53 protein-coding genes and 2 pseudogenes (2 of these 55 running past the window's edge) are annotated in these 57,671 nt (G+C 56.4%); 22 read left to right on the top strand and 33 right to left on the bottom strand.

Annotation, left to right across the window (positions count from 1 at the left end):
• Together ACUTSU_RS06320 and ACUTSU_RS06315 are read right to left on the bottom strand one after the other, a co-directional pair.
• On the bottom strand, positions 1-231 hold the 5' portion of the coding sequence (locus ACUTSU_RS06320) for a tautomerase family protein (RefSeq protein WP_445649993.1). 204 nt of this gene lie to the left of the window's left edge; the window shows 231 of its 435 coding nt (coding positions 1-231); the start codon lies at positions 229-231; its stop codon lies beyond the left edge, outside the window.
• Between the two features lie 4 nt (positions 232-235).
• Positions 236-553: a carboxymuconolactone decarboxylase family protein gene (locus ACUTSU_RS06315; RefSeq protein WP_174353484.1), complete on the bottom strand. Its 318-nt coding sequence runs from the start codon at positions 551-553 to the stop codon at positions 236-238.
• A 181-nt stretch (positions 554-734) separates the two neighbouring features.
• On the opposite strand from ACUTSU_RS06315, the gene ACUTSU_RS06310 reads away from it, so the two are divergent.
• The 4 genes and pseudogenes from ACUTSU_RS06310 to ACUTSU_RS06295 all read left to right on the top strand — a co-directional run.
• Positions 735-881 (top strand): hypothetical protein, encoded by a 147-nt coding sequence (locus ACUTSU_RS06310; protein ID WP_445649992.1) that lies wholly within the window; start codon positions 735-737, stop codon positions 879-881.
• 44 nt (positions 882-925) lie between these two features.
• Positions 926-2,023, top strand: coding sequence for a porin OmpC (gene ompC, locus ACUTSU_RS06305; RefSeq protein ID WP_445649991.1), 1,098 nt, complete (start codon positions 926-928; stop codon positions 2,021-2,023).
• A 192-nt stretch (positions 2,024-2,215) separates the two neighbouring features.
• Entirely contained in the window at positions 2,216-3,055 is an 840-nt protein-coding gene (locus tag ACUTSU_RS06300) for a GNAT family N-acetyltransferase (RefSeq protein WP_445649990.1), read from the top strand.
• A gap of 23 nt (positions 3,056-3,078) precedes the next feature.
• Positions 3,079-3,492 (top strand): annotated as a pseudogene (locus tag ACUTSU_RS06295) (5'-nucleotidase, lipoprotein e(P4) family); the annotation flags it as partial.
• Here ACUTSU_RS06295 and ACUTSU_RS06290 read toward each other — a convergent pair.
• The 3 genes from ACUTSU_RS06290 to ACUTSU_RS06280 form a co-directional block, all read right to left on the bottom strand.
• Positions 3,492-4,010 (bottom strand): GNAT family N-acetyltransferase, encoded by a 519-nt coding sequence (locus tag ACUTSU_RS06290; protein ID WP_445649989.1) that lies wholly within the window; start codon positions 4,008-4,010, stop codon positions 3,492-3,494. The pseudogene ACUTSU_RS06295 and the gene ACUTSU_RS06290 overlap by 1 nt on opposite strands.
• A gap of 2 nt (positions 4,011-4,012) precedes the next feature.
• Positions 4,013-4,582, bottom strand: coding sequence for a helix-turn-helix domain-containing protein (locus tag ACUTSU_RS06285; protein ID WP_445650243.1), 570 nt, complete (start codon positions 4,580-4,582; stop codon positions 4,013-4,015).
• A gap of 110 nt (positions 4,583-4,692) precedes the next feature.
• Positions 4,693-6,147: an MFS transporter gene (locus tag ACUTSU_RS06280; RefSeq protein WP_445653907.1), complete on the bottom strand. Its 1,455-nt coding sequence runs from the start codon at positions 6,145-6,147 to the stop codon at positions 4,693-4,695.
• Between the two features lie 104 nt (positions 6,148-6,251).
• Between ACUTSU_RS06280 and ACUTSU_RS06275 the strand changes: the two genes are divergently transcribed.
• The 3 genes from ACUTSU_RS06275 (at position 6,252) to ACUTSU_RS06265 (ending at position 8,383) form a co-directional block, all read left to right on the top strand.
• Positions 6,252-6,905 (top strand): helix-turn-helix transcriptional regulator, encoded by a 654-nt coding sequence (locus tag ACUTSU_RS06275; protein ID WP_445649987.1) that lies wholly within the window; start codon positions 6,252-6,254, stop codon positions 6,903-6,905.
• Between the two features lie 166 nt (positions 6,906-7,071).
• Complete coding sequence (yedA, locus tag ACUTSU_RS06270) at positions 7,072-7,986, top strand: drug/metabolite exporter YedA (protein WP_445653906.1); 915 nt, start codon at positions 7,072-7,074, stop codon at positions 7,984-7,986.
• Positions 7,987-8,206: 220 nt separating this feature from the next.
• Positions 8,207-8,383, top strand: a complete 177-nt coding sequence (locus ACUTSU_RS06265; protein WP_445649985.1) for a hypothetical protein — start codon at positions 8,207-8,209, stop codon at positions 8,381-8,383.
• On the opposite strand, the gene ACUTSU_RS06260 is transcribed toward ACUTSU_RS06265, so the two are convergent.
• Entirely contained in the window at positions 8,371-9,282 is a 912-nt protein-coding gene (locus tag ACUTSU_RS06260; protein WP_445649984.1) for a LysR family transcriptional regulator, read from the bottom strand. The genes ACUTSU_RS06265 and ACUTSU_RS06260 overlap by 13 nt on opposite strands.
• 129 nt (positions 9,283-9,411) lie before the next feature.
• Between ACUTSU_RS06260 and ACUTSU_RS06255 the strand changes: the two genes are divergently transcribed.
• On the top strand, positions 9,412-10,146 hold the full coding sequence (locus ACUTSU_RS06255) for an SDR family oxidoreductase (RefSeq protein WP_445649983.1): 735 nt from the start codon (positions 9,412-9,414) through the stop codon (positions 10,144-10,146).
• 2 nt (positions 10,147-10,148) lie between these two features.
• Here ACUTSU_RS06255 and ACUTSU_RS06250 read toward each other — a convergent pair whose 3' ends face one another.
• Genes ACUTSU_RS06250 through ACUTSU_RS06225 form a run of 6 tightly spaced genes read right to left on the bottom strand, consistent with a single transcriptional unit; the run spans position 10,149 to position 15,880 of the window.
• Entirely contained in the window at positions 10,149-10,928 is a 780-nt protein-coding gene (locus ACUTSU_RS06250) for a phosphate/phosphite/phosphonate ABC transporter substrate-binding protein (protein WP_445650242.1), read from the bottom strand.
• Between the two features lie 9 nt (positions 10,929-10,937).
• Complete coding sequence (locus ACUTSU_RS06245) at positions 10,938-11,717, bottom strand: ABC transporter permease (protein ID WP_445653905.1); 780 nt, start codon at positions 11,715-11,717, stop codon at positions 10,938-10,940.
• The gene (locus tag ACUTSU_RS06240; protein WP_445653904.1) at positions 11,714-12,649 is read right to left on the bottom strand and encodes an ABC transporter ATP-binding protein; all 936 of its coding nucleotides are present in this window, start codon (positions 12,647-12,649) and stop codon (positions 11,714-11,716) included. Before ACUTSU_RS06240 ends, ACUTSU_RS06245 begins: the two co-directional genes overlap by 4 nt.
• On the bottom strand, positions 12,646-13,806 hold the full coding sequence (locus ACUTSU_RS06235; RefSeq protein ID WP_445649980.1) for an ABC transporter permease: 1,161 nt from the start codon (positions 13,804-13,806) through the stop codon (positions 12,646-12,648). The genes ACUTSU_RS06240 and ACUTSU_RS06235 overlap by 4 nt, the downstream gene beginning before the upstream one ends.
• A 47-nt stretch (positions 13,807-13,853) precedes the next feature.
• Positions 13,854-14,786, bottom strand: a complete 933-nt coding sequence (gene osmF / locus ACUTSU_RS06230; RefSeq protein ID WP_445653903.1) for a glycine betaine ABC transporter substrate-binding protein OsmF — start codon at positions 14,784-14,786, stop codon at positions 13,854-13,856.
• Positions 14,787-14,815: 29 nt separating this feature from the next.
• Positions 14,816-15,880 carry a fatty acid desaturase gene (locus ACUTSU_RS06225; RefSeq protein ID WP_445649978.1) on the bottom strand — a complete coding sequence of 355 codons (1,065 nt, stop codon included), beginning with the start codon at positions 15,878-15,880 and terminating at the stop codon, positions 14,816-14,818.
• 243 nt (positions 15,881-16,123) lie between these two features.
• Here ACUTSU_RS06225 and nudI point away from each other — a divergent pair, with 243 nt between their 5' ends.
• Positions 16,124-16,549: a nucleoside triphosphatase NudI gene (gene nudI / locus ACUTSU_RS06220; RefSeq protein ID WP_445649977.1), complete on the top strand. Its 426-nt coding sequence runs from the start codon at positions 16,124-16,126 to the stop codon at positions 16,547-16,549.
• A gap of 43 nt (positions 16,550-16,592) precedes the next feature.
• Here the strand turns inward: nudI and ACUTSU_RS06215 are convergent, their stop codons facing one another.
• Both ACUTSU_RS06215 and ACUTSU_RS06210 read right to left on the bottom strand, forming a co-directional pair.
• Positions 16,593-16,964, bottom strand: coding sequence for a cell envelope integrity TolA C-terminal domain-containing protein (locus ACUTSU_RS06215; protein ID WP_445649976.1), 372 nt, complete (start codon positions 16,962-16,964; stop codon positions 16,593-16,595).
• A gap of 38 nt (positions 16,965-17,002) precedes the next feature.
• Entirely contained in the window at positions 17,003-17,911 is a 909-nt protein-coding gene (locus ACUTSU_RS06210; RefSeq protein ID WP_445649975.1) for a LysR family transcriptional regulator, read from the bottom strand.
• 142 nt (positions 17,912-18,053) lie between these two features.
• Between ACUTSU_RS06210 and ACUTSU_RS06205 the strand changes: the two genes are divergently transcribed.
• Genes ACUTSU_RS06205 through ACUTSU_RS06195 form a run of 3 tightly spaced genes read left to right on the top strand, consistent with a single transcriptional unit; the run spans position 18,054 to position 21,183 of the window.
• Positions 18,054-18,698, top strand: a complete 645-nt coding sequence (locus ACUTSU_RS06205; RefSeq protein ID WP_445649974.1) for a hydrolase — start codon at positions 18,054-18,056, stop codon at positions 18,696-18,698.
• Between the two features lie 46 nt (positions 18,699-18,744).
• Positions 18,745-19,290, top strand: coding sequence for an antibiotic biosynthesis monooxygenase (locus ACUTSU_RS06200; RefSeq protein WP_135315703.1), 546 nt, complete (start codon positions 18,745-18,747; stop codon positions 19,288-19,290).
• A 21-nt stretch (positions 19,291-19,311) separates the two neighbouring features.
• Positions 19,312-21,183 carry an amidohydrolase gene (locus ACUTSU_RS06195; protein WP_445653902.1) on the top strand — a complete coding sequence of 624 codons (1,872 nt, stop codon included), beginning with the start codon at positions 19,312-19,314 and terminating at the stop codon, positions 21,181-21,183.
• Positions 21,184-21,270: 87 nt separating this feature from the next.
• On the opposite strand, the gene ACUTSU_RS06190 is transcribed toward ACUTSU_RS06195, so the two are convergent.
• The gene (locus ACUTSU_RS06190; RefSeq protein WP_153857522.1) at positions 21,271-22,401 is read right to left on the bottom strand and encodes a Gfo/Idh/MocA family protein; all 1,131 of its coding nucleotides are present in this window, start codon (positions 22,399-22,401) and stop codon (positions 21,271-21,273) included.
• A gap of 343 nt (positions 22,402-22,744) precedes the next feature.
• On the opposite strand from ACUTSU_RS06190, the pseudogene ACUTSU_RS06185 reads away from it, so the two are divergent.
• Positions 22,745-22,849 (top strand): annotated as a pseudogene (locus ACUTSU_RS06185) (DUF523 domain-containing protein); the annotation flags it as partial.
• Here the strand turns inward: ACUTSU_RS06185 and ACUTSU_RS06180 are convergent.
• Positions 22,846-23,271 carry an NUDIX hydrolase gene (locus ACUTSU_RS06180; protein ID WP_445649971.1) on the bottom strand — a complete coding sequence of 142 codons (426 nt, stop codon included), beginning with the start codon at positions 23,269-23,271 and terminating at the stop codon, positions 22,846-22,848. The pseudogene ACUTSU_RS06185 and the gene ACUTSU_RS06180 sit on opposite strands and share 4 nt — an antisense overlap.
• Before the next feature lie 114 nt (positions 23,272-23,385).
• Here ACUTSU_RS06180 and ACUTSU_RS06175 point away from each other — a divergent pair, with 114 nt between their 5' ends.
• From ACUTSU_RS06175 to sseA, 4 genes are read left to right on the top strand one after another with little or no spacing between them, the layout of a single operon-like run.
• Complete coding sequence (locus ACUTSU_RS06175; protein ID WP_445653901.1) at positions 23,386-24,588, top strand: SrfA family protein; 1,203 nt, start codon at positions 23,386-23,388, stop codon at positions 24,586-24,588.
• A complete protein-coding gene (locus ACUTSU_RS06170; RefSeq protein WP_445649969.1) occupies positions 24,588-27,533 on the top strand; it encodes a virulence factor SrfB in 2,946 nt (981 codons plus the stop codon). Before ACUTSU_RS06175 ends, ACUTSU_RS06170 begins: the two co-directional genes overlap by 1 nt.
• A complete protein-coding gene (locus ACUTSU_RS06165; protein WP_445649968.1) occupies positions 27,530-29,749 on the top strand; it encodes a virulence factor SrfC family protein in 2,220 nt (739 codons plus the stop codon). Before ACUTSU_RS06170 ends, ACUTSU_RS06165 begins: the two co-directional genes overlap by 4 nt.
• A 41-nt stretch (positions 29,750-29,790) precedes the next feature.
• The gene (sseA, locus tag ACUTSU_RS06160) at positions 29,791-30,636 is read left to right on the top strand and encodes a 3-mercaptopyruvate sulfurtransferase (protein ID WP_445653900.1); all 846 of its coding nucleotides are present in this window, start codon (positions 29,791-29,793) and stop codon (positions 30,634-30,636) included.
• Here the strand turns inward: sseA and ACUTSU_RS06155 are convergent.
• Positions 30,633-31,502 carry a LysR substrate-binding domain-containing protein gene (locus ACUTSU_RS06155; RefSeq protein WP_445649966.1) on the bottom strand — a complete coding sequence of 290 codons (870 nt, stop codon included), beginning with the start codon at positions 31,500-31,502 and terminating at the stop codon, positions 30,633-30,635. The genes sseA and ACUTSU_RS06155 overlap by 4 nt on opposite strands.
• A 144-nt stretch (positions 31,503-31,646) precedes the next feature.
• Between ACUTSU_RS06155 and ACUTSU_RS06150 the strand changes: the two genes are divergently transcribed.
• Positions 31,647-32,159: a GNAT family N-acetyltransferase gene (locus ACUTSU_RS06150; RefSeq protein WP_445649965.1), complete on the top strand. Its 513-nt coding sequence runs from the start codon at positions 31,647-31,649 to the stop codon at positions 32,157-32,159.
• 3 nt (positions 32,160-32,162) lie between these two features.
• On the opposite strand, the gene acpA is transcribed toward ACUTSU_RS06150, so the two are convergent.
• The 9 genes from acpA to atzF form a co-directional block, all read right to left on the bottom strand.
• Positions 32,163-33,011, bottom strand: coding sequence for an acid phosphatase (gene acpA, locus ACUTSU_RS06145; protein ID WP_445653899.1), 849 nt, complete (start codon positions 33,009-33,011; stop codon positions 32,163-32,165).
• Between the two features lie 17 nt (positions 33,012-33,028).
• Positions 33,029-33,727, bottom strand: a complete 699-nt coding sequence (gene urtE / locus ACUTSU_RS06140) for an urea ABC transporter ATP-binding subunit UrtE (protein WP_445649963.1) — start codon at positions 33,725-33,727, stop codon at positions 33,029-33,031.
• An 8-nt stretch (positions 33,728-33,735) separates the two neighbouring features.
• Positions 33,736-34,542 carry an urea ABC transporter ATP-binding protein UrtD gene (gene urtD / locus ACUTSU_RS06135; RefSeq protein ID WP_445653898.1) on the bottom strand — a complete coding sequence of 269 codons (807 nt, stop codon included), beginning with the start codon at positions 34,540-34,542 and terminating at the stop codon, positions 33,736-33,738.
• Positions 34,539-35,615, bottom strand: a complete 1,077-nt coding sequence (gene urtC, locus ACUTSU_RS06130) for an urea ABC transporter permease subunit UrtC (RefSeq protein WP_445649961.1) — start codon at positions 35,613-35,615, stop codon at positions 34,539-34,541. Before urtC ends, urtD begins: the two co-directional genes overlap by 4 nt.
• A complete protein-coding gene (gene urtB / locus ACUTSU_RS06125; RefSeq protein WP_445653897.1) occupies positions 35,615-37,195 on the bottom strand; it encodes an urea ABC transporter permease subunit UrtB in 1,581 nt (526 codons plus the stop codon). Before urtB ends, urtC begins: the two co-directional genes overlap by 1 nt.
• 61 nt (positions 37,196-37,256) lie before the next feature.
• Positions 37,257-38,525: an urea ABC transporter substrate-binding protein gene (gene urtA / locus ACUTSU_RS06120; RefSeq protein WP_445653896.1), complete on the bottom strand. Its 1,269-nt coding sequence runs from the start codon at positions 38,523-38,525 to the stop codon at positions 37,257-37,259.
• A 108-nt stretch (positions 38,526-38,633) separates the two neighbouring features.
• Positions 38,634-39,329 carry a GntR family transcriptional regulator gene (locus ACUTSU_RS06115; RefSeq protein ID WP_445649958.1) on the bottom strand — a complete coding sequence of 232 codons (696 nt, stop codon included), beginning with the start codon at positions 39,327-39,329 and terminating at the stop codon, positions 38,634-38,636.
• Positions 39,330-39,380: 51 nt separating this feature from the next.
• Positions 39,381-43,004 (bottom strand): urea carboxylase, encoded by a 3,624-nt coding sequence (gene uca / locus ACUTSU_RS06110; RefSeq protein ID WP_445649957.1) that lies wholly within the window; start codon positions 43,002-43,004, stop codon positions 39,381-39,383.
• 2 nt (positions 43,005-43,006) lie between these two features.
• The gene (gene atzF / locus ACUTSU_RS06105; protein WP_445649956.1) at positions 43,007-44,836 is read right to left on the bottom strand and encodes an allophanate hydrolase; all 1,830 of its coding nucleotides are present in this window, start codon (positions 44,834-44,836) and stop codon (positions 43,007-43,009) included.
• Positions 44,837-45,452: 616 nt separating this feature from the next.
• Between atzF and ACUTSU_RS06100 the strand changes: the two genes are divergently transcribed.
• On the top strand, positions 45,453-46,064 hold the full coding sequence (locus ACUTSU_RS06100) for a carbonic anhydrase (RefSeq protein WP_445649955.1): 612 nt from the start codon (positions 45,453-45,455) through the stop codon (positions 46,062-46,064).
• Entirely contained in the window at positions 46,061-47,560 is a 1,500-nt protein-coding gene (locus tag ACUTSU_RS06095) for a SulP family inorganic anion transporter (RefSeq protein ID WP_445653895.1), read from the top strand. Before ACUTSU_RS06100 ends, ACUTSU_RS06095 begins: the two co-directional genes overlap by 4 nt.
• A gap of 105 nt (positions 47,561-47,665) precedes the next feature.
• Here ACUTSU_RS06095 and ACUTSU_RS06090 read toward each other — a convergent pair whose 3' ends face one another.
• The 7 genes from ACUTSU_RS06090 to ACUTSU_RS06060 all read right to left on the bottom strand — a co-directional run bounded on the left by ACUTSU_RS06090 (position 47,666) and on the right by ACUTSU_RS06060 (position 55,238).
• Complete coding sequence (locus ACUTSU_RS06090; protein ID WP_445649953.1) at positions 47,666-49,276, bottom strand: AAA family ATPase; 1,611 nt, start codon at positions 49,274-49,276, stop codon at positions 47,666-47,668.
• 167 nt (positions 49,277-49,443) lie between these two features.
• Positions 49,444-49,911, bottom strand: coding sequence for a YehS family protein (locus ACUTSU_RS06085; protein WP_174353070.1), 468 nt, complete (start codon positions 49,909-49,911; stop codon positions 49,444-49,446).
• Positions 49,912-50,203: 292 nt separating this feature from the next.
• A complete protein-coding gene (phnE, locus tag ACUTSU_RS06080; RefSeq protein ID WP_445649952.1) occupies positions 50,204-51,103 on the bottom strand; it encodes a phosphonate ABC transporter, permease protein PhnE in 900 nt (299 codons plus the stop codon).
• Positions 51,100-51,963, bottom strand: coding sequence for a phosphonate ABC transporter, permease protein PhnE (phnE, locus tag ACUTSU_RS06075; protein ID WP_445649951.1), 864 nt, complete (start codon positions 51,961-51,963; stop codon positions 51,100-51,102). Before phnE (ACUTSU_RS06075) ends, phnE (ACUTSU_RS06080) begins: the two co-directional genes overlap by 4 nt.
• A gap of 261 nt (positions 51,964-52,224) precedes the next feature.
• A complete protein-coding gene (gene phnD / locus ACUTSU_RS06070) occupies positions 52,225-53,157 on the bottom strand; it encodes a phosphonate ABC transporter substrate-binding protein (RefSeq protein WP_445653894.1) in 933 nt (310 codons plus the stop codon).
• Between the two features lie 105 nt (positions 53,158-53,262).
• The gene (gene phnC / locus ACUTSU_RS06065) at positions 53,263-54,096 is read right to left on the bottom strand and encodes a phosphonate ABC transporter ATP-binding protein (protein ID WP_012005843.1); all 834 of its coding nucleotides are present in this window, start codon (positions 54,094-54,096) and stop codon (positions 53,263-53,265) included.
• A gap of 119 nt (positions 54,097-54,215) precedes the next feature.
• Complete coding sequence (locus ACUTSU_RS06060) at positions 54,216-55,238, bottom strand: zinc-binding alcohol dehydrogenase family protein (RefSeq protein ID WP_445649949.1); 1,023 nt, start codon at positions 55,236-55,238, stop codon at positions 54,216-54,218.
• 138 nt (positions 55,239-55,376) lie between these two features.
• Between ACUTSU_RS06060 and ACUTSU_RS06055 the strand changes: the two genes are divergently transcribed.
• Positions 55,377-56,282: a GntR family transcriptional regulator gene (locus ACUTSU_RS06055; protein WP_445649948.1), complete on the top strand. Its 906-nt coding sequence runs from the start codon at positions 55,377-55,379 to the stop codon at positions 56,280-56,282.
• A 225-nt stretch (positions 56,283-56,507) separates the two neighbouring features.
• A protein-coding gene (locus ACUTSU_RS06050) for an MFS transporter (RefSeq protein ID WP_445649947.1) crosses the window boundary here: on the top strand, positions 56,508-57,671 show its 5' portion. The gene runs 195 nt beyond the window's last position; the window shows 1,164 of its 1,359 coding nt (coding positions 1-1,164); it begins with the start codon at positions 56,508-56,510; its stop codon lies off the right edge, out of view.

Below are 57,671 nucleotides of genomic sequence, written 5' to 3'. Positions count from 1 at the left end.
GCGCGGACGACCAGCGGTAATGTAAAACAGCACAAAATCCGCCGAACGCGGGCCGCCCAGATAGTCACGATCGTAAATCAGCTCTCCCGGGCGATATTGATCGATGGCCTGGAATTTATCGGCCGGCGGTACGCTGAAGGTTTCTACCAGCGCCTGATGCAGGCTGTCTGACAGGGTTTTCAGATATTGCGCAGATTTCCCCTGATGCAAAGCAATGCGGCTAAATGGCATGAGGCTACTCCTGTTTCAGTTCGCGCAAGCGCGTTACGGCACAAGCGGCCGCAGGCCAGCCGGCATAGAACGCCAGATGAGTGATCAACTCGGCAAGCTGTTCGACGTTCACGCCATTGCGCTGGGCCAGTTGCAGATGAAACGGCAATTGCTCCACGCGGTTAAGCGCTACCAGCGCTGCCACGGTGATCAGGCTGCGCTCACGCGGGGTGAGTATCGGCCGCTGCCAGACGTCGTCAAATAATACGCTGTCACTGAGCTGCGCCAGTTTGGGGGCTATGTCGCCGAACGCCTGCTGGCCGGCCTGTTGGGAAGGTTGCATCATTTTTTCCTGTCGATTTACCGATAGCCCCACGCTACCCGCAAACACAGCAGGCGAAAATCGGGATTTTTAACACTAAAGATTCAGAAAAACAGGATGGTTAGCTCCAGAGGACGGCGCTCGAGGCGACGCTATGTATAAATCTCACGCATGATTTCTCACAATACCCGGAGGTGTATCGATGACAGCCGACAGCCATCCAGAGAAGAAATTCACTCTTTCCGCAACTTTTTTAATCGTTCAACATGGAAATGAATATTTTGTCATAAATAGATCACATAACTGCGGTAAAAAACCTGCGCTGCAAACAAAACGGGCGGCACAGTGAAACTGATGATAAGCGTCTTTCAATCGAATAAAGCAGGGTAAATCATGAAACCTAATCTTCTGGCCGTTATTATTCCGGCACTTTTAATTGCGCAGACAGCACAGGCAGCAGAAATCTACAATAAAGACGGCAACAAACTTGATTTTTATGGCCGTGTAAAAGCACTGCACTATTTCTCTGACGATGCCGGTAATGATGGCGATAAAACCTATGTGCGTATCGGTTTTAAAGGCGCTACACAAATTAACGATATGCTGACTGGCTATGGCCAGTGGGAATATCAGATTGCTGCCAACCATGCTGAGGCTGACGGCACCAAAGATACCAAAACCCGTTTGGGCTTTGCTGGTCTGAAATATAAAGACATCGGTTCATTCGACTACGGCCGCAACTACGGCATTATCTATGACGTCGGCGCCTGGACGGATATGTTGCCTGAGTTTGGTGATGATGCCTACGTCAAAACCGACAACTTTATGAACGGCCGTACCAACGGCGTGGCAACCTACCGTAACAACGACTTCTTCGGTCTGGTTGATGGCCTGAAGTTCGCTGTACAGTACCAGGGTAAAAACGAAAACGACGGCCGCTCTGGCAGCAAAGCGAACGGCGACGGTTGGGGCCTGTCTTCCAGCTATGAAATCATCGACGGCCTGAGCGTCGGTGCTGCTTACGCTTCTTCCAACCGTACTGCCGGCCAAAAAGCAGGCACCTTCGGTAAGGGCGATAAAGCGGATATCTGGGCTGGCGGCCTGAAATACGACAACAAAGAAGTTTATCTGGCAGCGACCTACTCGCAAAGCCGTAATATCGCGCCTATTTCCGGTACCGCGACTATTAATAATAGCTCTACCTCTGTTAGCGGCTTTGCCAATAAAGCAGAAGGCTTGGAATTGGTTGCGCAATACCAGTTCGACTTCGGCCTGCGTCCATCGCTGGGTTATGTTCAACAGAAAGGTAAAGATATTGAAGGCATCGGCGACGCCGACCTGGTGAAATATATCGATATCGGTACTTACTACTATTTCAACAAGAACATGTCGACCTATGTTGATTATAAAATCAACCAACTCGACAGCAACAATAAGTTGGGTCTGAAAGATGACAACGTCATCGCCGTCGCCCTGACCTACCAGTTCTGATGTGATGAAATAACCACCACTGCAAACCTTAGCTTCACTTGATATCCAGAGTTACTTCGCCGGGCGGCAACGCCCGGTTTTTTCGTTTGGCGCTCTGGCAACCCTTCGTCTCTCATCGCCGCATCTGGACACTTGCCTTACAAAACAAACGGGTCTACATGTATATGTTGCGCAAATCAACCTAGATGACCTATGCCAAACACTTCCCCATTCGAATACCACTCAGCGTTACGCTACAGCAGTGACCAACTGGCGCAGATCCTTTGCCACTGTTTTGAAAACTACATTGTGCGCTTCGTCATTGACGGTGACACCTTCGCCCGTCGCTTCGGTGCCGAAGACCTCAGCCTGAATGACAGCATTATCGTCACGCATCAGCAGCAACCGGTAGCACTGGCGCTGATTAGCCGCCGTGGTTTGCACAGCCGGGTAGCAGCGCTGTCGATCCGGCCGGAAATGCGCGGCCAAGGATTGGGTAAAGCCCTAATGCAGCGAATTGTCGCCGATGCGCGTGAGCGCGGCGATCGCCAACTGTCGCTGGAGGTGATTGAAGGCAATGACCCCGCCATTGCACTGTATCATCAGGCTGGGCTGCGCATCGTGGCTACTCTGACCGGCCATCAGGCAGGTGAGCAAACGGCTGGCGACATTGTGCCATTGCTGGAAATTGATCCGCTGTTCGTTTCCCACCGCCTGATTGCCGAAGGGGCCACCAGCCAGCCCTGGCTGATCGCCCCGGAAACGCTGTTCAAGCTGCCCGGCAAACCCTATGCCTTTGCCCTTGAACAGCACCAGGCCTACGCGGTGGTGCAGGTCGGCGCGGATAAGTGCTTTTTACGTATGATTTACGTGCCACCACAACACCGTAACCAGGGCCATGCCCGGGCGATGTTGACCGCGCTGCAGGCAAAGTTTTCACCGTTACCGCTAGTGGCCAACGTCTACGTTCCCGAAGTGGCCGCCCCCTTCTTTGCCCGGCTCGGCTGGCAGCAGGACGCGATGCGCCAGTTCGAGATGACGATAAGCCTGTAAATCTACAATAACAACCAGAGAGCGCTCCCTTCTGGGCCAAATGGTCGCAGGCAGAGCAAGCCGGTGCGGTACCGGGTGCCGTGCAATTTGCCCGTTACGTCAACAGCCATCAGGGCACCATGTTCTACGTTTCCAACCGCAAGCAGTCTGAATACGCCGCCACGGTAGCCAATATGCAGAAACTGGGCTTTACCGGCATGTCGGAAAAAACCGTACTGCTCAGCGGTGACACCTCCAACAAACAGCCCCGCTTCGACGCCATCAAAAACGCGGGCTACGATATTGTAGTGTACGCCGGTGACAACTTGAACGACTTCGGTGCCGCGACCTACCACAAGGATAATGCACAGCGCCGCGCGTTTGTCGTCGACAACCAAAGCAAGTTCGGCATCCAATACATCGTGCTGCCGAACCCGCTGTACGGCGGCGGGGAAAATTAAAGTAATTTATACATATAACTGGTGGCATCCAGCGCACTGCCGTTGCTGGCGAGGGCGTATTGCGGAATGCTGCCCGCCAGTTGAAAACCCAACAGGCGATACATGCCCTCCGCCGTATCGCCTGTCAGGGTATCGAGCACCAATAAATGCCGATGCTGCTCAAGTGCGCTGTGTTGTACCTGCAGCATCAGGCTACGGGCAATACCCCGGCGGCGAGCGTCCGGGTGCACCATCAGTTTTACCACCTCGGCCCGGTGGCGGCCGTTATCCGGCATCGCGAGCAACAACTGTACCGTGCCCACCACGCGCCCGGCATCATATGCCACCAGCAACAACCTTTCCCCACGCTCAATCGCCGGTAACAAGCCACGCCAGAACGCCTGCGCCTGCTCCAGAGTGAACGGCATAACAAAACCAATACTCGCGCCCTGGGCGACGCTGGCTTGCAACATTTCGGCCAGTTCCGGGATCGCGTTTTTTGCCGCTTCGGCATTCAGTTGCTGTATCTCAATCATGATTACGGCCTGCTGATAACAAGGGTGTAGTGGGCTGGCTCAGGGCCGGGGGCATAAAATTTTGAAGCACCGAACAGCCGATAACGCAGGCAGTCACCCGGCTCAAGCTGGAAGGTGCGCCCTTCCAGCGTCAGTTCGAGCCGCCCTGCCAGCAGCCACAGATGGTGCTCAAGCGCATGCACCGAAGGCGCGTCATAGGCAACCACCGCCCCGGCTTCCAGTGTGCATTCAATAAATTCGGCCTTATACAGGGCGGCAGGCGGTGATACCGAACGACGATGAAAACCGCTGGCGCGATCAACCCACACCGTCTGCTGTTCACGATGCAGCAATTCCGGCGGCTCGTCCTCGACCTCACTGAGCAACCGCGACATGGTTAGCCCATAGGCCGAGCACAGTTTGTTTAGCAATGAAGCGGTCGGGCTGGTTTCAGCGCGTTCGACCCGCGACAACGTCGCCCGGCTGATGCCGGTTTGCTGCGCCAATTCATCCAGCGACCAGCCCTGCTGCTGACGTAAATCAGACAGTCGCTGCGCCAGCCTTAGATCGGCGCTTTCCAATCCGTTATCCATCATTGATTCTCCGATACGAAAAATCCCATATAAGAGAAATAATCTCAAATACGGGATTCGTCAATCGGTTTTTTAACTGGCGCTACAACTTGATGAAAAGCCTTTTGCTACTAGGACGACAGAGCCGACGAGTCTGGTACCCGCTTGTCGCTGTCAGCAACCGGCGGTGCAATTGCCGCGCAGCGCCAGGCGCTGAACACCGCCAGCAGCGGCGCCAATGCAAACAGCAGGAACAGCCAGCGCGCCGCAGAGGCCGCTCCCGCCGAACCACCCGGCACATTCAGCCCGGCCAGGTTGGCAATCATCCCGGCCAGTGCGGCACCAAAGGCGGTCGCAAACAGTTGCACCGTAGTGATCGATGCCCCGGCAATATCCTTATCGGCCTCAGGCGAAACCTGCAGAATACGCGTCAACAGATGCGGCCAACCAAAACCAATACCAAAGCCTACCAGCGTCAGGGCAATCACAATCGGCGTCAGCCCGGCCCAATGGCCGCCGGAAGGTATCGGCATCAACAGGCCCAATGCCAGCAGCCCCACCAACACCAACAGCGGCCCGCTGACAATGGCCCGGCGGATGCCCGTACTACGCCAGCCGGAACTGAGGATTTCCGATAACGTCCACCCCGCCGCCATGGTGGCTGCGATATAACCCGAAATCAGCGGGGACTGGCCGTGCAGCGTTTGCAGGAAATAAGGCACGAAGATTTCACTGGTCATACCCACCACCAGCAGAGAGACGGTGACATACAACGAGGCCAGCGGCGAACCGCGACGCAAAGCCCCTTTCGGCAACAGACGGGCACGGGAGTGCGCTTCACGCTGTATCAGCCAGACCATCATCAGCGTGGCCAACGCAATGCCGCCAAGATTGACCCACGCGCTGTCTGCCAGGCTGCCGGCGGACACCACCAGTACCGCTGTCGCCAACAACAACAGCTGAGCCAACGGCAGCGGTGCCGCCTGTTGCTGCGGTTTGCCTTTTGGCAGGATCAGGAAGGTAAACCCGGCGTACAGCACCATCACCGGCAACAGGATGCCAAAGGCCCAGCGCCAGGCATTCAGTTCGGCAAAAATGCCGCCCACCGCCGGCCCCACCAGGGTCGCGATGCCCCACATCGCCGAAATCAACGCCATCGCCCGCGGCCAGAGCTTTTGCTCAAAGACCAGATTGATCATGGCGTACGAAAGCGCGAAAATCAGCCCGCCGCCGAAGCCCTGCACGGTTCGGCCAATCAGCATCACCGGCATTGACGGCGCCAACGCGCACAGCATCGCCCCGGCAATAAAGAACAGTGACGCCACCACGTAGGCACTGCGAGCCCCGTAACCACTGAGTAAACGAGCCGATAATGCCGAACCCAGGATCGACGCCACCACAAACAGCGTAGTATTCCAGGCATACAGACTCAGACCGCCAATATCCTGCACCACCGAGGGCAGAATGGTGGTGGCGACCAGAATATTGATGGCATGCAGCGCTACGCCGAGTGAGAGCGCGATCGCACTGGCACCATTTTTACCGGAAAAGAGATCGGCCCAGCGGCTATCATCGTTGGTTATCACAGTTGTCGTCCTGTTTTCAGAGGAATGGCATTGAGTTAATTGTGAGACTGCGTTAGATTTAACAAGAATTATCTTGGAATAAGGGTAAGGCGAGGCGGAGAAATATGTCAATAATAAACTTGGAAAATAGCGGTAGTCCCGCACAATCGGTCAGTGACCGTTTGCTGACACTGTTAAAAACCCGCGGCCCACAGCAAGCTTCTGATGCAGGCAAAGTCCTTGGTACCACCGGTGAAGCCGCACGCCAGCAGTTCGTCAAACTGGCAAAAGATGGGTTGGTTGAAGCGGTGGCGAAAACTCGCGGTGTCGGCCGACCGGTGCAGCTATGGCACCTGACTGCCGCAGGCAATGCACGCTTTCCGGATACCCATTCCGAACTGACAGTGCAACTGCTGCGCACCGTGCGCGACAAGCTGGGCGAACAGGCAATCGAGTTGTTGATCGACACCCGCGAGCAGGAAACGCGCATTAACTACAAACAGGCAATGATCGGCGCCACGGATTTGCAGGAACGCGTAGCGCGCCTGACGGCGATCCGTTGTCGCGAAGGTTACATGGCCGAATCACGCCTACAGGAAGACGGCTCTTTTCTGCTGGTAGAAAACCACTGCCCTATTTGCGCCGCCGCCGCCGTTTGCCAGGGATTCTGCCGCGCAGAATTGAGCGTTTTCACCGAGGTATTACAGGCGCAGGTTGAACGTTCCGAACATATCCTGGCCGGTGCACGCCGCTGCGCCTACCGCATTTCATTGCTGTAACCGACACCCGGCGTAAGGCAGCCCACAGGCTGGCTTTCCGATGAATAACCACCGGAAAGCCAGCCCATTGCACGCTTAAAAAAGTAGTGAAAAGCGTTGCTTATCCTCTGCCCGATCGGGTTTACTGAGTCCTCTAATAATAACCTTCTCTACAGAATTAAAATCCATGCTGAGCCAAAGTAGCCGTAATGTCCTGCCGTTAATCGGGGCGCTGTTCACGTTATATATTGTCTGGGGTTCGACCTATTTCGTTATTCGTCTGGGTGTGGAAAGCTGGCCGCCATTGATGATGGCCGGTATCCGCTTCCTGGTCGCCGGTATTGTGCTGTTTGGCTTTTTAGCGCTGCGCGGCCATGCATTACCGACGGCAAAGCAGTGGCTGGCCGCCGGAACCATTGGCATTTTGCTGCTGGCGGTGGGCAACGGCCTGGTGACGGTGGCAGAACATCAGCATGTACCTTCCGGCATTGCCGCCGTAATGGTAGCGACAGTGCCGCTGTTCACCCTGTGCTTCAGCCTGCTGTGGGGCATGCGTAATACCAAACTGGAATGGGCTGGCATTGGGCTGGGGTTGGTGGGAATTATATTGCTCAATACCGGTAATAATCTGGTCGGTAACCCCACCGGCGCGCTGTTGATCCTGCTGGCCTCCGCCAGTTGGGCCTTTGGTTCGGTACTGGGATCGCGCATTTCTCTGCCAGCCGGGCCAATGGCCGGAGCAGCGGAAATGCTGGTGGCCGGTGTGGTGCTGCTGGTCGTCAGCCAGCTCAGCGGTGAGCGTTTGACGCAACTGCCCAGTGCCAAAGGCTTCTTCGCACTGGGTTATCTGACTGTCTTCGGTTCGATGCTGGCGATCAGCGCCTATATGTTTTTGCTGAAAAACGTGCGCCCGGCGGTGGCAACCAGCTATGCCTACGTCAATCCGGTGGTAGCAGTGCTGCTCGGCATCGGCTTTGCCGGCGAATCGCTGGCACCACGTGAATGGGCAGCACTGGTGATTATCGTCGCGGCGGTGGTACTGGTGACTCTGGGCAAATTCCTGTTTGCGCGTCCGACCAATCGTATAAAAAACGTGGAATAGCAATCAAAATAACGGGTGTATATACCCTATGGCTTTCGAGTTGCAGCTAGGGGCCCAGCTCACTCATCCCCAGGCGCTTACTTAAGTAAGTAACTGGGGTGAGTGAGTGCAGGTAACAACGCTGCAGCTTGAAAGACGACGGGTATAAAAACGATTCTTGTTTCACTTGGCAAAGAGACTATAATTCCTGCTGTTCCGAGCAACCTGCGAAATTATCCCAATGCTTAAAAAATCGTTCATTATCGTTATCTTTCTCTGTGCCTTTGGTTCACTCGGCGGCGTCTTCCTGGCCGGGCTGAATATGTACACCCGTTCCACTACGCCAAGCGAAGAAACCACCACTTCCAACGAAACCGCTGCCAGCGCTACCCCGGCAACCAGCATTCAGACCAAGTGATGCGCCATCCAGTCCTGACAGCGCTGCTGTAAAAAGCGCTGTAGTAACCTGACGCGCTCCGACACCTGCGAGCGATGTGGACAAACCAGGCTGATGGGCACCGCGTCGCTTTGCCACTCCGGCAGCAGCGTTACCAAACGCCCGGCCTGAATATCCGCCACCACATCAATGGCGGATTTACGGACAATCCCGTGCCCAGCCAGCGCCCAGCGACGCGCTATTTCACCGTCATCGGTAAAGTAGCGGCCAGCCAGCGGCACCTCCGTCAATTCATCTCCGCGCCAAAATCGCCATTCCGCCTGTCTGTGCCCACTGGGTTGATAAATCAGAATGCTGTGCTGAGCAAGTTCGGCTGGCGTTTGCGGCGTGCCATGTTGCTGCAGATAAGTCGGACTGGCACAAATCAACCGTCGGTGCTGCGGCAGGATCGGTAGCGCCACCAGCGAAGAGTCCGCCAGTTGACCAAATCGCAACGCAATGTCGACTGGTTCGCGAAACAGGTCAGCATGGCGATCATTAATCAGTAACTGCAGTTGGATATGCGGGTGTTGCCGTTTGAATTCATCAAGCCAACCCAGCAACAGGTTACGGCCAAAATCTGAGGGTGCGGAGATCTGCAGCACGCCGGACAACCCCTGATGTTTCTCGCGTATCGCCTGTTCCCCCTCCGCCAGTGCTCCCAAAGCCAACCGGGCACTGTCGAGATAGCGCTGCCCTTCTTCCGTCAGGCGTAAGCTTCGGGTAGAACGCACCAGCAGCCGTACTCCCAGGCGCTGTTCCAGCCTTTTTATCGCAATGCTGGCCGCTGCCGGCGTCATATCCAACGCACGCGCCGCCGCTGAAAAGCTGCCGCCTTCCACCGTCCGGACAAACACTTCGAGGTCGATAAAGGATGTCATGAGTTATTCCTGCGGCACGCAAATTATTAAAATAATTTTACAAGTGTTTGCCATTTAGGCCAATTGTTTACGGATTTTCAATCATGAATGATAGATAGCACTGAAATTCACTGAAATTGAGGCGCAATCATGACTATTCCTTCTTCTTCCCTAAACCTGCAAAAACTGGTGATCCTCGGCGGTAACAGCGGCATTGGTGCGGCAGTGGCTTATGCCGCGATAGAACGCGGGGCCAATGTGGTGTTGGCCTCCCGCCGCGTCGGCAGCATGCAGCACTATCAGCCTGCCGACGGTAGCGGTAACCTGCGGGTGATGCAGGCTGACGTGACCGATGAAAGCTCACTGCGTGCGCTGTTTGCCGAAGTCGGCGAGTTCGATCATCTGGTCTTCACTGCAGGGCCGCTGGTGCAGGCCAGACTGCTGGCGGAAACCGATTTTGACCAAGCGCAGGCCAACTTCGACGTCAAACTGTGGGGTGCCCTGCGCGCCATTCAGGCGGCGTTGCCCACCCTAGCGCCACAGGGCTCCATCACCCTGACCTCCGGCCAGCTGTCGCGGAAATACCTCAGTGGCCAGCTGATTAAAACCGGTATCAATGCGGCACTGGAGGCCATCGGCAAGCAGTTGGCAAAAGAGTTGGCACCGCGGCGGGTTAATGTGGTGAGCCCTGGTGTTACGGTCACCGAAGCTTACGACGGTATGGGTGCCGAACAGCGTCAGGCGATGTTTACCAAGATCGGTGCCGGGCTACCGGCTGGGCGTGTTGGCCAGGCGGCAGAGGTGGCAGCGGGTTATTTGCTGGCGATGGAAAACGGCTTTATCACCGGCAGCATCATCGATATTGACGGTGGCGGGCTGCTGTAAGCTTACAGCCTTGTCACCCCAAGCGCGGCGGCCTGTTGTTCCAGCACGGCGATTTTTTGGTATGCCGAACGCGGCACCAGGCTGAAATCACCGATCAACAGGCTGTCGCTCACCGCTTCACCCACCATCGCCCTGGCCCCGGCGCGCAGTATCTCCAGCTGTTCCGGCGGGGTTTGTCGCGAAGTAATCAGCGGCAACCCTGGTACGCGGGCCGTTCGCCCAATAATTTTTAGCCCCGCCAGTGCCTGCGGCTGTGCCCGCTTCAACAGTTCCAGACTGACACAGTCAACGGCTGCAATATCCGCCTGCCGATTCTGGATCAGTTTGATCGACTGATAATGCGCGCCAGAGGCGATGGCAGCGCAGAAGAATGTTCCCTCCTGAGCCAGCGGCGCAATCAACGTCCGCAGGCTGTTATGGCCAGACTGCGAGTCGGTACTGTTATAGGCCGCAATCCGGCCGCGAAAATCCTCCAACCGCTCGCCGGGTTCGTCATCACGCACTACCAGCCAACTGCTGTATTCCGGCCCTTCACAACCTTCAACGCGATAATGATAGGTGCCCACCAGCTGCACCTGCGGCAGGCTGATAGCCAGCGGATAGCCGCAGGTTTGGCTGAGCAACAAGTCATCGCGCTGCCAATGCTGCGCCAGATCTTGCGGCCAACTGAGCGACTCGGGCGCTTGCGGTAATCCCAGTTGCAGTAACTTGCCGCGCAGCACCCGCCAGAAGGCTTCCGTCGCTTGATGTGTCACGCCGTACATCGGTAAAGATACCTGCATCATGTTCCCTTATCCGGCAGAAGAAGAAGCCACCAGCGTCTGTTGACGCCAGGCGGTGAGATGGCGTACCCAGCGCTCAAACAGCATATCGGTAATGATCGCCAACAGGGCCACCACCACCGCCCCCTGGATAATATAAGCGGTATTAAAGCCGCTCAGGCCAATAATAATCGGCGATCCCAGGGTTTTGGTGCCGACGGTAGAAGCTATCGCCGCCGTGCCAATATTAATGATCACCGAGGTACGGATCCCGGCAACGATCACCGGCGCCGCCAGCGGCAGTTCGACGCGCCACAGGATCTGCCGGGGACTCATCCCTACCCCCTGCGCAATCTCGCGGGTGGCGCTGGGCACCGATTCAATCCCCGCCAGCGTACCCTGTAAAATCGGCAGTAAACCGTACAGCACCAGCGCGATGATCGCCGGCTGCTCACTAAAGCCCATCACCGGCACCGCGATCGCCAGTACCGCCACCGGCGGAAAAGTCTGCCCCACCGCCACCAACGTTTCCACCAACGAGCGGAACTCCTTACCGGCGCGGCGCGTGACAGCGACGCCGGCGCTGACGCCAATCACTACGGCAACCAGGCTGGAAACCGCCACCAGCAACAGATGCGCCCATACCAGTGAGATAAAACTGTCCTGCTGATACACCGGCCGATCCAGCTCCGGGAACCAGGCGGCAAACAGGCCGTGTAAATGATTCATGCCAAACACCAGTGCCAACAGCAGGGCAAAGGTCCAGGGCAGCGGATCGCGCAGCCAGCGCAGGGCCAGGGGCGCACTCATGACAGCACCTTTTGGACAATCAGATCGCTGAAATGCAGCACGCCAAGCGCTTCGCCCTGTTCGCCAATCACCGGCAAACATTCGCTGCCGCGTGCCACAAACACCGACAGCGCTTCACGCAGGCTTATGCTGGCGGCAATAGGTTCCCCCTCCACCTGGCCAGGCCGCACCCGTTGCGCTACCGTTTCCAGCGACAGCAGCTTGATGCCGCGATCGCTGCGGCCAAAGAAATCACGCACAAAATCGTTGACCGGTGCGGTCAACAGCTCCAGCGGCGTGCCCTGCTGCACAATGCGGCCCTGATCGAGCAGTACAATGCGGTCCGCCAGTGCCAACGCTTCATCGATGTCGTGCGTCACCAGTACGATGGTGCGTCCGGAAAGATGGTGGATACGTGCAATCTCTGTCTGCAGCGCTGCACGGGTCACCGGATCCAGTGCGCCAAAAGGCTCGTCCATCAACAGCACTTCAGGGTCGGCGGCCAGCGCACGCGCCACCCCAACCCGCTGCTGCTGGCCACCAGAAAGTTGGTGCGGGTAACGACGGCGGAACAGATCCGGCTCCAGATGCAGCAGCTCCAGCAACTCGGTCACCCGGTCGCGAATGCGCGCACGCGGCCATTTCAGCAGTTGTGGCACAGTGGCAATGTTCTCTTCCACCGTCCAGTGCGGGAACAGGCCGATCGACTGAATGGCGTACCCCATGCGGCGACGTAGATCCTGCGGTTTAAATTTCTGGATCTCCTCATCGGCAAAGTAAATTTTGCCCTGATCGTGCTCGATCAGTCGGTTGATCATTTTTAACGTGGTGGATTTCCCAGAGCCAGAGGTACCGATCAGTACGGCAAATTCGCCCTTGGCAATCCGCAGTGTAAGATCGTCCACCGCTGGCTTGCCCTGAAAAATCTTGCTGACCTGATTAAACTGAATCATCGGCGTGACACTTCCAAAATTGAAACCAAAAATTTAAACAGCGAATCGACGATTACCGCCATCACGATCACCGGGATCACTCCCAGCAGCACCAGATCCAGCGCGCTGCTGAGCAGACCCTGGAAAACGATGGCGCCAAAACCTCCGGCACCAATCAGCGCCGCCACCACCGCCATGCCGACGGTCTGCACCGCCAAAATGCGCACGCCGGTCAGGAACAGCGGCAACGCCAATGGCAACTGCACACGCAAGAAGATCTGCCCACGCGTCAGACCCATACCGCTGGCGGATTCAATCACGCTGGCCGGCACGCTTTGCAATCCGGCCACGACACTGCGCACCAAAGGTAACAGCGCATACAACACCAGGGCGACAATCGCCGGAGCCATGCCGATACCGCTGACGCCGTGTTCTGCCAGCCAGGGCAGCGCCTTTGCCAGCCCGGCTAATGGCGCGATCAGCAAGCCGAACAGCGCAATCGACGGCACGGTCTGGATAATGTTCAGAGTAGAAAATATCGGTGTTTGTAAGCTGACAGAGCGAAAACACAGCACCCCGAGCGGAATGCCAATCAACAACGCCGGTACCAGCGTGGCCAGCAAGATGGTCAAATGCTGCAACAGTGCGGCGTCAAATACGTCCTGCCGGTTGTGGTATTCTTTCAGCAGCGAAAGCTGATCCAGCTGATGGCTAAACAACAACACCAGCGCAGGCAGCACCACCAACAGGTTGCCCAGAATGCGCCAAAAATGCGAGGTGGTGATACGGGTCAGGGCGTCGGCGGCCATCAGCAGGCTCAGCGCCAGCATCAACCAGCAGCCACTGCCCCAGGAAGTACGCGCCAGTTTTGATCCCTCCAACGCCAACTGTTGGGCTGCGTGCCCACTCAACCAGAAGGTCAATGCCAGCAATACCGAAGCCGCCAGCGCGGTAAGCAACGCATGGCGCCTGACCGGTGCCAACAGGCTGAGTATCGCCAACACCAACATGGGCACCAGCAGCCACAGCGCCGGGCCGTGCAACAGGGAAATCAGGGAAATGCTCTTGCCCGACAGCAGGCGGTTGGGGGCATAGCTGAGAAACGGCAGGCCAAATGCGGCCAGCAGCAACAGAATAAGCAGCGTCAGTAATACGCGGTTTTTTACGGCAATAATCAAAGAAAATCTCCAACTCCATGTTGGCCCCCCAACGGGGGCCAGCGACGTTATCCCTTAACCAACCCTTTCTCTTTCAGGTAGGCAGCCGCCACCTGTTTGGCGTCCTGGCCTTCCACTGCAATCTGCGCATTGAGTTTTTGCAACGTTGGGCCGTCAAGTGTTGCAAATACCGGCTTCAGCAGTTCGGCGATGTTGGCATGCTGTTTCAGCGTCGCCTCGCGGATAATCGGTGCCGGTGCGTAAATCGGCTGCACCCCTTTTGGATCTTCCAGCGTTACCAGCCCCAGCGCCGCCACAGGGCCATCGGTACCGTAGGCCATGGCCGCGTTGACACCAGAGGTTTGCTCCGCCGCCGCCTTGATGGTCACCGCCGTGTCACCGCCGGCCAGTGACAGCAATTGGTCCTGGTTCAACTTAAAGCCATAAGCGTTCTGGAACGCAGGCAGCGCATCCGGGCGCTCGATAAACTCCGCCGAGGCTGCCAGCTTGAACTTGCCACCGCCGTTGATCCACTTGCCCAAATCGGCCAGCGTTTTCAGATGATTGGCATCTGCCACGTCCTGACGGATAGCAATGGTCCAGGTGTTGTTGGCCGGAGCCGCATCCAGCCAGATAATTTTGTTCTTGTCATAATCGAGCTTCTTCACCTTTTCGAAACCGGCCTGGGCGTTTTTCCACGCCGGGTCTTTTTCATCAGAGAAGAAAAATGCGCCGTTGCCGGTGTATTCCGGATAGACGTCAATTTCGCCGGAGGTGATCGCCCCACGCAGTACCTTGGTGGTACCGAGCTGTAATTTATTGGTGGTTTTGATGCCGTTGGATTCCAGCACCTGCACAATGATATTGCCGAGCAACGAACCTTCGGTATCGATTTTGGAGCCAACGCGCACCGTGTCAGCCGCCTGCGCCACGCCGATGCTTGCAGCGAGTAAACTCAGTGCCAAAGCTAATACGCGACCACGTGATGGGGTGATTGCCATTTTTTTTCCTCTTGTTGTGTATTTTCCGGCTATTTGGCCAGATCGATTGGAAAATCCTGAGAAACGCGCTTCCATCGCAAAATGAATGTCTCTGCCGGCCAGGCTTCATTTTCGCCCAGTGTTTCTGACAGCTCGCCGGCATTAAACGGATGAACCTCAACGGCAACCGGGGTAAACGCGTATTCGCTCACCCACTGGCCATAGCCCGCCACGACAAATCTCTGGCTGCGCTGCTGATATTCATCACGTTCCGCCAGATACACCTGACGTAAACCGTACCACGGTAAGCCGGGGAGATCATGGTGAACTAAATGATAGTTCAGATTAAGAAACAACAGCCGCCACGGCCAGGCCGCCTCATTAATAATAGAACGTGCCTGCGGAGCTTCAACGGCACGATGCTCAAAAAACGATCTTACCTTGGTCAACGCCAACGCCGGATAGCTGATGGCCAGCAGATAAAACGCGGTGCCAATGCCGTGCTGTTGCAGCCAGCTCAATACCCCCGCCAACAACAACAAATGCACCAGCCACATTGTCAGAGTACGTAATTCACCGGCAGCGATCGCTTTTAGGGCATTAACCCCGGTGGTGACAATATCCAGTGCTGGCCCCACCAATATGCGTCCGCTCAGCGTATTGCGGACTCTGGCCAATAACGGGTTCAGTCGTGGGAAGCGCTGCCACTGTGCCTGGCTAAAGTAATAGCTTTCGGGATCTGCATGCGGAACGGTCAGATGTTCATTACGGTGGTGCTGAATATGCGAGTCGCGATACAGCCCGTAGGGATACCATACCGCCAATGGCAGCAAGCCGAATAACTGATTGAGCCGCGGCCAGCGCGTGGGATGGCCGTGGATCAACTCGTGTTGCAGCGACATATACCAGGTGGTCAGCAGGATTAACAATGGCGTGCCAAGCCACGGCCCCAGCGCCTGCCAGTACTGCACCACGCCAAACCAGCCGCAGTAAACCGCCGCCATAATGCCCCAGGTCGGCAGCTCCAGCCGCCAGTGCCAACGCTGGCTAAGCTGCTGTATCCAATGGCGTTGGGCAGGGTGCAAATAGTGGCTGTGGCTTTTTGGTGAAGACATTGCGCGGCTCGCTGTTTGAGATTTTGCTCAGTATCAGCGAGCGGCAAGAGCACTCAAAATAACGAAAGCGGCAAAGCAAATTTAAAAATCAGCTATTTGCATCATTGCTGTTGATGATAACCCGATCACGGATACCCCATCCAGTTCAACGGGATACTACCGTGGGTGGTATTGCGAGCATTCTGGCTTGATAACAGCTGTTATCTGATTAGCTAATAAGAACTTATGACATCAGGAGGTTACATGCGTCAAAGGATCATCGTCTGCCCGATTATTGAAAATAATGGCGAGTATTTACTGTGCAAAATGGCCGATGACCGCGGCGTTTTCCCCGGCCAATGGGCGCTATCCGGTGGAGGTATGGAACCCGGAGAGACGATTGAGGAAGCCCTTCGTCGTGAGATCAGGGAAGAACTGGGGGAAGCACTGGAAATTACCCAGATCACCCCCTGGACTTTCAGGGATGATGTTCGTACCAAGACTTATCCTGATGGGACAACAGAACAGATCTACATGCTGTATCTGATCTTCGATTGTGTCAGTGCCAATCGTCAGATCACTTTCAATGAAGAGTTTCAGGAAGTCGCCTGGCTCAGGCCCGACCGGATACCTGAACTCGAGCTCAATGAGGCCACTCGCATCACCTTTGTGCAGAAAGGTATTTTGTAACTGGTGCATGGCTTACCGCATCCGATGCGGTAAACCAACTACCTCAGGGAACAAAGTCCAGTACCACGCTGTGAAATAACGCGTACTCGGTCTCATTGGCCATGCTCGGCAGTTTGGCACGTTGTACCGCCTGGCTTGCCGCTGCACACAACTCGGTATCGCCCTCCAGCACCTTAAAGTCTTTCAAGGAGCCGTCCGGCAGCAGATGAATGCTGATCGAACAACTTTTGGACTTATATTTGCCGGGCAACTGCATTTCCTGCGTTATGGCCTGCCGCATTCTTTCCGGATAATTGCTGCGCTGGAGCTTCGTTGGCTGAACTGAAGTCGCCACGCTTTCCAACGCAGTGCGGTTTTCGCTGCCGGCGCTACAACCGGCCAGTAACATCACCCATAGCCACATCCCTGTTTTCATCTCTCTGCACCCTTGTATTATCACCCGAAGGTGTCAAATCAGTGTTCCGGGTAGACGCCCCCGGCATCGGCATATTGCTGTAACCGCTCACGCCACCATTTTGCCGCCAGGCCGCTGGCACTTTCTCGCCAGCCAAAATAAGCGACGTCGCTGCAGCGTTCTGATTCAATGCTTTTCGCCACCAGTTCGCCGCTTTTCAGGTAAGGTTCAGCCAAATAACGCGGCAAGTAACCACAACCCAGGCCGCTGAGCTGCGCCCGTAACTTGGCGTCGAAACCGAAGACCGTCAAGGTGTCTTGTTCCTCGAGGATGTTCAGGTTTTGCGGCGCATTCACCCGCGAGGTATCACGCACCACTACCGCCCGGTACTGGCGGATTTGGTCCTTTGGCAAGGGTTCCTCCAACACCGCCAGCGGGTGCTGCGGAGCCACGGCAAACACGTAATCCAACCTTCCCAATTTGCTAAAAGCATAGCCTACCTGCGACGGGGGCTCACAGATTGCACCGACAATAATATCCGCGCAGCCGTAAACCAGTGATTCCCATGATCCGGCCAGTACCTCATGACCAAAACGCAGGCGGGTATGGTGATGCTGTTGATAGAACTCCTCAATCAGTGGCAGCAAACGCTCAAACGGAAATGAAGCGTCAATGCCAAGCGTGATCTCGCTTTCCCAGCCATTTTCTACATAACGCGCCTGCTGCTCCAAATCTTGCGCCGCACGTAATATCGACCGGCCTTTTTCCAGCATCAGCTTGCCGGTGTCGGTAAATTTAGCCCGGTGGCCGGAGCGATCAAGCAACGTAATATCGAGGTCGTTCTCCAGTTTCTGCACCATATAGCTCAGTGCCGACGGCGTTTTGAACAGCACTGCCGCCGCGGCGGCAAAGGAACCATGCCGATCGAGCGCATCCAAAATCAGTAACGCTTCCAGGTTTAATCTCACTGCTACCCCTACGTGTATAAAAAAACTCAACAAGACGGCAAAAATTCTGCGCTATCTTTGAAATCTGCCCCTGCCTACTCTTTAATTAATCGAGATGACATTCATCATCTGTTAAACCGAAGTATCACTGGGAAGGTAAATCATGTCTAAATTTCAATTGCTTGATAAAGATAATTCCGCACTGATTTTCATCGACCACCAGCCGCAAATGTCTTTTGGCGTGGCTAATATTGATCGCCAGCTGCTGAAAAACAACGTGGTCGGTCTGGCCAAAGCCGGCAAGATTTTTAACGTCCCGACGATTTTTACCTCGGTGGAAACCGAAAGTTTCAGCGGCTATATCTGGCCAGAACTGTTGGCCGTACATCCTGAAATCACCCCGATTGAACGAACTTCGATGAACTCCTGGGAAGACGCCGCCTTCGTGAAGGCCGTGGAGGCTACCGGTCGCAAAAAGCTGGTGATTTCCGCCCTGTGGACCGAAGTGTGCCTGACCTTCCCGGCGCTGATGGCGCTTGAAGCCGGATACGAAGTTTATGTGGTCACCGATACTTCCGGCGGTACCTCGGTCGATGCGCATGAGCGTTCAATCGACCGTATGGTGCAGGCCGGTGCCATCCCGGTGACCTGGCAGCAGGTACTGTTGGAATACCAGCGTGACTGGGCACGTAAAGATACTTACGACGCGGTGATGACGCTGGTGCGCGAACACAGCGGCGCATACGGCATGGGCGTCGACTACGCTTACACCATGGTGCATCACGCTCCAGCACGCGTGGTGAAATAACCCTTCACCCCGGCCTCGCGCCGGGGTTTTTCTGGAGTGGAATACTATGGCCCATCCGCAGCATGTCACGTTAGTCATCACCCATCTTTTGGCTCCGGGACAGGAACAGGCCTATGAGGCCTGGCTAAAACGCATCATGCCCGAGGCTGCCAACTTTACCGGCCACCTCGGCGTTAACGTGATCCGTCCTACCGGCAACGAACAGGCCTATACCGTATTGGTGCGTTTTGACAACCTGGACAATCTCTATCTGTGGATTAACTCGCCGTTGCGCAAGCGCTACATCGAGGAGGTCTCACCGCTGCTGCTGGAGAGCGATCGCATTGAAATTCGGCCCGGTGCGGAATTCTGGTTCACGCCGCCAAGCCCCAACACCCGCCAGCCTGCCAAGTGGAAACAATTTTTGATCACCCTGCTGGTGATCTTCCCCTCCACCAATTTGGTGCCCTGGTTCTGGGGCAAACTGTTGCCGCAATTGAACGGCACCCTGACCGGCCATTTTCTTAATGACGCCACCGTAGTTGCCCTGGTGGTGTTTCTCTGGATGCCAATAGTGACCCGTGTATTTCATCAATGGCTTACCCGCCGTTAGGCGGCCTGCCGGGAGAACGTTATGAGTAACCATGCTTCCCTGATTATCACCAACGGTAAATTTCACACTGTCGATCGCCAGGCACCTACCGCCCAGGCCGTGGCGATCCGCGACGGCAAATTCCTCGCCGTCGGCAATGAAAACGAAGTCATGCAGCACGCAGGACCAGAAACGCAGGTGATCGACCTGCACGGCCACACCGCAGTACCCGGCCTCAATGACTCACACCTGCACCTGATCCGCGGCGGCCTGAACTATAACCTTGAGCTGCGCTGGGAAGGGGTACCTTCTCTGGCCGATGCGTTACGCATGTTGAAGGAACAGGCGCTGCGTACCCCCAGCCCACAGTGGGTACGAGTGGTTGGTGGCTGGACCGAGTTTCAGTTTGCCGAACGCCGTATGCCGACGCTGGATGAAATCAATCAGGCAGCACCGGACACCCCGGTATTTATCCTGCATCTGTATGACCGCGCTCTACTCAACCGCGCAGCGCTGAAAGTGGTGGGCTACACCAAAGACACGCCGAACCCGCCTGGGGGCGAAATTCAGCGTGACGCCAACGGCAACCCGACCGGTATGCTGATTGCCAAACCCAATGCGATGATCCTGTATGCCACTCTGGCAAAAGGGCCAAAACTGCCGCTGGAACAACAGGTCAATTCGACCCGCCAGTTTATGCGCGAGTTGAATCGCCTTGGCCTGACCAGCGCCATCGACGCCGGGGGTGGTTTCCAGAACTACCCGGAGGACTATCAGGTGATCGCCGAGCTGCACGAGAAGAAGCAGTTGACCCTGCGGATTGCCTACAACCTGTTCACCCAGCGCCCCAAACAGGAACTGGAGGATTTCAAGCTGTGGACCGACATGCTGCAACCGGGTCAGGGTACCGATTTTTACCGCCATAACGGCGCCGGTGAGATGCTGGTATTCTCCGCCGCCGACTTCGAGGATTTCCTGCAGCCACGTCCGGATCTGCCGGAAGGTACCGAAGACGAACTTGAGCGCGTGGTACGCCATTTGGTCGAACACCGCTGGCCATTCCGCCTGCATGCCACCTATGACGAATCCATCAGCCGCATGCTGAATGTTTTCGAAAAGGTGAACCGCGAAATTCCTTTCAACGGTTTGCACTGGATTTTCGATCACGCCGAGACCATCTCGGATCGCAATATCGAGCGGGTGAAAGCACTGGGCGGCGGCATTGCGGTACAGCACCGCATGGCATTCCAGGGCGAGTACTTCGCCGAACGCTACGGTAAAGAAGCCACCAAACAGACACCGCCCGTGGCCAAAATGTTGGCGGCCGAACTGCCGGTTGGGCTGGGCACCGACGCCACCCGCGTGGCCAGTTATAACCCGTGGACCGCGCTGTACTGGCTGGTTTCCGGCCGCACCGTCGGCGGCATGGCAATGTACGACGATAACGCGCGGCTGGATCGTGAAACGGCGCTGATGCTGTGGACCCAGGGCAGCGCCTGGTTCTCTACCGAGCAGGGCAAAAAAGGTCAGATTAAGGTCGGGCAGTTGGCAGATCTGGCGGTGCTGTCGCAGGACTATTTCAGCGTACCGGAGGAGCAAATCAAAGGGATTGAATCGGTAATGACGGTGGTGGACGGCAAAGTGGTTTATGCCGCCGGTAGCTTCTCACCGTTGGCACCACCGGCAATACCGGTGCTGCCGGACTGGTCGCCGGTCACTCAGGTGCCGGGGCATTATCGCTCTGCACCACCTGTCGCCACGACCCGTAGTGGGGTATTAAGCCAGGCGCACCAGTGCTGCGGCCCGTGCGGTGTGCATGCGCATCAACATGATGTCGCTCGTCGCTCCAGCATTCCCGTCTCGGATGAGAATGCCTTCTGGGGTGCGTTCGGCTGCTCGTGCTTTGCCTTTTAAGTTATTAAGTAACGAGTTTAATAACTTAATAACTTAACCACCTGGCAACTTATGGCGCTCTTAATTTACGAGCGCCATAAGCCATTCTCAGTCGCGGTTGATCTCCAGCCAGCGGCGCTGTTCGGCGGAAGCGGCGATCGCATCCAGCACACAAGAGACTTTCCAGCCTTCTTCAAAGTCCGGCCACATAGGGTCACCGGCGGCAATACCGTTGACCAGATCGCGGATCTCTACCGTTTTCTGATCGTTAAAGCCAATGCCATGCCCGGCGCTAATGCAAAAAGCGGCGTAATCCGGATGCTTTGGCCCCACCAGCAAGGTTTTAAAGCCCTGACGCTCCGCCGGTTCATCATGACGATACAGCTTCAGTTCCGCCATCCGCTCTTGGGTGTAACTCAGCGTGCCCTTGGTACCGGTGACCACATAGGTCAGCCCCATTTTGCGCCCGCAGGCAATACGTGAGGTTTCAATGGTGCCCATCGCCCCGCCAGCAAAGCGTACCAGCGCACTGGCCTGATCTTCATTTTCCACCTGATGCATCAGCGTAGGGTCTTTCGCATCCGGACGCTGTTTAATGATGGTCTGCATATCGCCGGAGACGGCGACAATGTCCCCCACCAGATAGTGCGCCATATTCACGATATGCGCCGCCAGGTCGCCCAGCGCCCCTAACCCGGCCGTGGCCTTGCGGCAGTGCCAGTCGATCGGCGTGCGCGGATCGGCGAGATAATCTTCGTTGTGGGTACCGTAGAAATGCACCACTTCACCTATCTCGCCATTGGCAATAATTTCACGCGCCAACTGGCTGGTCGGGTTCTTCATATAGTTGAAACCCACGAGCGTTTTGACCCCTTTAGCCCGCGCGGCCTGTACCATTTCGGCGGCGTCTTTGGCGTCCAGCGCCAGCGGTTTTTCAGAATAAACATGCTTGCCGTGACGGATCGCCTCCAGCGCCATTTCTTTATGCAGGAAGTTGGGCGCGCAGATATCCACTACATCTATCGACGGATCGGCCACCAGTTGCCGCCAGTCACCGGTGGAGCGCGAGAAACCAAATTCTGCAGCGCGCTGTTGTGCCAGCTCTGGCGTCACCTCCGCCAGCATTTCCAGCACCAATTCTCCCTTCAATGGGAATACCGTGGCAGCCTGCGCATAAGCAATAGCGTGGCAGCGCCCAATGTAGCCAGTGCCAATTAACCCAACGCGTACCTGTTTCATTACTTTCTCCCGTTACCGATCCCATAACCTGCCAGTGCGCACAATGAAACACACCATCTGATAAACTTTTATATGGAATATAAATTTCAATAACAAGTGAGAGATAAAATAAAGGTGATATTCGTGATGCCGTTCATAAATCCTTGCAGGCTCAAATGAAACGACATAAAACCGGGCAAGCAGAAACCAGTCCGGCGAGTATAAATGAACTTTTTATTCTAAAAAAACACCCTCCGTGTTTAACCTCGCCAGAAAGGCTTGCGCCCTTCCCGTCGCGCGTCATGCCAATATCCGCCAACTGCGCATCGTCTGCCGACAATAGACAAGAGGGATTGAAGTCAGCAGCGGCGTCACCGCCGAACTGCTGCGCCAGAATGGTATTGAGGTGTTTTCCCACCGTCAGATCGACGTGCTGATCGCCCGGATTGAAGCCGTGGAACAAGCCTAGCGCTGCAGGTGCTGCGCCAACCGTTGCTGCAGGTGCGAGATGCCCTGTGGATGTGCAATAAAGTTGTTAATGGCCATCATCTGCCAGCGCTGCCCTTCATCGCCAAAGCGAATGGCGGCTATCTGCTTCGGCGTAATGTGACCCAGCATAAACCAGGTCGGCGGGTAGCCCAAGGAGATCCCTTCGTAACGCTGGCGTAAACTCACCTGCTGTGCGTCAATCTGCAAACCGAACTCTTCCAGCGTTTCCCGCTGCACGCACTGTAGCGGTGTCTCATCCCCTTCCCGCCCGCCCCCCGGCAAATCCCAACAGCCGGGCCAGGGAATATCCACCTTGTCATCACGCTGGTAGGTCAGCAAGTGGTCACCGCACAACAACGCGATTTTCGCGCCACCAAAGTATGAGTCATCAATCTGTGACATTTTGAACCTCTTAAAGAACGGCATTTTACCCCTGTCCTTACCCGTTTGACCGTTCAGGTCACGGGTTACTATGGCCGATTATTTGTTTAGCCGAACAGGACAAGGTTTTTTGCCGTGGTGAAACCCTTTTTACGCAGTGGCAGTTTAGATGATGTGCTTGCATTGGGCGAAAATGGGCAACCAATTTACGCCTGCGCACTGCAATTGCGAGAAACATTGCGCATTCGCCAACAGCAACCGGCCGCAGACTGCCTGGCTGTCCCGCAGCCGAATGAAACGGGTACCCGCATTGACTGGTATTCCCCTTTCCCAGGGAAAGTGACTTCCTGGCTGGCAGCGAGTGATGCCCAACGCGCGCAGGCCGTACAGTTGCTGGAACAAAGCCTGGCGACATTCCGCACTCTGGTCGCTCAGACACAGACTAACCCACACCCCAGCCATCGTCTGTTTGGCGCATTGCTGTCTAAGGCCATGCAAATCCCTGACCCCAATCATGTTTATCTGGTCGATGGCAAACCGGTATTGACCTTCTGGGGCTTTATCAAACCAGCCGCTCAGTGCCAGGACGACCCGCTGGCGTGCCTGCGTCCGACCGAAGAAGAAACACCGACGTCTATCGCCGCAGCACCTCGCCCGGTGGTCATTCCCGCCGCCAAACCCGCACCAGAACCGGTGGTTACGCCGCCTGTTGCAACTACGCCGGTGCAAGCACGTCGCCAATGGCGCCGTTATAGCTGGATGTTACCTGTGATGATGCTGATTGCCCTGCTGGTTGGCTGGCTGAACCGCCCAAACGCCCCACTTGCAGAGCCTGCTGTCGCACCGGCACCGTCGCACCACGCTGCCGCCCCCGCATTCAAACTGCAACTGCCGTTAGCACCGGCGACGTTAATGCCACCCGCACCGCTCCCCGTTGCCATGCCGCCGGCGGACAAGCATGCGCTGGTGTTGCCCGCCGATTCGGTCAGAGCCGGTTCAGTCCGTTTTCTGAACGGTAAATGGCGAGCCACTGTGGCACTGAAAGATCTGCCTACCGGTAAACGTCCCAGCCTGCAATACCGCATCAGGGAAGGGAAAGGCACTGCAAGCATTACTTACGGTGATGCCATCACCTGCCGGGTGCCGATTGAGGCCGGGCTGATGCAGTCCGGTAATCTGGTGATTAACAGCCGCACCAAAGCACGCTGTAGCGACGGCAGCCGCTACCAAATGCCGGAAATTACCTGTACGCAAAATGAAACCGGCCCGGCAGCCTGCGTCGGCCGCTACGATAAAGATACCCTCTATCCCATGATGTTAAAGCGCGAGAGTAAATAATGCTGGCCCCTCTAACCGACTACCCACGCAGCATGACGCTGGTTCAGGATAGTGGCATTCAATTTTTGGACTTTGCCCTGACGCCGGTTTTGGATGATGAGTTTCCGGGCAAGTTTGTCCGCCAGACCGCCAGTGGCCCGCTACTGCGCCTGCAATGGGATGCCGACAGTGGCAAATACCTGTTGCCCGCCCAACCGGGGCAGAGCGCTGAAGTGGTTCGCCCGGAGTTCAGCCATTCCCTGCAACAATCGCTGCAACTGCTGAATAAAACTTGGTTACCGCTGCCTTTCTTTCGTTGTACTTCCTCAGGGGTGTTTTTGTCCGGGCCGGATAACTGGGCACGCATGCAGACGCTGTTGCTCGATAGCCCCGACCAGGACGGCAACCTGCTACGGGTGGTCCTGGCCTTTGATACCCGGCTCGCCGCCGCAGGCCAGGAGGCACTCGCCCCCAGCGAAAGTGATATCAACACCGGGATCAGCTTCTCGCTGGGCCACCAAAACCATGAGCTGGGTGAGTTTCTTGACCTGACTTGGGTAGACAGTTGGCTGCGCGAAGTCTTTAGCCAATCCGCGAGCAGCCAGGAACTACGTAGCGAATCAGAAATAAACGCCGGGCTGAAAACCTTCGAATATCAGGCGCACTACCTCAATCTGTTGAACCTGCTTGGCAGCCAATTAACACTGCCGCAGATAAAAATCATCAGGGAGACGCCACAACAGCCCACGATCAACGTAGATCTGATTTTGGATGTCGGCAATTCGCACACCTGTGGGGTGCTGGTCGAAGATCATCCGCAAGAAAATAATGGCCTGAAACAGACCAATGAACTGCAGCTACGTTCTCTGTCTGCACCACATTGCGTTTACAACGAGTTGTTTGAAAGCCGGGTGGAGTTTGCCCAGGCAACATTTGGCAAACCCCACCTTTCATACCAAAGCGGGCGCGATGATGCCTTTGTCTGGCCTTCCATCCTCCGTGTGGGCCGGGAAGCCGCGCAACTGGCCCTGCAGCGTGAAGGTACCGAAGGCACCACCGGCATTTCCAGCCCACGCCGTTACCTGTGGGACGAAGAACGTTATGCGCCCGGTTGGCGTTTTAACCGCCAACAAGAACCGATGGCTGCCGCCGCGCCGTTAAGCTCACTGATCAACGACGAGGGTGTCCCACTCTCTGCGCTGCCGGTAGATGAGCGGTTGCCGGTTTTTGCCGCCCACTATAGCCGCAGCGCGGTCATGGCGCTGATGCTGACCGAGCTGCTGGCGCAGGCACTGATGCAAATCAACAGCGCCGCCCAACGCATCAAAATGCTGAACACCGCTGCGCCACGGCGTCTGCGTACCATCATCCTGACATTGCCCTCGGCGATGCCCAAGCCGGAGCGTGAAATTTTCCGCCGCCGCATGCAGGAGGCGATTGGCCTGCTATGGAAAGCCATGGGTTGGCACCCGCTGGATGCCCCGTTCAGCGCTGAGCAAGCCCGTATGCCGGTACCTCTGGTGCATATGGAATGGGACGAAGCCACCTGCGGCCAAATGGTTTATCTGTATAACGAAACCCAGGTCAATTTTGCCGGCCGCACCGACGCATTTTTCGCCGCCATGGCCCGGCCGGACCGACCGCCAGTGCCGGGAGAACAACCGGGAAAATCACTGCGTATCGCCTCTATCGATATCGGCGGCGGCACTACCGATCTGGCGATTACCCAATACCGGCTGGATGATGGCGTGGGCAACAACATCAAAATCAATCCGCGTCTGTTGTTCCGTGAAGGATTCAAGCTCGCCGGCGACGACATTTTGCTGGATGTGATTGGGCAATTTATCTTGCCCGCCGTACAGCAGGCGTTTGAACAAGCTGGGGTCAGCGCCGCAGCGGCGACCATGGACAAGCTGTTTGGCAACCAGGGGCGTATGGATGGGTTTTCCACCCTGCGCCAGCAGGCCACGCTGCAGATTTTCATACCCGTCGGGCGCGCGCTGCTCAGTGTCTATGAGGATTATGATCCGCTGGACAGCCACGCGGAAATCGCCGCCACGCTGGGTGAACTGTTGCCACAGATGCCGACTCTGCAAGTGCTGGCATTTATCAACGACGAGGTTCAGCGTGAATCCGGCAACGCCGCCTTCGATATTCTGCAGACCCCGCTGGTCATCCGGCTGGGTGCCGTGCATGCCGCTTTCCTGTCTGACCGGATCGGCATCAGCCACTGCCTGCGCCTGTTGTGCGAGGTTGTGGCGTTGTATCACTGCGATGTGCTGTTGCTCACCGGCCGCCCGGCGTGTTTCCCCGGCGTTCAGGCGCTGTTGCGCCATCTTCAACCCTTGCCCGCCAGCCGAATTTTGCCGCTTGAGGGTTATCACACTCGCAGTTGGTACCCGTTTAACCAAGGCGGGCGCATCGATAATCCCAAATCAACTGCCGCCGTGGGCGCCATGCTGTGCCTGTTGGCTATCGACCTACGGCTGAAGAGTTTTTACTTTAACGTCGGCGACTTCCAACCCTATTCCACGATTCGTCATCTGGGCATGCTGGACAGCAATAACATGCTGGCAGACGATAATGTCTATTATCGCGATATCGATCTGGACTGCGCAGACTTTGCGCTAGATCCCGACAGCTATTTCCAGCTACGTGGCCCGCTGCGTCTGGGATTCCGTCAGTTGGATAACCCGCGCTGGCCGGCATCGCCGCTCTACACGCTGACCATTACTGATGCCGCTCTGGCGCGCAAACTGGCAGGCGATGCGGTCATCAGCCTGCGTTTGGCCATCACCGGCAATGATGGGCAGGGAGCCGAAGGCGTCAGCATTGCCGAAGCCCGACTGGCCGACGGCACGCCGGTGCCCGCAGACAGCCTGCAACTAAAACTCAATACCCTGGCGGCCAGCGCCTCTGGCGCAACCCATTATTGGATTGACAGCGGGAGCATTTATCAGCCATGAAACCTATCACCTCCGGCCGACCCGAGCCGATAAACAGCATTGCACAGGCGATTGACTGGGTGGCGGCTACCCGGCAGCAGTCCACCCGGCTGAACCGGGAGGCCGATAACCTGACTGTCCGTCTGCGCCGCAGCTACAACCGGGCCAGACAGTTGGACAGCGCCATGCATCAGCCCCTGGCCATCGGCCTCTATGGTCATAACGCCGCGGCCAAGGCCCACTTGTTGGCTGCACTGGCTCCCGGTGCCAGGCTATTGACCGAAGATGCCACGCTGGCGATACGCTACCGCTGTGGTGACACCCAAAATCCGCCGTCTTACCCTGTTGCCGTTTCCCTGTTGGATGAGGCGCAGTTGGTGGCCATGTTGATCGGCAGCGCATTGATGGGCGGTTTTCGACCGGATTGGGATGCCCGTGCCATGGCCGCACATTTGCAGGCACTGGAGCGTCTCCGCCAGCCGATGGCTATCGGCGGGCTGGACAGCAACGCCATGGTATTGCTGTGGGACAACCTTCGTCATCAGGGCGGCAAATGGCAAACACCGCTGGCGAGACACTTCTGGCCACATGCCATCTCATTGGCACCCTATTTGAGTGTTGACGACCGCGCCGGGCTGTTCGCACCGCTTTGGGGCGAGGACCCGGCATTGACAAGTTGTTATCGCCAGTTGGCGCATACCCTGCACACCCTGGACCACTGCGAGCACCTGTATGCTCCCCGCCAGATATTGAGCCAGGATGAGGGGATTTTGCATGCCCAGATAATCCATGCATCGACCGGAGAAAAACTGGCCGTGCTGACAGAAAATGGCGTCGAAGTTGGGATCGCGCTGGCTGACCTGGCGTGGTTGGCGGCCTCGGTCACTACAACCTTGCCCGCAAGGGGAAACGTCGGGTTACCGAACAACATCGAGCTGCTAGACCTGCCGGCCGGCGGCCCATGCCCGGGTGCTGGGCTGATACAACGCATGCAGCAGGCAAAACGCGCCAACCTGCTGACTCTCGCTGCCGATGGCCTGCACGCCAGTCTGCTGCTAATAAGCGATGCGGCCCTTACGCCACAAGATGCCAGCCGTACGGGCAATGCGCTGGCCTACTGGGTCAGACAAACCCAGGGGGAAACCCTGGAACTACGCAGCCGCCGCAAACCGGGTTTAATTTGGGCAGTCACCGCGTTCGACTCACGTCAGGAAGGGAAACCGCGCCCCGACGACGCCGTTCAACGCTATGTCGGTGAACCGGGCGAAAGTTGGGCCACCCTGCTGGCGATGGATGAAAGCGACTGCCAGCGCATGGTGACCTGGCTGGCGGCACAGGCGCATCCGACCTTGAAACAGGAACGCATTCTTGAACAACAGCAGGAACTGCAACGCGAGCTGACGGAAAGCCTGCTCGGCAACTGGCTGCACGCAACGGATACGCCGTTAACACAGCAGCGCGCCCAGCAGCTACTGCGCAAATTACAGGCACAGGCAGGAATACACGGCGAACTACTCGAGTGGCTACTGCCGCAGTACGATACCCTGCGCCAACTGTATAGCCAGCAACAGCATAACTTGCCCGCACCGGTGGCCGCGACCCCAGCGTTTGATGTTGAGATCGATCTGTTTGGCGAGGGAGATATCACCTGTATGGCACCCATCGGGCAAGACAGTGATTCGTTTGCCCAGCGGGTGTTTGCCGATTGGATAAACCATCTGCGCAGCCTGCCGGACAATAGACAACTGCTGGCATTGCTGGGCGTCGGCAAGCAGCATCTGGAGATGCTGGTCGACGCGTTAATCACCGCCGCCTGCCGATTGGAAATTGCCGAATCACTGGAGCGCGCATTGTCTGCCGGGACGCTGCCTGAGCAAGCTGAGGACAGACAGGTCAGCCAAGCGTTAGCGATCTTGGGTGATTTCGTCACCTGGCTGGGCTTCCAGCAGCGCGAGGCGAGACTACGCCCCGTCAGCCGAATCAATCACGGCCAACCCATCTTTACCCCTCCACCGCAGCCCGCCGTGGACTGGAGTAGCCAACAACGGTTAACCAAACTGGCCCCCACCCCAGCGAGAAACACCGCGTTTTATGTCTACGACTGGTTGGTTGGCCTGCAGGCGCTGTTGGCAGAGAATATGGCAACAGCGGCGGAAGGCACAATCGATGAAGCTGCCCATCGAGCTTTGGCCGCCATTGTCGCCCCACTGAACGCCGAGGCAACGCCAATTATTTAAGGTATAGTGAAAAACCGTTTTCACCACAGGCGAACAAAACGATGAACTCTCCGTTTCTGGTTACTCCGCAATGGCTTGCGCAGCATATCAACGATGAAAACCTGGTAGTGGTTGATGTCAGGATGTCCCCAGTCGGCCTGGTGCCGAAAAAAGACATGCTCGCCGAATTTGCACGCGGCCATATCCCCGGCGCGGTATATTTTGACATCGATGACGTCGCGGATAAAAACACCACATTGCCGCATATGCTGCCAACGGCAGAGGAATTCAGCGCGGCGGTGGGAAAATTGGGTATCAGCGAACAACAGACCATCGTGTTTTATGACGAAGGCAATCAGTTCTCGGCCCCGCGCGGTTGGTGGACCTTCCGCAACTTTGGCGCTCAGCAGGTTTATGTGCTGGACGAAGGCCTGAACGGCTGGACAGCACTGGGCCAACCGCTGGCTACCGGTGCGGCTCAGCCTAGGCCGCAAACCTTCAACGCCCGCTTTAATGCGGGCGCGGTAGTCAATATGCAGCAGGTGGAACAGGCGCTAAGCAGCGAAGTGCAAATCCTGGACGCGCGCGCTGCACCGCGTTTTTACGCCGAAGCCCCTGAGCCGCGCCCCGGTCTGCACCGCGGTCATATTCCCGGCAGCATCAATATTCCTTACGGCGAACTGCTGGAAAACGGCCGTTTCAAATCGCTGGAAGCACTGAAGCAAACCTTCGCCGACAAGGGCGTGAGTCTCGACGGGCCGATAATCACTAGCTGCGGCTCCGGCGTAACGGCAGCAGTGCTGGCTTTCGGCCTGCTGTCACTCGGCGCACCCCAGGTAAAACTGTATGACGGTGCCTGGAGCGAATGGGGAGCATTAAGCGGCAAACAGCCGATCGAGCAGGACTAGCTGTTGATCCTATCGGCGACGATCTGCGCCAAACGCTGGATCGCCGCTGACGGGTTTTCTTCGGCACGGTGCAGCACCACGCCTAGTTGATTTAGCGGCGGCAACACGTCAGGTGGCAAAGGGGACAGTCCCGCTGGCAGCCCGGCGTCGGTGCGCACCGTCACCCCTAATCCGGCGCTGACCGCGGCCCATACGCCGTTCAGGCTGCGACTGGTAAAGGCAATACGCCAGGATATACCGGCACGATCCAGCGCCTGAGTCGCGGCACTGCGCATCAGACAAGGAGCGTCAAACATCACCAGTGGCAGCGGCTCATCTCCCTGGCTCCATGGCACGAGTTCAAAATGGGGTGAGGCGATCCAGCGCATCTGCCGCTGACCCAATGTCTGATAAAACGGCGTGCTGATACCGCCGTCCCACGCCAGTGACAAATCCAGTTGCCCTTTCAACACCCATTCGAGCAGTTCGGTATTGCGGGCGATACGTGCTTCGATACGCACTCGCGGATGCGCTCGGGCAAAACTGCCCAAGACCTGCGGTAAAAAGGTTTCCCCGAAGTCTTCCTGCAAACCCAGCCTGACAGTGCCGTGCAGGTCCAGCCCGCGCACCGCAACGGCAGCCTCATCATTGAGCTCCAGCAAACGGCGAGCATAGCCCAGCAGTGTTTCGCCGGCCTCGGTCATTACCATACCGCGTCCGGACTTACGCAGGATCGGGCTGCCAACCTGCTGCTCCAGCTTTTTCAGATGCGCGCTGACCGCCGAGGTAGATCGCCCCAGCCGTTCCGCTGCTTTTGCAAAACTGCCCAGCTCAAGACCTGTCACGTAGCTGCGCAAATCGTCGAGATCAAAAGTGACTCGCCCCATACCAAGCATCCCGTTTTAAGAACCATCAGTCAAAATAATACCGATATTACTAACAAAGATGGTGTGTCATGCTCAGCCGGTCAATAACTTTCAGGTGCATTGCTCTGCTTGCCCGCCGTTTCTCATTTATTACAAGAGGTCCTTATGTTCACCATCCGCCAGGCTTTGAGCGGTGATTTAGCGCAGGTTCGTGATGTGGGTATGCGCACCTACCAGGCCCATTTTGGCAAACTTTGGCACCATAAAGAGGAGTTGGACGCTTTTCTGGCGCAAGACTTTGCTGTTGAAGCTCTGCAGAAGACGCTGCAGGATAGGGATGTTTGCTGGCTGTTGGGGTATGAAAACGACAACCTGGTGGGTTATGCGCGGGTGAATTTCAATAGCCTTCTGGCACCCACTGAACAGGTCGGTGCAGAGCTGCAGAAAATCTATTTCCTGCCGGAATATGCCGGCCAGGGTTACGGCCAGCAATTTTTTGACCAGATACAGCTTCGGGCGGGCGAACGTGAACAACCCATGCTGTGGCTGGAAGTGTTGCAGCGCAATACCAGCGCCCAGCGTTTTTACCAACGCCAGGGGCTGAGTATTTGCGGTGAAACCTGCTACACCAGCGCCCAGGGGTCCATCGGTCTCTGGTATATGTCTAAGCCGCTGTAACCCCTAGCCCGGAAACTCCAGCGCGCCTGTCAGATCCCCTAGCGGTTTTTGGCTGCGCGCCGCCATTGCCTTATCGCGCTCCGTTAGCCCGTCCAGCGGTGGCAGATCAAACACCCGGCTGATTAATCGCAGGATCGAACCTGTATCGTACACCTCGTGATCGACATAACCTTTGCGGGCAAACGGCGAAACCACCAATGCCGGGATACGTGAGCCAGGCCCCCAACGATCGCCCTGCGGCGGAGCCACATGATCCCACCAGCCGCCGTTCTCATCAAAGGTAATGACTACCACACTATTTTCCCACTGTGGGCCATTGCGCAGACTGTTGATGATATGGGCAATATGACGATCGCCGGCCTCCACATCGGAATAACCGGCGTGCATGTTGAGGTTGCCCTGCGGTTTGTAGAATGCCACCGGCGGTAAAGTCCCCGCTTCTACCGCGGCCAGAAATTTATTGCTACCGGCTGAATCGCCAATACCGCCGTCACGCAAATGCGCCTCACGAGCCTGCGGGTTACTCGGCCCCAGATTTTCGAAATAGTTGAACGGTTGATGGTGATACTGAAAATCCGGCGCACCGGGGAAATCGCCCTGATCCTTGCGGTTGTCCAGCGCGTATTGCCAACCCTCGGCATACCATGCCCAGTCGATCCCTTTCTGGCTCAGTAAATCGCCGATGTGCTGATGCTTCTGTGGTGGCATAACGTTGGGCATGGTGGCGTCCGCCAGTGTCGGGTCTTTCTCATCCTGAGTCCACGACGGCCAGTACGGCGGTGCCATGGTGTTGACCGCATAGCCGTCCGGCGTCAGCAGGCTCTTGCCAAACAGCGGTCTACGTGAGTGCATCTCCGCCTTATTGAGCCCTATATCGCCACCAGCCCGCGCACGCCGTCTTGCTCCATCGCGCTGCCGGTACCGCGCTGGACAATGCTGCCGCGCGACATCACCAGATAGCGGTCCGCCAGTTCGGCGGCAAAATCATAAAACTGTTCCACCAGCAGGATCGCCATATCCCCCTGGGCCGCCAACTGTTTGATCACCGCGCCGATCTCTTTGATCACCGAAGGCTGGATCCCCTCCGTCGGCTCATCCAGGATCAATAGCTGCGGTCGGCAGGCCAGCGCACGCCCAATCGCCAACTGTTGCTGTTGCCCGCCGGAGAGATCGCCGCCGCGCCGATCTTTCATCTGCAACAGCACCGGGAACAGTTCATAGATCTGATCCGGTACCCTGCGCGCCTGGTTACCGGAAAAACGCGCCAACCCCATCAGCAGATTTTCTTCCACCGTCAGGCGACCAAAGATCTCACGCCCCTGCGGCACATAGGCCACCCCAGCCTGCACCCGCTGATGCGGTTTTCTGCCGTTAAGGCTTTCACCCTGCCAACTGATGCTGCCGCTCTTCGCCGGGATCAGCCCCATCAGGCATTTGAGCAACGTGGTTTTCCCTACGCCGTTGCGCCCGAGCAGGCAGGTCACTTCGCCGATATGAGCTTCAAACGACAGGCCGCGCAAAATGTGACTACCGCCGTAATATTGATTCAATTCATTCACTTGCAACATAGCTACTCCTAACGCCCCAAATACACGTCGATCACCTGCTCGTTGGCCTGTACCTGCGCCAATGAACCTTCCGCCAGCACCTGGCCCTGATGCAGTACCGTGACGTGGTCAGCAATGGTTTCGACAAACCCCATGTCGTGCTCCACCACCATCAGCGAATGCTTGCCCGCCAGCGAGCGGAACAGTTCAGCGGTGTACTCGGTTTCCGCATCTGTCATGCCGGCCGCCGGTTCATCGAGCAGCAGCAGATGCGGTTCCTGCACCAATAACATGCCGATCTCAAGAAACTGCTTTTGTCCGTGGGACAGCAACCCGGCGGGACGATGGCGTTCATGACCCAGCCGCAGGGTTTTCAGCATTTCATCAATGCGGTCGTGCTGTTCGCTGCTCAGTTTGGCGCGCAGGCAGGCCCATACCGACTTCTGGGTTTTCTGGGCGATCTCCAGATTCTCGAATACCGTCAGTGCCTCAAACACCGTGGGCTTTTGGAACTTGCGACCGATGCCGGCCTGGGCGATCTGCATCGGATCCAGCGCGGTCAGATCGACGGTTTGATCGTAAAACATCCTGCCGCTGTCCGGCCGGGTCTTGCCGGTGATCACATCCATCAGCGTGGTTTTCCCCGCGCCGTTGGGGCCGATCACACAGCGCAATTCCCCCACCCCGATTTGCAGCGACAGATCGCTCAGTGCCCGAAAACCGTCAAAGCTGACGTTGATCTTGTCGAGCAGCAGTACCGGATCGGTTTGCTGGCGGTATTTATCGGCCGGCAGCGGCTGGGTGAACAGCTCTTCGGTCATTTGCAGCGAATTCATTGTGATTTTCCTCTGCGCAGCAGGCCGATAACCCCTTTCGGCAGGAACAGCGTGACGACAATAAACATCAGGCCAAGAAAGAACTGCCAGTATTCCGGAATGGCCATGGTGAACCAGCTTTTGGCACCGTTGACGATACCTGCCCCCAGCAGCGGCCCCACCAGCGTGCCGCGCCCGCCGAGCGCCACCCAGATGGCGGCTTCAATCGAGTTGGTCGGTGACATTTCGCCGGGGTTGATAATGCCCACCTGCGGCACATACAGCGCCCCAGCCAACCCGCACAGCACCGCCGACAGCGTCCAGATAAACAGTTTGAAGCCTTTCGGATCGTAGCCGCAGAACGTCAGGCGGTTTTCCGCATCGCGCACCGCCGTCAGTACCCGGCCGAATTTGCTGCGGGCCAGCGCAAAGCCGATTGCCAGACTGGCAGCCAGCAGCAGCACCGTGGTCAGGAACAGCGCCACCCGCGTGCCGGTGGCGGTGATCGGAAAGCCCAGCAGGGTGGTGAAACCGGTAAAGCCATTGTTGCCGCCAAAGCCGGTTTCATTACGAAAGAACAGCAGCATACCGGCGTAGGTCAATGCCTGAGTCATGATGGAGAAATACACCCCTTTGATTTTCGAACGGAAAGCGAAGTAACCGAAGATAAAGGCCAGCACGCCGGGCACCAATACGATCAGGCATAGCGCCCAGGCGAAGTACTGGGTGCCGCTCCAGAACCACGGCAATTCATTCCACGAAAGAAACGACATAAATGCCGGCAGGCCATCGCCCGCCGCCTGACGCATCAGGTACATGCCCATGGCATAGCCGCCGAGGGCAAAAAACAACCCGTGCCCCAACGACAGCAGCCCGGCGTAACCCCACACCAGATCAAGCGCCACCGCCACCACCGCATAACACAAAATTTTACCCACCAGCGTCAGGGTGTAAGTGGAGATCGCCAGCGGGTGGTCTGCCGGCAGCAGGGCCAGAAACGGCATGATCAGCAGCGCAAGCAACGCCAGCCCGCCGATACAGAGCGCCAGTCGGGGTGCCTTCTGCAGGCCGGTTACAGTCAATGGTTGGCTCATCAGTCAATCACCCTGCCCTTGAAGGCGAACAGTCCCTGAGGACGTTTTTGAATAAACAGCACAATCAGCGCCAGGATCAGGATTTTACCCAGCACGGCGCCAATCTGCGGTTCAAGAACTTTGTTAAGAATACCGAGGCCAAAGGCCGCCACCACGGTCCCGGCCAGTTGACCAACGCCACCGAGCACCACCACCAGGAACGAGTCGATGATATAACCCTGACCCAGCTCCGGCCCGACGTTGCCCAGCTGCGACAGCGCCACTCCGCCCAGCCCGGCAATGCCGGAACCCAGGCCGAACGCCAGCATATCGACGCGGCCGGTGGGTACGCCGCAGCAGGCGGCCATGGCGCGGTTTTGCGTCACGGCGCGCACGTTCATACCCAGGCGGGTTTTATTTAGCAGCAACCAGGTGAGTACCAACACCAGCACCACAAACAGGATCACCGCGATACGGTTCCACGGCAGAACCAGGTTGGGCAGTAACTGAATACCGCCCGACAACCAGGCCGGGTTGGCAACTTCCACGTTTTGCGCGCCAAATAACACCCGAACCAATTGGATCAGCACCAGACTGATACCCCAGGTCGCCAGCAGGGTTTCCAGCGGTCGTCCATACAGATGGCGGATCACCGTTCGCTCCAGCGCCATGCCTATGCAGGCGGTGATGCAGAACGCCACCGGCAACGCCACCAGCGGATACAGCGCCAACCACTGCGGCGCAAACTGCTGAAACAATCCCTGCACCAGATAGGCCGAGTAGGCACCGAGCATCAGCATTTCGCCGTGCGCCATGTTGATCACCCCCAACAGGCCGTAGGTGATCGCCAGTCCGAGCGCCGCCAACAGTAAGATCGAGCCGAGCGACAGGCCGGTAAACGCCTGGCCAATCAGGTCGCCGATCATCAACCGGTGTTTCACGCTGGTCAGGCTGTTCAGCGCTTCAGCGCGCACGGCAGCGTCCGGTTCATGGGCGGCATCGGTCAATGCCTGCAACCGCGTCTGGGTTTCCGCTGCCCCCGAACTGCCGAGCAACCGCACCGCATTGAGGCGCACTTTGGCATCGGCGTCGGTCAGTTGCAGATTGGCCAGCGCGATGCGGAGCGCCTCATGCACCCGACTGTCTTTTTCCTGCGCCAGACGCTGGGTCAGCAGTGCCAATTGACTATGTTGCGCCTCCTGCTGCAGGGCCTGCGCCGCCTGTAAACGCAGCGCCGGATCTTCACTGACCAGCCGGTGGGCCGACAGCGCGTTGGCAATCAGGATCCGCAGCCGGTTATTCAGCCACAGCTTCTTCGGCGTACCGACCAGGGCAGCATTGCCTTCCAGCGGCTGATAACGATCGCCCTTCTGGATAAAGGCATGTTTGGCCTCGTCGATCACCACGCTTTCCTGCTTTAACGCCTGCAGTAACGGCAAGCGCACAGCATCCGGCGCCGTCGCCCACGCCTGCAATAATTTGACCTGCTGCGTACGGTTGGCCGCAGCAAAGTCATTAGCCGGCCCCGCCTGCGCGAACATGGGCAGGCAGCACAGCAATAACCACAGATGCCTGAGATGGCTTAAAGATAAAAGTTTCATCAGATGTCTCGTCGCAATAGGGCATGGCTCAGTCAGCCCCCGCCGTAACGGGGGCTGGGCATTACTTACCGCCTTTTACCGGGCTTTCCGACTTTTTGTCGTTGCCGGCAATGTACGGGCTCCACGGCTGGGCGCGTAGCGGAGCATCGGTTTGCCACACCACGTTGAACTGGCCATTGCTTTCAATTTCGCCAATCATCACCGGTTTGTGCAGATGATGGTTGGTGGCATCCATGGTCAGGGTAAAGCCCGACGGCGCGGCAAAGGTTTGCCCGGCCATCGCGGCGCGAACCTTGTCAACGTCCGTGGTACCGGCCTTCTCGACCGCCTGCGCCCACATATGGATGCCAACATAGGTGGCTTCCATCGGGTCATTGGTCACTGCGGTGGCGTAGTTCGGCAGGTTGTGCGCCTTGGCATAGGCCCGCCATTCGCTGACGAACTGCTTGTTGGTCGGGTTATCCACCGATTCGAAGTAGTTCCAGGCCGCCAGGTTGCCCACCAGCGGTTTGGTGTCGATGCCGCGCAGCTCTTCTTCTCCTACCGAGAAGGCGATCACCGGCACATCAGTGGCCTTGATGCCCTGATTGGCCAGCTCTTTGTAGAAGGGAACGTTGGAATCACCGTTGATGGTGGAGATCACCGCCGTTTTGCCACCGGCAGAGAATTTCTTGATGTTGGCGACGATGGTCTGGTAGTCGCTGTAACCAAATGGCGTATAGACCTCTTCGATGTCTTTATCCTGAATGCCTTTCGAGTGCAGGAAGGCGCGCAGGATCTTGTTAGTGGTACGCGGGTAAACGTAGTCGGTACCCAGCAGGAAGAAGCGTTTCGCCGAGCCGCCGTCTTCGCTCAGCAGGTATTCCACCGCCGGGATCGCCTGCTGATTAGGGGCCGCACCGGTATAGAACACATTGGGCGACATCTCTTCCCCTTCGTACTGCACCGGGTAGAACAGCAGGCCATTCAGTTCCTCAAACACCGGCAACACGGATTTACGCGATACCGAAGTCCAGCAGCCAAACACCGCCGCCACCTTGTCCTGGCTCAGCAACTGACGCGCCTTTTCGGCGAACAGCGGCCAGTTGGAGGCTGGATCCACCACCACCGGCTCGAGTTTTTTACCCAATACCCCGCCCTTGGCGTTGATGCCATCAATGGTCATCAGCGCCACGTCCTTGAGCGGCGTTTCAGAAATGGCCATGGTGCCGGAAAGCGAACTCAGGATGCCGACCTTGATGGTATCGGCAGCCTGCGCCCCCCAGGCCATACTCATGCCGATCATGGTGGCGGACAGCGCAAAAGCTTTTATAAAGTGACGACGTTGCATAATTCAAACTCCTGATGTGTGATAAGTAAACAACCTTCTTTTCAAGAAAATCTGACCCAATGGATTTCGAGTTGCGGCTAACAACGCTGCAGCTCGAAAGACGACGGGTTAGGGTTGGAGGCGTGCTTGATGCAACATATGTAAGGTTATTTTTCTGACCTCAGCCTTACTGACGGCGATATGGTTACTGAGTAGCGTTTGCGCCTCCCCAGTTTGCTGTTGCAGAATCGCCCGCAAAATGGCGGCGTGTTCGTTATAGGTCGCCTCTACCCGGCTGCCCTGGGTGAAATCCAGCCGACGAATAATGCGAATTTTCTCGGTCAGCTCGCGATGAATGCGTGCCATTTCACCGTTGCCCGCCGCCGCCACCAGCGCCATATGGAACTGTTCGTCGTGCAGCGAGACGGTTTTGCCGTCTTCCCGCCGTGGCTCGTCGATCCAGAAACTGCCGAGCGCCTCCAACTGCAACGGCACTTCATCCATTGGCCGCGCGCACAGCCGTTTAACCGCCTCACACTCCAGTACGATGCGCAGGTCATACAGCTCCTCGAAGTAGGCAAAATCGAACGGTCGCACCTGCCAACCACTGCGAAAATGCACTTCGACGTAGCCCTCGCGCTCCAGCCAAAACAGAGCCTGCCGCACCGGCGTGCGGCTGACGTCCATGCGCAGCGCCACTTCGTTTTCGCTAAAGCGATCGCCCGGCAGCAGTTGAAAATCAAAAATGTCGTCCTTAAGCTGCAGGTAGATACGCTCCGCCAGCCCCTCCGGCCGCGCCTTGCTGCGGTTGTTGGTGATTTGCATCGCATTCCTCTCTGCGGACGCTGTCTGCCGCGTCCCGACAATTAAACAGGGTTAACTGGCGTGCTCCAGCCACAGCAGGGCGTCACCCGGCCCGACAGGTCGCCCCTGCTGACAACTGATGCGCTTGATGATCCCGGCGCGCGGCGCGGTGACCGCCAGCTCCATTTTCATTGCCTCCACCACGATCAACGGCTGGCCAGCTTCGACCTGCTGCCCCGGCTCCACCAGAATTTTCCACACGCTGCCGTTCAGGTCGGCGCTGACCAGATAGCCATCAACCTTTTCTTCATCATCCTGTGGCGGCAGCAACTGGGCCTCGGCCTCGCCCTCCTCTTCCTGCCAGAGCATTACTTCATGGCTGAACGCCTGCTGCTGACGCTGCTGGAAGGCACTGATGTCTTCGGCGTTGTCCGCCAGGAAACGGCTATATTCGGCAAAATCAAATTCGCTGTTCTCAATACGGACCTGCGCGCGCCCTTCGCGGAATGCCTCGCGCTGCTCATCCAGCTCCTGTTCGCTGACCGGATAGAAACGCACCTGATCAAAGAAGTGCAGCAGCCAAGGCTCACCGGCGCTGAACTGCGGATTTTTGAGGAATTTGTTCCAGATCGGCAGCGTGCGCCCGACCAACTGATACCCCCCCGGTGAGTCCATGCCATAAATGCACATGTACATTCCACCGATGCCGACCGTACCTTCGGCGGTATGGGTCCGGGCCGGGTTATATTTGGAACTGAGTAGCCGGTGACGCGGGTCAATCGGCACTGCGCAAGGTGCGCCGAGGTAAACATCGCCCAGGCCGAGGATCAGGTAGCTGGCATCAAAGATGATGTCGCGCACCTGCTCACGCGTGCTGAGCCCGTTGATGCGCCGGATAAAATCAACGTTGTTCGGCAGCCAGGGCGCGGACGAACGCACCGTCTGTTGATAACGTTCCACCGCCCCCAGGGTGGCGGAGTCTTCAAACGCCATTGGCAGGTAAACCGTGCGCGTCGGCACCTTCAGTTGGCTGACATCGCCCAGCGCCTGTTCACGCGCCAGCAGGCGCGCCAATAAATCGGCCTGGCTCAGGACGCGGCTGTCATAGCGGATCTGCAGCGATCGCACGCCGGGAGCCAGCTCCTCGACGCCGGGGATCGCGTCCTGCCTGAGCGACTGCATCAGCAGATGAATGCGTAACCGCAACGCCAGACTGAGCACGTTGTCGCCATATTCCAGCAAGATGTAGCCGTCACCGGCCTGGCGATAGACTACCGCCGGGCGGCTGTCGGTCGCCGGCAGTGCCGCCAGGATAGCAGCAGACACCGTGGCACCCGGCGTCAGATCTGGTGCCGGCAGGGTGATGGCCTTCACCGCCGCCAGCGCTTCGATGCTGCCAAGCTGCGCCTGTTCCAGCGATTGCGCCTGTTTGAAGCCGATCGGATGGAAGCGAATGCGATCGCCCGGCTTCACCTGACCGACCTTCCACAGCTCGGCCCTGGCGATAGTCACCGGGCAGACAAAGCCACCCAGGCTCGGCCCGTCGCGAGTAAGGATCACCGGGAAGTCGCCGGTGAAGTTAATCGCACCTATGGCGTATTCGCAGTCGTGTACGTTGGACGGATGCAGCCCGGCCTCGCCACCGTCCTGCCGCGCCCACTCGGGTTTTGGCCCGGACAGGCGCACCCCCAAGCGGTTGGAGTTGTAATGCACCTGCCATTCGGCGGCGAAGAAACTGTCGATCGACTCCGGGGTAAAGAAGTCCGGTGCGCCGTGCGGCCCATACAGCACGCCGATGTTCCACAGGTTGCCGTACTCAGGGATCAGGCTTTCATCCATTGCCTGCGGCGCGGCAACCGGTGCTGGAGTGGTGGTAGCGGCCAACGCCGGTTGCGACACCGCCAGCATATCTGCTACCCGCAGAGTGCGCCCGGCGTGACCGCCAAACTGCCCCAGGGCAAAGGTCGAACGGCTACCCAGATACACCGGCACATCAAAACCGTTTCGCACCGCCAGATAGGTACGGCACCCGTGCCGGGCGCGGCCCATCGTTAGTGTCTGCCCGGCCCGAACCGCTATTGGCTGCCAGTAAGCCAGCGCTTCACCATCCAAATCTGCCGGGCAGTCCGCACCGGTCAGCGCAATAGTGGCGTCGCAATGGAAACGCAGGGTCGGCCCCTGCAGGGTGAACTCCAGCCCGGCGGCGCTGGGGTGGTTACCGACAATGCGGTTGGCCAGCCGGAAAGCGAAGTCATCCATCGGCCCGGACGGCGGCACGCCGATATCCCAATAGCCGACACGACCCGGAAAATCCTGCACGCTGCTGTAAGTGCCCGGTTGCAGCACTTCGATACTGCTGGGTTGGAAGCGGAAGCTGTCCAGCATGCGGGTCCAGACGCTGCCGGTCTGGAACGCCGTGGTGGCAATCACCTGCCGCAGGTAATCGAGATTCGTCGCGATGCCGTGCAGCCGGGTGGCATCCAGCGCCTCGCGCATTTTCTCCAGCGCCTGTTGGCGATCCTCACCGTGAACAATCAGCTTGGCGATCATCGGGTCGTAAAATGCCGATACCTCACTGCCGGTGGCGACCCAACCGTCCACCCGCACCCCATCCGGGAAATGCACCTCGGTCAATACGCCCGGGCTGGGCTGGAAGTTCTTCAGCGGATCTTCGGCATAAATGCGCACCTCAATCGACGCCCCCTGCGGCGGGCGTTGCAGCGCCGTCCAGTCCAGCGCATCCCCCGCCGCCACCTGCAACATGCATTCGATCAAGTCCAGCCCGGTAACCATCTCGGTCACCGGATGCTCCACCTGCAGGCGAGTATTGACCTCGAGGAAATAAAATTCGTCGCGCGCGCCGTCGTAGATAAACTCCACGGTACCGGCGCTGCGATAATTAACCGACGCCCCCAGTGCTACCGCCGCCTGATGCAGCGCCTGACGGGTAGCCGTCGGCAGGTTCGGTGCCGGGGTCTCTTCCACCACTTTCTGGTTGCGGCGCTGCAATGAACAATCGCGCTCACCGAGCGCCACCACCCAGCCCTGACCATCACCAAAGATCTGCACTTCGACATGACGGGCCTGATCGACAAAGCGCTCGATAAAGGCCCCGGAGTCGCGGAAGAACTGCTCACCCAGCCGTTTCACGCTGTCGTAGGCTTCACGCAGTGCGGCTTCGTCGTCGCAACGCGTCAGGCCGATACCGCCACCGCCGGCGGTGCTTTTCAACATCACCGGGTAGCCAATCTGGCTGGCGGCGTTGACCGCCTGCTCAACGCTATCCAACAGGCCGGTACCCGGCGTCATCGGCACCTGTGCCAGTGCCGCCAGCTCACGCGCCCGGTGTTTCAGGCCGAACTCACGAATTTGCGCCGCCGTCGGGCCGATAAAAGCGATGCCCGCCGCTTCGCAGGCGTCGGCAAACTCAGCGCTCTCGGAAAGGAAGCCGTAACCGGGATAGATCGCCTGTGCGCCGGTTTCTGCCGCCGCCGCCAGGATCTTGTCGATACACAGGTAGCTGTCACCGGCCTTTTCACCGCCCAGCGCCACCGCCAAATCGGCTTCGGTGACGTGTGGTGCATTGCGGTCGGCGTCGGAATAAACCGCTACGCTGGTCACTCCCAGCCGTTTCAGGGTGCGGATGGCGCGGCAGGCAATTTCGCCACGGTTGGCAATGAGTACGGTAGAAAACATGATTAAGCCCCCTTCAGGCTGGCGACATAGTTGCGCCAGCCGCCAAATTCAGTGATATCCGTGGCACCCTGTAGCGCCCAGGGTTCGCAGATAAAGCCTTTCACCCGGCGACCATCCGCCAGTAACAGCGTGCCGATACCCAGCGGTGCCGGTATTTCCGCCACCAATTCGCCGAAACGCGCCAGCGGGATATCCCACAGCTCGACATCGATAGCGGCCCCCTGTTCGGTTTTTGCCAACCCCGGCTTTGGCGGCTGAGTATTGGCCAACGCGTACAGCCGGTAGCACGGCGCGGTGGTGGTTTGTTCCACCAAAGCCGCTGCACGCTGCGTGAGCTGGAAATTCAATGGCATTCCACTGAGGTGCGCACCCACCACCGCCACCCGCACGTGCTGGGTCGAAGGTATAAGGCTATTCGCCGATGGTAATGGGCGGCCGGTGGCACCCAACGGCAGATCCTGTGCCTGCTGCCAGCGCAGCCCGAAGGCGGCCAGCGCCCGATCGTGCCAGGCGGGAGCGACCAGCGTGATACCGGTGGGCAGGCCGTCGTCACGCATCGACGCCGGCAGCGCCAGCGCGCTCAGATCGGCCAGATTGGTGAAATTGGTGTAGGTGCCAAACTGCGAGTTGAACAACACCGGCTCCTGCTCCATTTCCGCCAGTGTGCGAATGGTCGGTGAGGTCGGCACCACCAGTGCGTCGAAGGGAGCCAGCCGTTGCTCAATCTGCCGCGCCAGCTCGGCACGCAGATATTCGGCTTTGTAGGCGTCGCAGGCGCTGTACTTCAGGCCGTTATTGACGATGCCGCGCACCACCGGATTAATCGCCTGCGGGTTGGTACTCAGCATCTTTTCAACCGCCACGGTGCGTTCCGCCACCCAGGGGCCGTAATAGAGCTGCTCTGCCAGTACGCGGAACGGGGTAAAGTCGAGGGTTTCCAGCGTTACGCCGCAGCTTTTCAGTTGCTCCAGCGCCCGTTGAAATGCCTGCTCGGCCTGGGTATCGCCGAAAAACTCGAGCTGTGCCGGTACCGCAAAGCGGGGTGCCGCGGGGAAACTCGCCGGGGCGGTATGGGGATTGATGCGGGAATAGGCATCTGCCGGGTCATAGCCCCCCGCCAATTCGGCCACCAGCGCGGCATCCGCCACCGTCAGGGCGAATATCGATACCGTGTCATTGAGCCGACAGGCGGGAACCACGCCACAGTTCGACAACCAGCCCTTGGTCGGTTTCAAGCCGACAATATTGTTGAATCCGGCCGGGACGCGCCCTGAACCGGCGGTATCGGTGCCCAAGGAAAACGGCGTCAGGCCGCGTGCCACCACCGAGGCCGAGCCTGAGCTAGAACCACCGCTGACGTAGCGACTGTCGAAACTGTTCACTACCGCGCCGTGCGGCGAGCGGGTGCCTACCAGGCCGGTAGCGAACTGATCGAGATTGGTTTTTCCGATCACCAGCGCACCGGCGGCGCGCAGATTGGCAACCACGGTTGCATCCGTCGCCGCCTGATAGGCAAACTCCGGGCAGGCGGCGGTCGTCGGCCAGCCGCCGACGTCGATATTGTCTTTGACCGCGAAAGGCACGCCAAACAGCGGCAGGCGGCTGATGTCCCCGGCGACGGCTTCAAGCCGTTGGGCCAGTTGTTGGTACTGCGCCTCCAGTTGTGCAACGCTGGCCAGATACAGCCAGGCATTGTCATCCGCTGGCAAATTGGCCAGCCAGGCAACCAGCGAGGCACGCACGCTGGCCATGCGCTCGCCGGCCGGGCGGGTATGATAATGGTGCTGCCACTCGCTGAGGGTGAAACCGCGTAGGCTAACGGACTGAGTCATCGGCAAAATTCCATCTGGTACACAAGATGGGATTCATATAGCAACCGGCGTGCCAATTTTTAATCGGCTGATTTCAATGAAATATAAGAAAAACTTATAATAAAACAGCAAAAACCTGCACTATTCGTGGGCAAGTGACGAACAAAAAAGGTGCACTAAATAGTATTTTGGCGATCTACCGAAATGGATTTCATTAATTAACCCTGAATTCCATGCGTGTAATGGAATACCCATTTACGATTAATCAGAAATCATTAGCCTGGGGATATGATAAATTATTTAGTTACTAAATAATTTTATTAACTGATTTTTAATACAAAAACAAAAAAGAATGATGAATTATATAACTAACGACAAGCAAAACTTAAATACTGGGAAAAATTAAAAATACAGAATTAAAGACCATAAAATAACGGATATATATTTATAACCTAATAGAATTAAAAGCCCAGAAACCAACCAAACCCGCCTCAATATAGAAAACTTTACACAAAGCCTTCTTATCATTGGTGGTGTGATTGAACTAACCTTGGTCAGGAATTATTGCTAGTGGCGGCGGCCTGAATTTCAGCGCTGACTTTTATCGCGACTTAATACCCTGACCCAAGGAGCTATCATGACATCGATTAATCATCTGCTGGTTAAAAACCGCAGTTGGGCAACTCAGCAACAATCCCGCGATCCCCATTACTTCCCACAGTTGGCACAGGCGCAGAAACCGCACATTCTTTGGATTGGCTGCTCCGACAGCCGGGTCCCTGCCGAAACTATTGTTCGTGCGCAACCCGGCGAGCTGTTTGTACACCGCAATATCTCCAACGTGGTCGAAGAGCAGGATGATAATTTGATGAGCGTGGTGCAATACGCGGTCGAACATCTGGATGTCGGGGCCATCGTGATTTGCGGACATTACGGTTGCGGTGGGATCAAAGCGGCTCTGAATAATCCTAATACCCCCAGTAAGGACTCACTCACACGCCGACTCAATTCGCTACGTGCCAAACTAGAGCCGCATTTGCCAACTGAGACCGAAACCCATGACGACAACCTGAATAAAGCGGCCCACATCAACGTACAACTCCAACTCAATACCCTCAGCAAAACCCAGTTAATCCAACGCGCCTGGCGACATAATGCCGGGTTGACGCTGGTCGGCTGCATTTACGATATGCATAACGGATTTTTGAATGTGCTGGAGCAGCGCAACGCTGCCGGGAAGGTCACATGAATCGTGCCAATCTGCGTTTTGACCTGCCCGCCGGGCTGGTGGTCTTTCTGGTTGCCCTGCCATTGAGCCTGGGCATTGCGCAAGCCAGCGGTGTCCCGCCGTTCGTTGGCCTGCTCACCGGCGTGATTGGCGGCATAGTCGTCACCCTGCTCAGCCCTTCACCGTTTTCAGTCAGCGGCCCGGCCGCCGGACTGGTGACCATTGTCACCGGTGCCATGTTGACGCTGGGCGACTTTTCCACCTTCTTATTCGCCCTGCTCTTGGCCGGCATATTGCAACTGGCCTTCGGCCTGCTGCGCGGCGGCAAACTGGCAGCATTGATCCCCGGAGCCGTGATCCACGGCATGTTGGCCGCCATCGGCATTTTACTGATCCTGCAACAGTTGCCGCTGGCAATGGGCTATCCGTCTGGGCATGGTCTGAGTGAAACACCGTCCACCGAGCAACTCCGTGGAGATATTGCCCCGGCGGCAGTCATGCTTACGCTGGGTGCGCTGCTACTGATTGTTTTTTGGGGGAAGTCAGCGCTCAAACAACGCCTGCGGCTGACGGCATTACCTGGCCCGCTGGTCGCCGTGTTGTGGGGTTGTCTGTTTGTCTGGCTGGGCCAGAAGATTTGGCCCGCCATCGGCACGCTACCCCGAATTGAATTACCGGCAGTCGATAGCCTTGAAGCCCTGCAAGGGCAATTTTCGTTGCCCAACTGGCAGGCATGGAGTAATCCTGCGGTCTATCTGGTAGCCATTACTCTGGCGATAGTTGCCAGTCTGGAAACCCTGCTGAGTCAGGAAGCGTTGAAAAAGATGGCGCCAATGATGCCGGAACCGTCACCCGATAAAGAACTGCGCGCGCAGGGGGTGGGCAACTGCATTAGTGGGCTGTTGGGCGGCTTGCCGATTACCTCCGTCATTGTGCGTAGCTCTGCCAACGTGCAGGCCGGTGCACGCAGCCGGGTCTCTATTCTGCTGCATGGCGTGCTGTTGTTGCTCAGCGCCTTGCTGTTTGCCGAACTGCTCAACAGCATTCCATTGGCCAGCCTGGCGGCCATCCTGATCTACACCGGTTTTAAGCTGGCGCACCCCCGTATTTTTATCACTCTGTGGCGTCAGGGCCTGCAACAGTTCGTCCCTTTTGCCGCCACCCTCGGCGGTATTCTGGTGTTTGGCATGCTGGCGGGTATTGCCATCGGCCTGGTGGCGCAACTACTGTGGAGCCTGTATCAAAGCAACCGTCACGCCCTGCGGCTGACCCGCTACGACGACCATTATCTGCTGCAGTGTCAGCAAAACCTGACCTTCCTCAATAAGATGCGGTTGATGCATTTGCTGGGGCAGATTGAGCACAACAGCACGGTGATTATCGATTGCGAAGGGATTAATTATCTGGACGACGATATCCGCGCAATGCTCAATGAATACCGCCAAACGGCGGCGGAAAAACAGATCAGCATCAGTCTGCATCCGCCAACGAATATTCTGGTACGTGATGCATCCTGATTTAAAACGGCGCCGGGCAAATAGCCCGGCACCTTCAATCTAACAGCTAACCGTCTTGCCACGAACAAACTCACCAAACCCTCTTGTTCGCCACAACTTACACCTTTAAATTACCGGTAAGTAACCAGATATCGCGGCCGTAACACCTGGATTTGTTTTGTTTCTCAAAACCCTAAGTAGCCAAGCCTCGAAATTTCTCTTCTGACAAGATTTAAGGTGTGTCGCAGCCAAAGATACAAAACCTTTATTATCATAATGCGCCAACAGCATCGGTAAATCCTTGGTCTCTATTGCAAGCTGAATTTTACCCATCAAACCATCAGCCATTTCACGGATATTTAAATCATTCGTCTTTTCAGCATATTCAGATTCAATTTCAGAAATGGTCCTTGCCCTGCTCAAGTCGATTTTCTTCAGTGCTCGGTCAATACGCCGCCGGCAATATTGAGCAACAACCAGTTCTATAGCCTCGGGTACAGAAACGGAATTAAATATTGCCTCTGACAAGTTAGAGAGTCGGGTAGATAGTTCATCATCAGCATAGCCTTCGCTAACAGCAATAGCACGGCTCACATCAGGCAATAAAATTAAATTTTCAACTTCTGAAACTGACAGCGTGGTAATACCTAGAGTTTCAAGATACGTTTTATCATCCTCATCATAGTCATCAGCGTCGACAATTCCAGAACATGTTATACGGGTAAACATAGCGTTATGCCGCAATGTTACAACTGAATAAATAACTTCACTACATGATGAACGGGGTATTACAGTCCATTCGGGATAACAACTACGGTATATGGCTAAATCGAGGCTGCTATTGCTCCCTTCGACAAAAAGAATCGGCTTTCTGCTTCCCAGGATTAGGGTAGTCAGCTCCTCGCCAAAACCCGTATCTTCCGGAACCGCCTCTATAGACCAAAACGGTGCAGGGTTGTAATCACGAATAACATACTTTTGGGCGGTACGCGCGGCAGCAAACTCTAATTCGTGAGTAATAAACACGAATGCACAATCAGAGCGTGCCGCTTCAAGCTCATCCCACAACTTTGACATAATAGAACGATGGACATGCAGCTCTGGCTCGTCGATGATCAACACCTGATTATCATCTGCAACAAGCACTTGACCAATCATATAGAAAATGGCCCGTTCTCCATCGCTCATCTCGGAGGCTTTATACATGGTTTCCTGGCCTGGCAGTGAGACCAAAATATCATCACCAGAAATATGTAGCACTCGATGTGGAAGTAATCGTGACCATATATCATTAAGCCTATCAAGCTTAGTCAGTTTAAAATCAGATGCAGCCCCCTGGCCACCAGGCTTATATTTGTTATATGCAATTAAGGAGGTATTGGCTTGATCTGCAAACAGTGCCTGAATAAGATAATCAAAATCATTCAGCAGGTTTACTGCCTGTTTGCCTCCCCAGCGACGACCGTCCCTATACTGAACACCTGAGCTTTCATCTGCATATCCCGTTCGTAATCCAGAGAGGGCTTGCCTTTCACTTATTTTTGCCACTGAGGGGTTTAAACTTAATGCACGATGTGCAGAAATTCTATGTGCACTTAACCCTAGCTCATTCTCTATTTTAACGGCCAGGCGTGTTTTTCCACCACCATTAGCCCCAACAAATATAATAGAGTTCCCATTCTCAAGCGTAAAACTCATTTGAGAATTTTCAATCGGAATAGCGAAGTTAAAATTCAAAATTTAATCCCTCAAAATACTGTCCGTTAGTTTAAATCCCACAGTAATGAAAAAAAAGTAATCAACCTTAAAAAAACCGATAAGACAACTTACTTATATTTCCCAGCAAGTAAATAGTCAACAAAAAAAACGCCGTCTTACGACAGCGCTTAAAATTTTTTAGATTTTTATTTTACGCCGCGAATACGCTGCGCCAAACCTTTCAGGAAATAACGCAGCATCTGATCGCCACAGGGGCGGAAGTTTTTGGTGCCTTCTTTGCGGAACAGCGCGCTCAGTTCCGGCTTGGAGATACGGAAATCAACCGCGGTGAAGATCTCGTGCATATCGGTATCTTTCAACTCGAAGGCTACGCGCAGCTTTTTCAACACCAGATTGTTGGTGATCGGCAGTTCCACTTCCGGTGCCGGGAATTTGTCATCCTTGCCGCGTTTGAAGAACACCAGGCCGTTCAGGAAGTGCGCCATCACTTCGTCCGGGCAGTTTTCGAACCCCGGCTCACCTTCCTTGATGACATAAGTGCTCATTGCCGAGACCGCAACGTCGAAATTATCCAGCTTGATAATCTCCACCATTTTCGCGTCGTTGATACCCAGCATGTAGCGCACGCTGCGCAGCACGTCATTGTTGATCATAGAATTGCCTTTAGCTTGTAAACCGAGATACATGCACATTGTAATACCCTATGGCTTTCAAGTCGCAGCCAGGCTCCCAGCTCGCTCACCCCCAGGCGCTTACTCGAGTAAGTTACTGGGGTGAGCGACAAATCTGTCGGAAACAGATTTGAACGCGCGCTCAGCGGCCCCGTAGGGGCAAGGACCATGGATGGACCTTGTAAGCAGGTAACAACGCTGCGGCTTGAAAGACGACGGGTATGGCCGCACATCTTGAATATGTGCGGCAGTATAGGGATCAGAGCGGGGTTTCTCAATCGATTTGGCTTTTTTGCTGATACAGCGGGATGTCTTCGCCAATGATGTATTTATTGCGCAGGATGGATGACACTTTATCCATTATCATCACTACCACCACCAGGATCAGGGTGATGAACATCACCACGTCCCAGTTCCACAGCCGCATGTTCTCCGCATAGACCAGGCCGATACCACCGGCGCCGACAAAGCCCAGCACCGCCGCAGATCGGGTGTTGGATTCAATCTGGTACAGGCTGAGCGCCAGAAAAGTGGGGAACGATTGGGTAAAGATACCATAACGGTGCTTTTGCAGGCCGTTGGCACCCACTGCCGTCAGACCACGGCTGGGGGATTTATCTACCGCTTCGTGCCCTTCGGCATAGAGTTTGCCGAGTAACCCGACGTCCTGCATCACAATAGCCAATACCCCAGCCAGTGGCCCCATGCCGACGGCACGGACGAAAATCAGCCCCCAAATGGCCATGTCGATACCTCGCAGCATATCCAAGAGGCGGCGCACCAGCAGCGAAACCGGTCGCAGCAACGGCGTCGACATCACGTTGCGCGCGGCAAAGAACGACAGAGGCAAGGCAATCAACGAGGCAGTGATTGTGCCGGCGAACACTATGCCAATGGTGATAAATATCTGCTGGAAGTAGTACATAAACGGCCAGTTGACGAAGTCATGCCAGACAAACATGCGCATAAAATAGCGGCCAAGCTGATGACAGCCGTTAATAAACTGCGGCCAGGCAATGCCGAAAAACTGGAAGAAGAACAGGTAATACAGCGCGATAGCCGCTGTCACTATACCGATGGTGCGCAGGTAGCGGCGTTGCTGTGAGAAAATCTCCGGGTGCTGCTGTTTGAGCGTTTGCAGCTTTTCCGTCGAAATAGTGGGTGCCGTTATCATTTTTTTCCCTCCACGACGCGTTTGCGTAGCTCACCTGAGGTGTAATCCAGCAGCGAGACCACCAGGATAATCAGCAGCAACGTCATGCTGACCTGATCGTAGCGATCGAGCTTGATACTGGTCATCAGCTCTTGGCCAATGCCGCCCGCCCCCACCAACCCCAGAATGGTCGACTGGCGGAAGTTGATTTCCAGCCGCATAAAGCTGTACGAAAGAAACACCGGCTTCACCTGAGGCCACATGCCAAAACGCATACGTTGCAGCGATGTCGCGCCGCAGGCCGTCAGCCCGCGAATCGGCTTGTTGGAGGCGGTTTCAATCGACTCATAAAACAGTTTGGTCAGGCTGCCTATGGTGTGCAGCGCCAATGCCAGAAAACCCGGAATAGCCCCGATACCGAACGCCATCACAAACATCACCGCCCACGCCAACTCCGGCATGGTGCGCAAAAAGGCCACCAGCGTGCGGATCGCCATGCGCAACGTTGCCGGGCTATGGGTATTGTTGGCCGCCAGAAACGCCAGAACGCCTGCCACCAACACTGACAGAAGGGTCGCCGCCAGCGCCAATTGCAGCGTTTCCCAGATCAGCGGCAGTTGAATGTTCAGCCGATAACCCCAGTAGGCCAATGACCCTTCGGTATGGCCATCGGCGAACAGCAACTTCCAGTGCAGGGTCGGAATGGTTTCCGCCAGATAATCAAAAAAGTGAGGGATCGACAGCCACACGGTGTGCAAGTTGAACTCGGCGATATTGCCGGCGCCCAGATAAAGCACCACCAGGCCGAGCGACCAGATCAACGTCTCGCGTTTTTGCTTGCTGCGGATTTGCTGGTAATAGTGTGCAAAATCTTTATTCAAAATATACCCTTCATCTTTCAAACCGCAGGGGTGTTGACTGCCTTATTCGGCCCATCCTCTGGGCCTCACCCCTGACGGGGCCGCTGCAAGCAGCGTTCAAATCTGCTCCCGGCAGATTTGTCACTCACCCCAGTCACTTGGTGAAGCCAAGCTCCTGAGGGCTCACTCAGTTGCCGCCTACCTGCGATATGAAATCTATTGGGTATAGGCTTCCGACGTGAGGAAATCAGCGGGGCTCAGCCTGGCCAAGCCCCGGCAGCATTAACGGTCGCCTTTGGTCAGCTCACGCTTCATATCGATGATGTTCTGGTATTCCGCCAGAGTGGTGTCGCCGATGTGCTGCTTACCGCCCATCGCTTTGATAAAGCACTGGTGATCGTCCTTATCCAGCTTCTTGATCGCGGTGACGACTTTGGCTTTGAACTCTGCCGGCAGTGCGTTGCTCACCAGGATTGGGCCGTTCGGGATCAGCGACGACTGCCAGATAATGCGGATCTGTTTCATCAGGTCCGGGTGATCCATACGGATCATGCGGGTGAACGCGCCGCTGGTGTAGCCGGTGTTGTAGTCGCCGATCATCGACGCCCAGGTCACTGCACCTTCGAACTGACCGTTCAGCACACCGAGAACGTCCTGCTCATGGCCACCGGAGAAGGTCACGCTGGAGAAAGTATTGTTGTATTTGTTGTCTACCGTGCCGCCAAACAGTTTCTTGAATTCCTGGTTCGGGATCAGGAAGCCGGAAGTAGAATCCGGATCGGCGAAGCCCACGGCCTTGCCTTTCAGATCTTCCAGCTTTTTATACGGGCTGCCGGCTTTAACGACCACTACCGAGTGGTAACCACGGGATTGGTCGACGTCATCAACCGCGATGCCGACGATATCCACCGCTTTCGGATCCTTGATGTACACCGAGGCAAACGACGACGGCGACATGCTCAACACCAGGTCAATTTTGCCGCCCAACAGGCCCTGAATGACGCCGGAATAGTCGGAAGAGTTGCGCAGCTTGGTGTCAACGCTCAGCTCCTTGTCCAGGAACTGTTTAACGCATTGGTTATCACCAATTTGCTGGGTGGCGTTCTGCCCACCGAGAATGCCCAGATTCAGTACTTTAGGCGCGTCCGCTGCGGTAGCGTTAAATACCACCATCGCGCCGGCCATCAGGGTGGTCAGACTCAATACTTTTTTCATTACGATGCCTTGTGTGTAAGGTAAAAGTGAAAATAAGGGTTTCAATCAGACTGATAACCACAAAGTAGGGAAAAACCACGCTTTTTCCCCATGTTGTCAAAAGTCTCAATGGATTTGATTGGCTTCCTCGCCATACAGCTGATGCAGTATCCGTTCGTTCAGTTGCGACGGATGACCGTCAAACACAATTTTGCCCTGGGCAATACCAATCACCCGGGTGCAATATTCTTTCACCAGTTCGACCGAGTGCAGATTCACCATCACCGCAATGTCGTTTTCACTGACTTTTTGCAGCGCATCCATAATGCGACGGGTGTTTTTCGGATCGAGTGATGCCACCGGCTCATCGGCCAGCAGAATTTTGGGGTTTTGCATCAGCGCACGGCAGATCGCCACGCGTTGCATCTGGCCACCGGACAGGTTCTCGGCGCGCTGCAGCGCATGCGGCAACATGTTGAGCCATTGCAACAGTTCGATGGCGCGGGCGCGGTCGGCGTCATCAAACAGTTTGAAGAAGGATTTCAGGGTAGAAGTGTGGCTCAGGCGGCCCAACAGCACGTTGGTTATCACGTCCAGCCGCGGTACCAGGCAGAAGTCCTGGAAGATCATGCCGCAACGGGCACGCCACTGGCGCATTTGACGGGCGCTCAGCTGTGCGATGTCCTGTGCCACACCGTCATCTTCAAAGTGCAGCATCTCGCCGCAGCTCGAAGGAATAGTGCCGTTCAGGGTGTGTAGCAGAGTAGATTTACCGGCGCCGGAACGGCCGATCACCGCCACGAACTCGCCAACGTGCAGGTCGAAGTTGATATCGTCCAGCACCCGTTGCTGTGATTTATAAGCTTTGCCCAGGCCTTTTACCGATAACACCTTGCGGGATGATAGCGGTTGTTGCCCTGGAAAGTCGGTGGTTGCTAATTTTAACTGTGCCTGACCCATATGATTTCTCTGGTTTCAGTGGCTAATCATTATGGGCACCTATTAACGAATAACTTTATGACAACGGGATGATGGTTTTATGGCCGGGAAATGACGAATACCGCCATTCCCCGCAGAGGTCAAAAGCGAATAAGGCCCTTAATTAACTGCTTGTTATTGATCACCTGTTCTTCATAATGCTGCGCCAGGCTGTCGAAGTCGAAATGGTGGGACAACATCATTTGGGCGGTGATCGCCCCTGCCGCCATCAAACGGCCGACCTTGGCGAAATCCTCTTCGGTTGCATTGCGACTGCCCATCAGGGTGGTTTCTTTTTTATGGAACTCGGGGTCCGAGAATTGCAAATCCCCCTTGAACAGCCCAACAAAAACGATGCTGCCGCCGTGACGGATCAGGTTGACGGCATTGTTCATCGCCTGTCGGCTACCGGTGGCGTCGATCACTTTCGCCGCCAGCATACCGCCAAAGTGGCCGCACAGCCGGGCTTCAAACTGGTCATCCTGTGGGTCGAGCGTCGGTAGTTGCAGCACCTGCTCGACATGCCGCCGCCGTTCGGCGCTGGTTTCAACCACCACCACCTGCGCCCCGTCAGCCTTGGCGATTGCCGCCACCCCCAGGCCGATAGGCCCGGCCCCCACTACCAATAACGGATCGTCCGGCGCAATGGCCGCACGGCGAACCGCATGAGCGCTGATGGCAAACGGCTCAATCAGGGCTGCGGCCTCTGGCGCCACATCGTCCACCGCCAGCAGGTTGCTGACCGGCACGCTGAGATACTCGCAAAAGCCGCCGTCCTGATGTACGCCAATCACCGAAATATTCTCGCAGCAGTTGGTTTTGCCACTCTGGCAGGCACCGCAATGGTGGCAGGCAAGGTAGGGCATCAGCGTCACGCGCTGCCCGACCTGCCAGCCGGCCGTCTGACTGCCCAGGCTGACAATCTCGCCGCATATTTCATGGCCCAAAACCCGCGGATAACTAAAGAAAGGTTGCTGACCGGACCAGGCGTGAATATCCGTGCCACAAATACCCACGGTAATCATTTTTATCACCGCTTCGGCCTGCGCAGGAATAGGTACCGGACGCTGCTGATAAATTAATTTCGTTGGTTGTTCGAGAACTAATACTTTCATTGTTTTCATAACCTCCCCTTTATTTATGGGATCAGTTATTAAATAAAAGCGTCGACAAGCATGAAGTCGGAAGCAAATTCTGTGAAGCAGTACAAAATAAACCGCTTTAAATTGGTTTTAAATAGATAAAAAACATCCGAGGCTCGCATGAGCAGAACCCAGAACCTGCGGCACAACGTGGTTAACCAAATGATTGATGGCATCAACAATAACCACCTGCGCTCGCCGCTGCCGTCCCAGGCCGCGCTGGCCGAAATGTACAATATCAGCCGCACCACGGTGCGCCATACGCTGACGCATTTGTTCCAACGCGGCGTGCTGGAAAAGGTCGGGGACGACTATGTGATTTTACGCCAGCCCCAGCCGGAAGACGGCTTCGACTGCCAAAGCCCTTCTCTGGACGAGCAGGGAAAAAGGTTCGAAAAAGCGTTCTACCAGATGATTAATCAGAAACAACTGCGCGCCGGGGACAGCTTCAGCGAGCTGCAATTGGCACGCGCGGTCAATGTGAGCCCGGTGGTGGTGCGGGAATTTCTGCTGCATTTTAGCCGTTACAATCTGATCGACAGCATCAAGCGCGGGCAATGGCGGATGAAGCAGTTTGACCAGCGTTATGCCGAACAGCTGTTTGAGCTGCGCCAGATGCTGGAAACGCACGCCCTGTCCCACTTTATCAATCTGCCGGCGCATGACCCACGCTGGCTGCAGGCCAAGGAGTTGCTGAGCCGCCACCGCCAACTGCGGGAAAGCATCAGCGACAACTATCGCCTGTTTTCCCAGTTGGATCGCGACTTCCACCGGCTGATCCTCTCCGCCGCCAATAACCCTTTTTTCAATCAGTCGCTGGAGATCATTTCGGTGATTTTCCACTTCCATTATCAGTGGGATGAGACCGATCTTAAACAGCGTAATATCATTGCCATTGAAGAACACATGACCATTCTCAGCGCGCTTATTTGCCGTAACGATCAGGAAGCCATCAACGCGCTGCACCGTCATTTGGATACTGCCAAACAGTCGATGATCCGCTCACTTAATCAGACCATCGCCTGAGCTACAGAGTGTTTTTTATCGATAAAAAACACCCTGGCGTCATTTAAAACCGATAAAAAGCAGCAAAATACTGGCTGTCGCACGGAACCGTAACAAAACCCACCGCCTAAAATATTTCACCCTCTAGGCTTACTGCCGACCACCTGCTAATACCTTCATTAAGACACCACCCAGGGGAATACCCGGAATAATAAATATTATTAATGCGAAATTCTGGAGGATGAAATGGAAAGAAGTCATACGATTAATACCGGGAAAGAACAGGATGAACCCTATTCCGATCACATAATTCCGATGCCGCCGGAGGGAATACTGGTTCGTTCGGCCAGAATTAAAAAAATTCAAACCACGGCCATGTTGCTGTTATTTTTGGCCGCCATAATCAACTTTCTTGACCGCAGCTCGCTCTCGGTGGCGAACTCCACCATCCGCCAAGAAATGGGGCTGAGCGGTACCGAAATCGGCCTGTTACTGTCGGCATTCTCCCTGGCCTATGGCATCGCCCAATTGCCCTGCGGCCTGCTGCTGGATCGTAAAGGTCCACGCATCATGCTGGGGATCGGCATGTTTGTCTGGTCGGCATTCCAGACTTTGTCCGGCATGATCCACAGCTTTACCCAATTTATCTGGGTACGTATCGGGCTAGGGATTGGCGAAGCTCCCATGAACCCCTGCGGCGTGAAGGTGATCAACGACTGGTTCAATATCAAGGATCGCGGTATGCCGATGGGGATTTTTAATGCCGCATCGACCATTGGGCTGGCGATCAGCCCACCGATCCTCACCGCCATGATGCTGGCCTTCGGCTGGCGCGGCATGTTTATCACCATCGGCGTATTGGGTATCGCACTGTCCATCGGCTGGTACATGCTGTACCGCAACCGACAGGACGTCAGCCTGAGTGCTCAGGAACAGGCTTATTTGAATGCCGGTAGCGTCAGCGCCCGACCTGAACCAATGAACTTTCGTGAATGGCGTGCGCTATTCAGAAACCGTACCATGTGGGGCATGATGATTGGCTTCAGCGGCATTAACTACACCGCCTGGCTGTACCTGGCCTGGCTGCCGGGTTATCTGCAGACCACTTACCATCTGGATCTGAAAAGCACCGGGCTGCTGAGTGCCATTCCGTTCCTGTTTGGCGCCGCCGGCATGTTGTCGAACGGCTTCGTCACCGACTTTTTGGTGCGTCGCGGCATGGCACCGCTGAAAAGTCGCAAAATTTGCATCGTCGCCGGTATGTTGCTGTCTGCTTCCTTTACCGCCGTGGTCGCTCAGGCCACCGCCACCTACAGCGCAGTATTGTTGATCGGCATGGCGCTGTTTTGCATTCACTTTGCCGGTACCTCCTGCTGGGGCCTGATCCACGTGGCGGTGAATTCACGCATG

This window comes from Serratia sp. NA_13, from assembly GCF_052691735.1.
The sequence above is the reverse complement of the archived record's forward strand: the minus strand, read 5'-3'. Positions and strand labels throughout refer to the sequence as shown.

Coding starts and splice junctions, on each gene's coding strand:
- ACUTSU_RS06250 (WP_445650242.1), bottom strand. CDS start 10,928: ATGCAGGTATCTTTACCGATGTACGGCGTGACACATCAAGCGACGGAA.
- urtE (WP_445649963.1), bottom strand. CDS start 33,727: ATGTTGCAAGTGAATGAATTGAATCAATATTACGGCGGTAGTCACATT.
- ACUTSU_RS06085 (WP_174353070.1), bottom strand. CDS start 49,911: ATGATCAACAATGACGTGCTGCGCAGCGTGCGCTACATGCTGGGTATC.
- ACUTSU_RS06115 (WP_445649958.1), bottom strand. CDS start 39,329: ATGCAAATCACCAACAACCGCAGCAAGGCGCGGCCGGAGGGGCTGGCG.
- ACUTSU_RS06155 (WP_445649966.1), bottom strand. CDS start 31,502: ATGGGGCGAGTCACTTTTGATCTCGACGATTTGCGCAGCTACGTGACA.
- urtA (WP_445653896.1), bottom strand. CDS start 38,525: ATGCAACGTCGTCACTTTATAAAAGCTTTTGCGCTGTCCGCCACCATG.
- ACUTSU_RS06170 (WP_445649969.1), top strand. CDS start 24,588: ATGCTGGCCCCTCTAACCGACTACCCACGCAGCATGACGCTGGTTCAG.
- ACUTSU_RS06240 (WP_445653904.1), bottom strand. CDS start 12,649: ATGATTCAGTTTAATCAGGTCAGCAAGATTTTTCAGGGCAAGCCAGCG.
- urtB (WP_445653897.1), bottom strand. CDS start 37,195: ATGAAACTTTTATCTTTAAGCCATCTCAGGCATCTGTGGTTATTGCTG.
- ACUTSU_RS06285 (WP_445650243.1), bottom strand. CDS start 4,582: ATGGATAACGGATTGGAAAGCGCCGATCTAAGGCTGGCGCAGCGACTG.
- ACUTSU_RS06180 (WP_445649971.1), bottom strand. CDS start 23,271: ATGTCACAGATTGATGACTCATACTTTGGTGGCGCGAAAATCGCGTTG.
- atzF (WP_445649956.1), bottom strand. CDS start 44,836: ATGACTCAGTCCGTTAGCCTACGCGGTTTCACCCTCAGCGAGTGGCAG.
- uca (WP_445649957.1), bottom strand. CDS start 43,004: ATGTTTTCTACCGTACTCATTGCCAACCGTGGCGAAATTGCCTGCCGC.
- ACUTSU_RS06310 (WP_445649992.1), top strand. CDS start 735: ATGACAGCCGACAGCCATCCAGAGAAGAAATTCACTCTTTCCGCAACT.
- ACUTSU_RS06205 (WP_445649974.1), top strand. CDS start 18,054: ATGTCTAAATTTCAATTGCTTGATAAAGATAATTCCGCACTGATTTTC.
- ACUTSU_RS06190 (WP_153857522.1), bottom strand. CDS start 22,401: ATGAAACAGGTACGCGTTGGGTTAATTGGCACTGGCTACATTGGGCGC.
- ACUTSU_RS06100 (WP_445649955.1), top strand. CDS start 45,453: ATGACATCGATTAATCATCTGCTGGTTAAAAACCGCAGTTGGGCAACT.
- ACUTSU_RS06300 (WP_445649990.1), top strand. CDS start 2,216: ATGCCAAACACTTCCCCATTCGAATACCACTCAGCGTTACGCTACAGC.
- ACUTSU_RS06165 (WP_445649968.1), top strand. CDS start 27,530: ATGAAACCTATCACCTCCGGCCGACCCGAGCCGATAAACAGCATTGCA.
- ACUTSU_RS06260 (WP_445649984.1), bottom strand. CDS start 9,282: ATGACATCCTTTATCGACCTCGAAGTGTTTGTCCGGACGGTGGAAGGC.
- ACUTSU_RS06060 (WP_445649949.1), bottom strand. CDS start 55,238: ATGAAAACAATGAAAGTATTAGTTCTCGAACAACCAACGAAATTAATT.
- ACUTSU_RS06195 (WP_445653902.1), top strand. CDS start 19,312: ATGAGTAACCATGCTTCCCTGATTATCACCAACGGTAAATTTCACACT.
- ACUTSU_RS06200 (WP_135315703.1), top strand. CDS start 18,745: ATGGCCCATCCGCAGCATGTCACGTTAGTCATCACCCATCTTTTGGCT.
- phnD (WP_445653894.1), bottom strand. CDS start 53,157: ATGAAAAAAGTATTGAGTCTGACCACCCTGATGGCCGGCGCGATGGTG.
- ACUTSU_RS06245 (WP_445653905.1), bottom strand. CDS start 11,717: ATGAGTGCGCCCCTGGCCCTGCGCTGGCTGCGCGATCCGCTGCCCTGG.
- ACUTSU_RS06275 (WP_445649987.1), top strand. CDS start 6,252: ATGTCAATAATAAACTTGGAAAATAGCGGTAGTCCCGCACAATCGGTC.
- ACUTSU_RS06215 (WP_445649976.1), bottom strand. CDS start 16,964: ATGAAAACAGGGATGTGGCTATGGGTGATGTTACTGGCCGGTTGTAGC.
- phnE (WP_445649952.1), bottom strand. CDS start 51,103: ATGATAACGGCACCCACTATTTCGACGGAAAAGCTGCAAACGCTCAAA.
- ACUTSU_RS06290 (WP_445649989.1), bottom strand. CDS start 4,010: ATGATTGAGATACAGCAACTGAATGCCGAAGCGGCAAAAAACGCGATC.
- ACUTSU_RS06150 (WP_445649965.1), top strand. CDS start 31,647: ATGTTCACCATCCGCCAGGCTTTGAGCGGTGATTTAGCGCAGGTTCGT.
- sseA (WP_445653900.1), top strand. CDS start 29,791: ATGAACTCTCCGTTTCTGGTTACTCCGCAATGGCTTGCGCAGCATATC.
- phnC (WP_012005843.1), bottom strand. CDS start 54,096: ATGGGTCAGGCACAGTTAAAATTAGCAACCACCGACTTTCCAGGGCAA.
- yedA (WP_445653906.1), top strand. CDS start 7,072: ATGCTGAGCCAAAGTAGCCGTAATGTCCTGCCGTTAATCGGGGCGCTG.
- osmF (WP_445653903.1), bottom strand. CDS start 14,786: ATGGCAATCACCCCATCACGTGGTCGCGTATTAGCTTTGGCACTGAGT.
- urtD (WP_445653898.1), bottom strand. CDS start 34,542: ATGAATTCGCTGCAAATGACCGAAGAGCTGTTCACCCAGCCGCTGCCG.
- ACUTSU_RS06315 (WP_174353484.1), bottom strand. CDS start 553: ATGCAACCTTCCCAACAGGCCGGCCAGCAGGCGTTCGGCGACATAGCC.
- ACUTSU_RS06055 (WP_445649948.1), top strand. CDS start 55,377: ATGAGCAGAACCCAGAACCTGCGGCACAACGTGGTTAACCAAATGATT.
- ACUTSU_RS06095 (WP_445653895.1), top strand. CDS start 46,061: ATGAATCGTGCCAATCTGCGTTTTGACCTGCCCGCCGGGCTGGTGGTC.
- ACUTSU_RS06225 (WP_445649978.1), bottom strand. CDS start 15,880: ATGTCTTCACCAAAAAGCCACAGCCACTATTTGCACCCTGCCCAACGC.
- ACUTSU_RS06255 (WP_445649983.1), top strand. CDS start 9,412: ATGACTATTCCTTCTTCTTCCCTAAACCTGCAAAAACTGGTGATCCTC.
- nudI (WP_445649977.1), top strand. CDS start 16,124: ATGCGTCAAAGGATCATCGTCTGCCCGATTATTGAAAATAATGGCGAG.
- ompC (WP_445649991.1), top strand. CDS start 926: ATGAAACCTAATCTTCTGGCCGTTATTATTCCGGCACTTTTAATTGCG.
- ACUTSU_RS06265 (WP_445649985.1), top strand. CDS start 8,207: ATGCTTAAAAAATCGTTCATTATCGTTATCTTTCTCTGTGCCTTTGGT.
- acpA (WP_445653899.1), bottom strand. CDS start 33,011: ATGCACTCACGTAGACCGCTGTTTGGCAAGAGCCTGCTGACGCCGGAC.
- urtC (WP_445649961.1), bottom strand. CDS start 35,615: ATGAGCCAACCATTGACTGTAACCGGCCTGCAGAAGGCACCCCGACTG.